A 57,671-nucleotide genomic window follows, 5' to 3' on the forward strand; every position below is an offset into this window, starting at 1 on the left:
CAGCGCCTTGATATGCGAGGGACCGATCGGGCGGATGCCGGCGGGGTTCAGCGCCTTGATCGAATAATATCCTGCGGTGATATGGTCCATGTTCACCGTTTCGGCGACGCCAGGCGTCAGATAGATCTTTTCCATATAGGCTGAAAGGCGCGGATAGTCAGCGATCCGCTTCCAGTTGGTCTTGAAGATGCCGTGATAGGCGGCATCGAAGCGGATCAGCGTGACGAAGAGGCGGATATCGGCCTCGGTCAGCCTGTCACCAAAGAGGAAGGGCCCCTCCAGCGTTTCTTCCAGCTCGTCCAGCATGGCGAAGACACCGGCAACGGCCTCGTCATAGGCCTGCTGGGTTGAGGCAAAGCCTGCCTTGTAGACGCCGTTATTGAGCTGGTTGTAGACGCGCGGGTTCAGCGTATCGATCTTTTCGGCGAGATCAGCCGGGTAGAGATCAATATCCGAGGGAACGAGTTTTTGAAACGCCGTGTTGAACATGCGCAGAATATCCGCGCTTTCATTGTTTACCATCACATTGCGCTTCATGTCCCACAGGACCGGAACCGTGGCGCGGCCGGTAATATGCGGATCGGCACGGGTGTAGAGCTGGTGAATGTGGTGAGAACCGAACAGCGGATCTTCATCCGCACCCGGATAGCCGCCAAAGGCCCAGCCTTCGTCCGTCATCACCGGATTGACCACCGTCACCGGGATCAGGTCCTTAAGGCCCTTCAGCGAGCGGCCGATCAGTGTGCGCGATGCCCAGGGGCAGATCAGCGCGACATAGAGGCGGTAGCGGCCGGCTTCGGCCTCAAAACCGCCCTCTCCCGTCGGGCCCGGCGCACCGTCGGGGGTAATCCAGTTGCGGAAGGAGGAGACCTGACGGACAAAGCGACCTTTTTCATCCTTCTTTTGCACGGGCTGCCAGTTGGCGCTCCATTTTCCATCAACAAGCATGGTCTTCTCCTTGGGAATTTCTTGTCGTTTGGCCGCCGCAATGTCGTTGCGGCGGCCGTGAAGGCAGTTTTACTTCAGGCGGCGCGACGGCAGCAGAGCGTGAACGCCATCACCGAGCAGGGCAAGCGCAAACTGAACGAATGCCCACATCACCGGATATTCCCAGCCGCCGCCATTCGGATTGGCAAAGCTGAAGCCGTTCTGGATATGACCGAACAGGGCAGCACCCAGAAGTTCAAGGCCGAGGATGAAGGAGAATTCGCGGGTTTTCACACCAAGGATCAGGGCGATACCACCGACGAGCTCGAGAATCATCACGATGATGCCGAAAAAGCCGGGCAGGCCGAGGGACGAGAAATAGCCCATCGTGCCGGCAGGCGTGAAGACAAAGAGCTTGGTCAGGCCGTGGGTGATGAACAAAAGGCCGGTGAGAACACGCAGAAGGAGCGCAGCATAGGGAGCGGTTTTGAGGTCGATCATGATCTTTTCCTGGAAGGGGCCGCCGCATGGAAGCGGCGGCAAATTAAAGGGTTTGGGAGGAGGGTGATTTTAGCGGGCGAGCCAGAGCGGGGCGATTTCCGTGCCCTGACCGAGCATGTAGCCGAACTGGATGTTCATGAAGCCAAGCGGCTCAAGATAGCGGGCGTTCTTCAGGCCACCGGCATTGCGGGCATCAAAGCCAGCATCCTTGGCAAGGGAGATGACCGCATCACGGGCCGCCTCGTCATCACTGGCAACAAATGTCTGCAGCGTGTGGCCGCCAAAGGTGAAGCTGCCGCCATAAAGACCGGCAAAGACGGTGTTGAAAGCCTTGACCACGCGGGCAGCCGGCAGAAGCTTTGCAATTTCTTCGGCAGCCGAACTTTCGCCTGAGACAGAAAGCGCCGAAAAGTCTTCGGTGATCGGGTTGGTCACGTCGATGACGATCTTGCCCTCGAAATCAGCCTCTGCTGCAATCGCCGCAACCGCGCCATAAGGCACAGCAAAGATGATGGCATCAGCCTGGGCAACAGCTTCGGCAATGGATGCGGCCTGAACCGTCAGGCCTTCGCCTTTCAGCGTATCAGCCAGCGCCTGACCGCCCTTGCGGTCGGCAACAACGACGCCGTGGCGCGTCTTGGCGAAAGTGCGGGCCAGGCCCGAGCCGATGTTACCGGTACCGATAATCGCGATGTTCATCGTTCTTCTCCTTGGGGGCGCTTGAGCGCCTGTCACTGGGCTTTCGGATCGTTCCGGCCCGTTGTTCGATGACCAGAAGATGCACCTTGCAGATATTCTTTAAAAGGGCGAATATATGGATTGATATTCGCCGATTTGTTCTGAAAGGAAAATCATGGACACGCTGGACGGGTTCCGCGTTTTTGTCGCCGCCGTTGAGACCGGCTCCTTTGCCGGTGCGGGTGAACGGCTGGGCATATCGGGCAAGCTTGCATCGAAATATCTGGCCGCGCTGGAGGACCGGTTCGGTGCCCGGCTTTTGCAGCGCACGACCCGGCGGCTCGGCATGACGGTTGCAGGCGAGCGGCTTTATCAGCGCCTGCCGGGATGGCTCGATACGCTGGAAGATATTCGCAATGACATCAAGAACGACGGGCGGGGGCTCTCAGGCACGCTACGCATCTCCGCCCCGGTGACATTCGGCGAAATGCATGTGCTGAACAGCCTTGCTGCCTTCCGCAGCCTTCACCCTGACCTGACCATCGATCTCAGGCTTTCCGACGCCTATGCCGATCTTGCCGCCGAAGGCGTCGATCTCGCCATCCGTATCGGCCAGTTGCAGAATTCAGCACTGATTGCCCGCAAAATCGGCCACACTGCCCTGGTTCTGGTGGCAGCCCCTGAATATCTGGAAAAACATGGTACGCCACTGCGGATCGAAGAACTGGCAGACCATAGCTGCATCCGTGACACCAATATGCGCACACCCGGCGGCACATGGCCGCTGATGAACAAGGGCGAAACCGTCAGGATCAGGGTTGGCGGGCATTTTCTGGTCAATTCGGCCCGTTCGGTGCGTGAATTGTGCCTGGCCGGAGAAGGGGTCGCCCTCGCGCCGGACTATGCCGTTTCACGTGCGATCGAAGATGGCCGTCTGATACGCATATTGCCAGACAGCGCCGGGCCGGGCCTTGATATCCACGCTGTCTACCTCGATGGCCGCCGCATGCCACGGCGCGTCCGCGCCTTCCTCGACCATCTGAAAGCCAAACCGCTGGTGTCCTGAATATCGCCTGGGCGCATCCGTTTGCAATGCAATGGGGCTCATGTTAGCCTTTATGGCAATAATGCGGCACAGCCGGTAATTCAAATTCACTCATCGGCGCGCCGAGACAACAGCGTCTTTGAAAAAGGAAGAATAACGGGACGGCAATCCCGAAAATATAAAGGAATAGCGGTGACGACATTTACCAGAATCATGGCACCGGTGGATCTGGCCCATCTGGACAGGCTCAAGCGCGCACTGGATATTGCTGCGGACCTTTCAGGTTTCTATGGAGCCCCCGTCACCTATGTCGGTATTTCCGCCGCAACGCCCGGCGCGCTTGGGCACAATCCGGCAGAATTTGCTGAAAAGCTGCGCCAGTTCGCAGATCTAGAGGGTAACCGCCGCGGCATTGCCACGGCCTCCCACCCCGTTATTACCCATGATCCCGCCCGCGATCTGAACCCGGCCCTTGCCAAGGCGGTCGAAACAATTGGCGCCGATCTGGTCGTCATGGCGACCCATATACCCAATATCGCCGACCATTTCTGGCCATCCCATGGCGGTGCACTATCTCAACATACAAAAGCCTCTGTTTTCTTGGTGAGACCTTAATCGGGAGCCGAATTATCGGCTAGGCCGCTGATCAATGCAGGATTGTATCCGCATTTGGACGACGACAGCTATCTGGCAGTGTCTTGAGGGAGGCGGCGGGAAAGCAAGGCGCAAATAAAAGAAGGAGAGACAATATGAGCGACACGGGCATTCCGGAACCGGAAGGCGAGACTGATCTGATCGAAACGGATTACGAAATCGGTCAGGACAATATCACCACGTCAATCGGTCCATTCGGCCTGGATGTCCACAATCCGGTTTTTGCGATTTCGGGACTGACCATTGTCGCCTTCGTGCTGGTGACCCTGGCCTTCCAGAGCGAGGCCGGATCATTGTTCAATGGCTTGCGCGACTGGCTGACCTCGACCTTCGACTGGTTCTTTCTGCTGGCTGCCAATGTCTTCGTCGTCCTATGTCTGTTCCTGATTGTATCGCCTTACGGAAAAATCCGACTGGGCGGGAGCGAGGCGACGCCCGATTATTCCTATTCCGGCTGGTTCGCCATGCTGTTTGCCGCCGGCATGGGTATCGGCCTGATGTTCTACGGCGTTTCCGAACCGATCTCGCACTACACGTCATCGGTCGCAGCCAATGCCGGAACACCGGAAAGCTGGGCTCCGCTTGGCGGCGCGCCCGGCAATGAGGAAGCGGCCCGCCAGCTTGCCATGGCCGCCACCATCTTCCACTGGAGCCTGCACCCCTGGGCAATCTATGCCATTGTCGCCCTGGCGCTGGCGCTCTTCTCCTACAATAAGGGCCTGCCGCTGACCATGCGCTCGGTCTTCTACCCGATCTTCGGCGAACGGGTCTGGGGCTGGACCGGCCATGTGATCGATATTCTGGCGGTTTTCGCCACGCTGTTCGGCCTTGCCACCTCACTCGGCTTCGGCGCCGAACAGGCCAATGCCGGCCTCAATCACCTGTTCGGCATTCCGATCAACAATGTCTCAAAGGTCGTCCTGATCGTCGTCATCACCGGCATTGCCCTGACGTCAGTGGTTGCAGGCCTTGATGCCGGCGTCAAACGCCTGTCCGAAATCAACATGTATCTTGCCGCCCTGCTGCTGCTTTTCGTCCTGATCGTCGGACCGACCTTGCTGATTCTGAGCGGATTTTTCAGCAATCTGGTTGAATATGCCCGCTACCTGCCGGCACTTTCGAACCCGTTCGGACGCACCGACGACAATTTCCGCGATGGCTGGACCGCATTTTACTGGGCCTGGTGGATTTCCTGGTCACCCTTTGTCGGCATGTTCATCGCCCGCGTCTCGCGCGGCCGCACGGTGCGCGAATTCCTCACCTGCGTGCTGATCATTCCGTCCATCGTTTCCGTCCTGTGGATGACGGTCTTTGGCGATACGGCCATCCATGAACTCATCGATCAGTCCTATGCAGCGCTTGCCGACGCACCACTGGCACTGAAGCTCTTTGTCATGCTGGAGAAACTGCCATTGCAGGCCATCACCTCCGTGATCGGCATCGTGCTGGTGATCGTCTTCTTCGTCACCTCGTCGGATTCCGGCTCCCTGGTCATCGATACCATCACCGCCGGAGGCAAGGTGGATGCGCCCACACCGCAACGGGTTTTCTGGGCATCCTTCGAGGGACTGGTTGCCATCGCCCTGCTGCTTGGCGGCGGCCTTGGGGCGCTGCAGGCAATGGCCGTCTCAACCGGCTTTCCCTTCACCATCGTGCTGCTGCTCGCCTGCTATGCGATCCTTAAAGGACTGCATTCCGAACCGAGATAACACGGCCGACGGGGAAACCAGCAAAAGGGGATGGCCGATGCCATCCCCTTTTCGTTTGAGCGAGCGCAAATCAAGACGGCAGCTTTGCACTTATAATGCAACGCATTCTGCAATGAGGGGGCATGAGGCGCGCGCGGTGCGAGGGGGTACCTCGCGCGCGCTTCTGCAAGCCAGCCGAATTACAAATAAATAACATTACTGAATAGCAGCGTTTTCGGACCTCCGAACCGTTTTTCAGAAAAATCGAATATTAATTCCGACCTGATCGTCGTTTGGTTTCGTGTGAAGAAATTCGCCTGCCAAAGCAATGACCTACGCCATCAGTTCCCAATGGCTCTGGCCGCGTTTTGACGACCCCATATTCAGGGAACGCCTGGCATCCGTGCCTGAGCGGGAAGCGTCCATATCTCTTCCCGCTGGCGTTTCATCGCCTGAAGAAGGACAGGACAATGCCCGGATCCCGGTTTGAAACCCGCATTCACATGCCACCCGACCTCAACGCGCTCGAACGAGGCGAACCGCTCCGCATTCCCCGTCCGAAACGACATCAGACAGCAAGGCAACGAAGCGCACCCTCCATTGAAGCAAACGCCAGTCACAACCGCCGCACCGCCAGTAGCAGCACCGTAACCGTCAGGCCGGAGCTCAATCATGTCATTCACGGCGAAAGCGCCGAGATGCCGGAACTGACGGCGCGCTATATCAAACGTTTTCTGACCTTCCACAATGCCCGGCATGAACTCTACGAAAAGGAGCTGCAGGCAACCAAGGAAACACTAAACGCCAGTGTGCAGGGCGCGCTTGCACAGCTGCGTGCAGCACTTCCGGCAGACCATCCTTCTATACAGCGACTGGAAAAGCATTTCGAAGCAATGAAAAAGGGGATCCTGAAGCATAACAAGATGCATCAGGAAACCGTTCGTTCACTCGCGCGCGCCGACGGCAGCTTTGCCAGGGACAAGCCGGGTTGCCAGGCACGAATGAAGGAGTTCCTGACCGATGTTTTCGGACCATTGGCCTGCAGTGGCGGGGCCTGGGCCACGATTGTCTGCGCCATTCTTGGCAATGCAGGGCTGGGCGCCGCCATTCAGGCCGCATATGCCGCCGCTGATCCTGCTGAATGCAACATGGCAAAACCGCCTTCCGCGCCAACGACACCAGCAAGTGTCCCGGACGAAACAAACTGTTCGACGGTAGGCAGTGAATTCCTGCTTGAGCCGACATCAAACAAGCAGGCCTATCTCGCCGATGCCTGCATTAACGGTTTTCATGGCTTCACCAGCTTTGTTACCGATGTTCCCCGCGAACGCAGACTTGAGCTGGAAAATATCAAGACAAAGGCCTTCGGCCCCGAAATGTCGAAAACCGAGCGCTTCATATCGACGAGCAAACAATCATTGCTCATCTACTATTTTCTGGCGATGGCCCAGTCCTTCATCGCCTTTTTCGCCGCCAAATCCATTGATCCCAAGGATAGTGACTCGCAGCATTTTTTCTCCAGTCTTGGTGTCGGTCTGGCAACCGGAACCCTAAATGCGGTGATAGATGGCGGTCGCGAAGCGGGTCTGGCCAATGGCTCCGAGGCAACACGCCAATGGGCACGTGCCGGTAGTCGTATTATCGCCAGCAAGACCATTCCCCAGGTTATCAAAGGCCTTGTCGCAGGCTCCAGCGCCGCCAATATCGCTCTTGACGTCGTCTTTCTGGGGATCGGCGGCTCTGTCCGGGAGGAATGCGTCAACATGCTCGTTGGCAAGCTTCAGGAACACCTGGCGCCTTCCTGGACGGGGGAGGCCCGGGCGCTGATAGAAGTTGTCGTGGCCCTTAAGGCGTTCCTTGCAGAAAGTGCCAGCGAAGATCTCGAGAACGGACTGGATCTGGGGCTTTCCGACGGGATTGCCCGCGATGAAGTCAGCCATGCAATCGCCAGACTGCAGACAGAACTCAAGGCCCATCTTAAGGAACTAACCCACATCTATAACCTTCACGATACGACTGAGGACGTCACCGAAGGCGCCCGGCAGCTCTCGGAAAAACGCGAATATCTGAAGGCGACACAACAGGATTCGGCCTCCCTGTCATCTCTATTGAGCTCCATTCCCGCGCATACTGGCGGCCTTTTTCCCTGGCTAACGGGGCATGGCGGGCGATCCATACATAGCGAGGATCTCGAAGACAGTATCGTCTGCCCGGGCGATATCGCGTTGGCGCCAGCCACTTCAGGGCTCCGCCGCCGCCGCACGCACCACCCCGTTTAGTACGCCATGCATCCATTCGGATGCATGGCGTACTAAACCATTGAATCTACGCATCGTGCTTTCAGTAGCCCCGGGCCCGTTCCCCTCCCCCCGGCAATGCGAAGCCGGCGCGACAGGCTTGACTTTAATTAGAAAATAAACTAATTATTTAATCATGGATAGGCTGGCAGCAGAGATTTCCGCACTCTCCAACGAGAAGCGGCTTTGGATCCTTCAATGGCTGAAAGATCCAAAAACCGGGTTCGACCGCGGCGAAGCCACGTCCCGGCAGGGCATTTGTGGCCAGTCTATCGCAGACAGGCTCGGGGTCACGCCGGCAACGGCGTCGGTCCATCTCAAGATCCTGACGCAGGCTGGACTGATCCGGGCCGTGAGGGTCGGCAAATTCACCTATTTCGAACGTGACGATGCAGCACTTGCCGCACTCGCGGAGAAAATCGCACAGCTTTGAATACACGGATGCGGCCGGTCGCGCTTCGACCCTGCAACCGACTTGGGGAGACATCGGATGCAAACAGATGCGCAGAGCCGCCAATCCGGCGGCAACCCGTGGATTGTCGTTATCCTTGGTTTTGCCACGCTTGCCTTTTCCTTTTCCGTGAGGGGGTCCCTCTCGCTTGCCATGCCGCTCTGGCAGGTGGATTTCGGCTGGTCACGCAGTACGATCTCGGCAATCGCCGCCATGGCGATGATTGTCATGGCCCTAGTCGCTCCCTTTGCCGGCGGTCTTGCCGACCGCTATGGCGCGCGGGGTCTGCTTGCCGCCGGGCTTGGCGCGATCGGCATCGGCATGGCGCTGGTGACCATGGCGGTTCCGGGTGTTTCCGCCTATCTTCTGCCAGTGGGGTTTGCCGGCATCGCCGCCATCGGCTTTGGCAGCATCGCCCAGCATGTCGTTTCGGCTGCGGTGGCGCAGCGTTTTGATGAGAATCGCGGCCTGGCAACGGGCATCGCAACATCCGGCTCCACGGCGGGACAACTTGCACTCATGCCGCTTCTCGCCGCCCTGATGGCAGGCGGAGACTGGCAACGCCCCTTCATGATGCTGGCCATCGGCTGCTTCATTCTTGTCCCCGTGACCCTGCTGCTGCTCAGGCGCCCGGCACGGCCTGCACCCGCGCGACGCAATGCTGTAGAAACGGCAACGGCGTCGCATTCTCTTGGGCGGCGGATCGCGAACCTGTTCCTCAATCCTGTCTTTCACGCCCTGCTCTGGAGCTTTGCCATTTGCGGCTTCACCTCGACCGGCGTGATCGAAACACATCTCATGCCCTACGCCTCGGCCTGCGGCTTCGGCCCCATTCCAAGCGCAACAGCCTATGGAATTCTTTCCGGCGTCAATCTTATTGGCATGATCACAGCGGGCTATCTCGCCGACCGCATGCATCGCCCGCTATTGCTCGCGATCATCTATCTCATGCGAGCGCTGAGCTTCGTGCTGTTGATCTATATCTCGGACAATTATGCCCTGCTGCTGATCTTTTCCGTGATGTTCGGCTTCTTCGATTATTCCACCGTGCCGGTTCTCGCCTCCTATGTCGCAAGCCGGCTTGGCGTCGGCATGCTGGGGCTGGTCATGGGGTTGCTGTCAGCCGGGCATGCCCTGGGTGCAGCGGCCGGAGCCTGGGCCGGCGGCCTGTTTTTCGACAGCTATGGCTCCTATACCGCCGTATGGCTGATGGCGCTTGCCTTTGCGCTCCTCGCCGCCGCCATGGTGGCCGGTCTGAAAGATCGCGACGAAGACGGATATTCGCAGTCTGACAGTGACGACCTCGTACCGGCGGCCGGCTGACAAAGCCGCCGCAGTGCAGCACCACTACGAAGAGAAAATGAAAGTCGCTGCCGCTGATCCAGCCGGCTGGCGATGGCATGATGTGCCGGCGGAGGCAGCCGGCCTGTCAAAACACATCGTCGCCTGTCACCGGACCAGCGGCGCCCGTCACCGTCCAGATGGAACCCCACCGGAGGAGACAACCGGCATTGGGATCTGTTCCGCGACAGTGGTCTCTTGGCGGGGAGCAGAGGGGGCTCCCGCCCTGTTCAATATCCCGTCTTCCTTCTGATCATCTGCCGCATGTTTGACAGCACCTTACCCACCGCACTGCGACCGGTCTCAGACACAGCGCTGCCGGTTTGTCCTGACAGCCCGGCCATATAGGCCGCGACGCTTTCATTCACTGCGGCATAACCAAGCATGTGCTCGGCATGTTCGGGCCTGACGGCGCGCAACTGTTCCATTTTTTCCTGCCACTGGCTTTGCGTCAGGCTGGAGAGCATCCGGCAAATATCGTCATTCTTCAGCAAGACACAGGCGAGCGCCGGACCGTTTCCGGTAAACTCCCGCAGCAGCCCGGCCACTGCAGCATTGCTTTTTGGCGAGCTTGCTTTTGATTTCATACCGGCCTTGTTGAAGTTGTGCTTATCGAGAAGGCAGGGCAAACCAAATTCGCGCTTCTGTTCAGCGGCCAGAGGCAGATAAGCCACCATCTGCTCGCTAGCCAGCTCCCGCACATCCTGCACAGGCTGCATATGCTGAGATGCGCAGTCCTTGATCTTGTCGAGACAGGCGACCGACAACACATGCGCGCAAAGCGCCCGGAATCCGTCAGCCGAAACGTTGCGCGCCAGCTGGAGGGTCTTCGCCTTGCACATGAGCGTGTCGATCAGTTCCAGATTTTCAAATCGCCTCCCATTGACGGGAGCAGCCGCCTGGCATTCATCCCTAACCAGCTTCGCCAGCTCGGGATCCGACGGGATTTTTTTAAAGAGCTGGATCAGTTGCGCTTTCTGGTCATTATTCAGACCTATCTCGCTACATAAGAAACACACGCCGATCAGCAGATTGCGAAGCGCTTCCTTGCCTTCACAGGCCTCCAATACCCGCGAAACATCGGCAAAAGAGGTCTTCATATCGTCCGGCGCCAGAGCATTGAGCAGGGATGAAAAGGGGATATGCTTGCCGGGATGCTTGCACGAGATCCGCCTGATATCATCAACGCCGAGCGGCACAACGCCCCTATCACGGGCCCTCTCCCGCCAAACAACCACATTGTCGGCCCCTTCACGAAATGAAAGACCTGCGCCGCTGCTTGCTGCTTCGGAGATCCGTGAACGCGCCGAAGTGGTGGAGGACCGCCACTGATCGCGACCAACCGGACTTTCTGGCGGGCTTTCTGGTCGGCTCGTTCCAGAAAACTGCGCCGAGATCGAATCATCGCTCTGTGCCGCCATAGAGTTATTTCGCGTGACCTGGGGCGTGACTTGGGCCGTAACCTGGGGCGGATCCTGAGAGGGAAGCTGGGGTGGGTCCTGAGGGGGCACCGAATCCCGTCGCAGAACAGGACGTCGCTGCCATGCTGACTGGGCGTTCTGATGGGCTTGTATTCGTGCATCTAGCGCGGCGACCCGCGCTCTCACGCTTGGCTCCGGGGCCGCTACGCTGTCTATCGAGCGCGCGCCTAAAGCTTCTCCGGAGCTTGCGGAACAGGTTGAATTCATCATGGCACCACCTTTCGACCGTAAACATGTCCGGCGAGATAAGGCGATCGCCGCGTAATAGAAAATTCAATTTCCTTGATAATTTTCATTGGCTTACCACTGTAAGTACAAACCAACCCTGTCGCAGCGAAGACCTTGGCCCGCACTCAGGTCAGCCGCACCTGAGCAGGCAATGCAGGGCAAGGTTCGTGCAGAAACAACGCTTTCGCGACAGCGCGTTCTGACCTCGCCAATAGGCAGCCATGGTAATTTCCAAAACACGCAGGAAACAAACACCGACTCTCGAAAATGATGCATTGCAAATTGCCGGTAAATTTGTCAGACATATGTCATTAGACATTTCTTTTCAAATGTCCGCCCGTGTCGGAGCACCTGCCGGAACATTCCATATGCCGACCTCGAAACAATAAGCGAGGCGGATCAAGAGCGGGCATCAGCCAGCCATGCGGCGACTGACAAGCCCATCGGGAACAGTGTTGTGTCAATCAGGAGAGAATAGCGATGAACTTTGTCGCAGAGGCCATAATGGCGGGATTCATGTCCCTGTCGATGGTGCTGCCGGCTGCCGCCGAAAGCCAGATGACCGCCCGCAGGGATTTAAAGACCAGCACCTATGCCGACTACATGAAAACTGTCTATGTACGCGCCGGTCAGCCGGAGCTGACACAGATACCGCTCACGACCTTCGACAAGGACTATACCTTGACGCCGATGGCGGCAGAGAGCTGGGAGGTCAGCGATGATGGCCTGACCTGGACCTTTCATCTACAACCGGACCTCATCTGGAGCAACGGCGCGCAACTGACAGCCGGAGATTGTATTTTCGCCCTCAAACGCGCAGCAACCCAAGGCTATGATTTCGCCCGGTACTGGGATTTTGCTGGCGGCATCGACAACTGGAGAGCGGTGAAAGCGGCTCCGGCAAAAGTACGATCGGCTTGATGGCCATGCGGCTGACCGAGATTACGGCAGGCCAGGCTCTCCTCAACGGTGAGGATGTCACCGGGCTCAGCCCCGTTGCCATGCGGCCCCATCGCCGCGCCATGCAGACCATCTTTCAGGACAGCTATTCGGCGCTCGACCTGATGATGACGCTGGCCGATATCATTGCCGAACCGCTGCGCATCCACAGGATCGGCACGCGCAGCACACAGCGCGAGGAAACACTTTCATGGTTCGAGTGCGTCGGCCTCACGCGTGACTACGCCAATCGCGATCCGCATGAACTGTCCGGCGACCAGCGCCAGCGCGTTGCCGTCGCCCGTGCGCTGATCCTGAAACCGAAAGTTCTCGTGGCCGACGAGCCGACCTCGGCGTTCGAGGTTTCGCTCAAGGCACAAATCGTCAATCTCCTGCAGGATCTGCAGGCTGAAATGGGACGTTCCATCGTTTTCATCAGTCATGATCTGAGTGTGGTGCGCGGGCGCACCGACTGGATCATCATGAACGTGATCGAACTGTTTTCGGTGGTTCCGCCCTTGCTGGCGGCACTTCTTCTCGGCACCATCACCCGTGGCGGCTTTACCACCATCGTCTTCATCGCAGCCCTGTTGGGCTGGGTTCAGGTCTGCCTGCTGGTCCGGACTCAGGTGAAAGCCTTGCGTGAGAAGGAGTTTGTGACGGCGGCGCACGCGCTTGGTGCCTCGTCGTGGTATATCCTCTGGCGTCATCTGATCCCCAATGCCATATCCTCGGTCATTGTCGGATTCGTGCTGGCGATCCTACTTGCCATGATGCTGGAGGCCAGCCTCAGCTTTCTCGGCATCGGCATTCCGCCGCCGGTTCCAAGCTGGGGGCAGATGATCAATGTCGGCATGGATTTCATGTTTTTCTACTGGTTCATGGCGGCTTTCCCCACCGCCACCCTCGCACTTGCCATTCTCGCGACCACCCTGTTCGGCGATGGCCTGCGCGATGCACTCGATCCCACTTTGAAAGGTCGCTAAGTTGTCCGAAAATCTCGCTCGTCAGTTTCTTCTCGATGAAACCGTCGTCTTCCTCAATCACGGCTCTTATGGCGCCTGCCCGCGCCCGGTCTTCGAGACCTGGCAGGGATGGCAGCGGCTGCTGGAAAGCCAGCCGGTCGCTTTTCTCGATCCCAAACGCGGCTATGTCGAGCGCATGCGCAATTCGCGCGAGGCGATGGCCACTGAACTCGGCACCTCAGCCGACAATGTCGTTGGCGTGGTCAATGCAACAGCGGGTCTCAACATCGTTGCCCAGTCGCTGAAGCTTGCGCCGGGTGACGAGATCCTGACGACAGATCATGAATATGCCGCACTTGAAAAGACCTGGGCCTATGTCTGCCGCCGCACGGGCGCGGTGGTGAAACCGGTCACGGTGCCATTGCCGCTTACCAGCGAAGCTGACTTCACCGCTGCGATTCTCGAAGGCATGAATGAACGAACCCGTGTGCTGTTCTTAAGCCATATCACCTCGCCAACGGCTCTGGTCTTCCCGATCGAAAACGTCGTCGCCGAGGCGAAGCGGCGCGGGATCTGGACCGTCATCGACGGGGCCCACACGCCGGGCCATATTCCGCTTGATCTTGAAGCACTCGACGTCGATTTCTACGCGGGCAACTGCCACAAATGGATGATGGCGCCAAAGGGCTCGGCCTTTCTCTATGTCCGCCCGGAATTGCAGACGATGATCGATCCGCTGGTGATCAGCCATGGCTGGACGGCTGACAACAAGGAGCCCGGCGCTGTCGGCCCGTTCGGCAACACGCCCTTCATCGACAGTATCGAGATGCAGGGTACGCGCGACCCCTCCGCCTGGATGACCGTTGTCGAGGCAATCCGCTTCCGCCAGGCCAATGACTGGAACGAGGTGGCCATCCGCTGCCGCGACCTGGCTCAGGCAACGGCTGCCGAGATGGCACGCATCACCGGCCTTCATCCCCTCAGCGCTCCGCAGTTCTGCGCACCGCAAATGGTGGCGATGCCGATCCCGCCCTGCGATCCGGAATGGGTGCATGACACGCTGATCCGCGACTACAATATCGAGATCCCGGTCTTCCGCTGGAAGGACCATCATATCGCCCGGCTTTCGGTTCAGGGCTACAATAATCACAAGCAGACGGAGGCGCTTGTCGATGCGCTCAAGGCCATCCTGCAGCTCTGAAACACAGCCTGAGGCACTTGTATGTTTGTCCGACAACTGACATATAGAGCGCCTGATTGACCGGAGCATTGGAAGGCCACGTAACGTGACCAGTGAGCAAAGCGCAGCGCGCTATATCGAACCTATCGGCAAGAAGACCCGCGGCGCGCAGGTGCTCGACGCGCTTGCCGATATGGTTGAAAAGGCAGGGCTGAAAGTGGGCGACCGGCTGCCGCCGGAAACCACGCTTGCAGAGCGCTGCGGCGTCGGCCGTTCCACCGTGCGTGAAGCGCTGAACCGCTGGGAGGGCCTCGGCATCATCCGCCGCAAGCAGGGGGATGGCACTTATCTGACGGCCAGCGTGCGCTCCTATCACGACTTCGTGCCCACCAGTGTCCGGCTGGAAGGCGAAGCATTGCTAAGGCTGATGCAGGTACGGCGTGCGCTTGAACAATCCGTTGTCCGGCTGGCTGCCGAAAACGCAACCCCGGAACAATGCAGGGACATTGCCCTGAAATGCGACGTCCTGCTGGATCTCGTCGCCTCCGGCCAGCCCTGGCACCAGGCCGATGCCGATTTCCACGCCGCTGTCTATGACGCCTCGGCCAATCCGATGTTCGGACGCATTCTTCAGCGCGTCGACGAGGTGCTGGAGCGCTCCAAGGAATCGCCCTTCGGCCAGAAGGAATTCGGCCTTGCCTCCTTCCCCATGCATCGCGACCTGTCAGACGCGATCGCCGCCCACCAACCGGATGCCGCCGTGCTGGCGATCGATCAGATCATCGACAGCGTCGAGGACGAGATCCGCCGCATGGCCGATCTCTGAGGCAGATTTCTTTATTCCTGTGTTCAAAAAAGGCGGGATCAGTCCCGCCCTTCTTCGACGGCGTGGCAAGCGACGCGGGTTTCGCCCGCCGCCATGATGGCCGGCGCTTCGTTCTGGCAGCGCTCATTGGCCAGCGGACAGCGCGGATGGAACGGACAGCCTGTCGGCGGGTTGAGCGGCGAAGGCAATTCACCGGAAAGCTTGATGCGTTCGCCGCGCCGATCAGGATCGGCAATCGGCGTCGCGGACAAAAGCGCCCGCGTATAGGGATGGCGCGGATTGGAAAACAGCGTCTCCGAGGGTGCCATTTCAACCGCACTGCCGAGATACATGACCAGAACATCATCGGCAATATATTGCACCACCGCGAGATTGTGGGAAATGAACATCAAGGTCAGATCAAGCTGGCTTTTCAGCCGTTTCAAAAGATTGAGGATCTGCGCCTGAACCGAGACATCAAGCGCCGAGGTCGGCTCGTCGCAAACGACGAATTCCGGCTCAAGGATCAGGGCGCGGGCGATCCCGATGCGCTGACGCTGACCGCCGGAGAATTCATGCGGATAGCGGTCCGCTGCCTGCGGCGGCAGGCCGACCAGCTGCAGGATATCAAGCACCGCCTTGCGACGGCTCTGCCGATCACCGATCCCGTGGATCACCAGACCTTCGGCAATGGAGTTGCCGATCGGCTGCCGCGGATCGAGCGATGAATAGGGATCCTGAAAGATGATCTGGATCCGCTTGCTGACATCGACATCGGACGGACCGCTGGCGCCCGCAATCTGGCGGCCATCAAAACGGATCTCGCCCTCACTCGGCGGAAACAGGCCGACGACGATGCGCGCCAGTGTCGACTTGCCGCAGCCGCTCTCGCCCACCACGCCGAGGGTGCGGCCTTTTTCAATCGAGAGGCTGACATTGTTGACCGCCTTCACCTCCCCCTTGACGCCCTGCAACAATCCGCCACGGACAACGAAATTCATCGTGACATTGTCAACTTCGAGCAATGTTGTCATGCCTGCTGCACCTCACTCCCGGTCATCTCTGTTTCGCCTTCCACCAGCCAGCAACGGCAGCGACGTCCGCCCCCGACCCTGACAATGGGCGGCCGCGCGGTCTCGCAGCGTGGCTCATTCGCCGCCTGTCTGGCCGCACAGCGCGGTGAGAACAGACAGCCCGGCGGCAATTGCGTCAGTTGCGGCACCCGCCCGGAGATCACTTCCAGTTCATCGGTTTCCTCGCCGATCACCGGAACGGAGCGCAAAAGCGCCTGGGTATAGGGGTGCTTCGGCGTCCTGAACAGGCTGCGGACATCGGCATATTCCACAACCTGGCCGGCATACATGACAGCAACATTGTCCGCCATTTCAGCCACAACGCCGAGATCATGGGTGATGAGGATGATCGCGGTTCCGAAATCGCGCTGCAGATCGCGCATCAGATCAAGGATCTGCGCCTGGATCGTCACGTCCAGCGCCGTCGTCGGCTCATCGGCGATCAGCACTTCCGGCCGGCAGGCAAGCGCCATGGCGATCATCACCCGCTGGGCCATGCCGCCGGACATTTCATGCGGATAGGCCTTCATCCGGCGCGCCGCATCGGGAATGCCGACATCGGCGAGCATCTTCTCGGCCGCCACCGCTGCTTCGCGCTTGCCCATATTCTGGTGCAGCATGAAGACCTCGGCAATCTGGGCACCAACGGTGTGCACCGGATTGAGCGAGGATGAAGGATCCTGAAAAATCATCGAAATCCGGTTGCCGCGTATCCGGCTCAGCTCATCCGGTGACTTCACCGTCAGATCATCGCCATCAAGCAGGATCTCGCCGCCGACCACTTTTCCGGGATAGGCGACGAGCCCCATGATGCTCATGGCCGTGACAGACTTGCCGCAGCCGCTTTCACCAACAACACACAGCGTCTCGCCAGCTTCAAGCCGGATGGAAACCTTGTCTACCGCCCTCGCCGTGCCGGCGCGGGTTTCGAAAACCGTGCTCAGATTGCGAATATCTAGGATAGGTCCTGTCATGTCCGCCTCACGTGTTCAGACGCGGGTCAAGCGCATCACGCAGACCATCGCCCAGTAGGTTGAAGCCCAGCACGGTGATCATGATCGCCAGCCCCGGGAAGAAGACCAGATGCGGTGCGGAGAAGATCTGGTTGCGCTCCGTTCCGAGCATGGTTCCCCATTCAGCCATGGGCGGCTGCGCGCCGAGGCCAAGGAAGGAAAGACCCGCAGCATCGAGAATGGCCGTTGCAATGCCGAGCGTTGCCAGAACCACAATCGGCGTCAGCGCATTGGGAAGGACACGGCGGAACAGGATCCGCCATTTGCTGCCGCCAAGCACACGGGTCGCAGCAACGAAATCGAGCGTCTTCACCGATAACACGCTCGCTCTTGTGACACGCGCATAGGCTGGCACCGAGACAATCGATATCGCAAGCAGCGCGTTGACGATCCCCGGCCCAAGCACCGCGACAATGGCGATGGCAAGCAGCAGCGATGGGAAGCCCAGGATCACATCCATGATCCGCATGACGATATTGTCGATCCAGCCACCGAAATAGCCGGATATGGCGCCGAGAAAGACGCCGACAATCAGCGCCGCACTCACCGTCGTAAGACCAATCATCAGGCTGATGCGTGAGCCATAGACGAGACGTGAGAAGTAATCGCGGGTATTGCCGTCAATCCCCATCAGATGCTGGGGATGTTCGGCGGGACAGCCGAGAAGATGGATGCAGGGCGGCTCACGGCGCTTGACCTTTTCAATACCGATCAGAACCTCGTTCGGATCATAGGGCGCGATCACCGGCGCGAAAATGGCGACCATCAGAAGAATGCCGATAATGGCGAGACCGATCTGGCCGGAGCGCTTGCGCAACAGCCGCAGCCAGGTCTGCTTCCACAGGGGAACCGGATCGCCGATCAGACCCTCTTCGCTGATATTGTCCGCCACGGCGGCGGAAACCTTGTTCAGACGTGTCATGACGGGTCCTATTGCGGCCTGAGGCGCGGATCGAGATATGAATAGGAGAGATCGACGATCAGGTTGATCACCACATAGGCAATCGCGATCAGCACGGTAAAGGCCTGGACCACCGGATAATCCCGCGCAAAAATGGCATCGACCAGCATGCGGCCGACCCCGGCCAGCCCGAACACGGTTTCGGTCAGAACCGCGCCGCCGAGCAGCGCACCCATCTGAAGTCCAAGAATGGTAACGACCGGAAGCAGCGCATTGCCAAGTGCGTGACGGCGGACCACCTTGCGCTCCAGCACGCCCTTGGCCCGGGCGGTGCGGATATAATCGCGGCCCAGCACATCAAGCAGTGAGGAACGGGTAATTCGGGCAATCACCGCCATGGGGATGGTCGAAAGCGCGATCACCGGCAGGATCATATGCCGGATCGCATCCCAGAAGACCGGCCAGTTGCCCGTGACCAGCGCATTGAGAATGTAGAGATTGGAGAGGAATTCGAGGAATTTTGCCCAGGTCGAGCCGGCAACGAGCTGCAGATGCCAGACCTCGTAGAAGGGCACGGAGCTCACTCCTGCCGATAGCCGGCCCGATGGCGGCAGCCAGAAGGGTGTGCCGCGCAGAAGCACGCCGAAAACATAGGCCAGCATCAGACCAAGCCAGAAAACCGGCATCGAGATGCCGACATTGGCAAGCATCATCGTGCCGACATCCGCTGCCGAATTATGACGCCTTGCGGCCAGAATGCCGAGCCCGATGCCGGCAATGGTGGCAACGAACAAGGCCATCAGCGACAGTTCGATCGTCATCGGCAGGCGCTCGATCATGATCTGGGTCACGGGACGGGAAAAGCGAATGGATTCGCCGAAATTGCCGTGGGCTATGTCGTTGACATAGACGAGAAACTGCGTGGTGATCGGCTTGTCCAGGCCATATTGCACGGTGAAAACGGCACAGGTCTCATCGGACACCTTGTCGCCGAGCATGGCGCGGCAGGGATCACCCGGAATAAGGCGGGCAAGCGCAAAGGTGACGATGAGAATACCGAAAATCACCGGGACAGAGACCAGCACGCGTTTGGCTGCATATCCAAGCATGGGAACTCTCAAATCTCAGGAAAAGAGGGGCGAACGCATCACGCGCCCGCCCGCAAGGTGATCCGCCTTACTTGGCGTTCATCAGGCTGCCCCAGAGATAGGTATAGTAGTCGAAGGCACCGGTATTGCCGACATGGGCGGGATTGGAGGCATCGATGCCGGCGGCCCAGGAGGCGACGACGTCATTGGCGTCGAAATCCGAACCATCCGTGAATTTCACGCCTTCGCGCAGATGGCAGGTGTAAACCGTCGAGTCGTCATTGGCGTCGCAGGCGGTTGCCAGAGCCGGAACGATCTCGCCGCTGTCCTTGGCGTAATCGAACAGGGCTTCGGTGATCGGCGTGCAGGCGGAAAGCGATTCACCATCGGTTTCGTCACCGCAGTAAAGGCTGATCGGCTCGGCATTCTGCATGAAGACCAGCGTATCCTTGCCCGGATCCTCATCCTGAAGGCGCGGAGCGCCAAACGGGCGGACGATGGCATTCTTGACATTGGCGCGGGCAGCATAGGCCGAGGCACCATGAACGATCGGCACCATCGGAACGAATTCCTTCAGCGCATTGTTAGCTTCAGCATAGAGCGGCTCGGCCTTGGCAACATCGGCGATGGTCGAAGCCTTGATCAGCGGCTCATAGACTTCAGGGATGGCATTGCCGAAGGACTTGGTGCCCTTGGTGAAGTGATAATCGAGGAAGTTGGTGACATGCGGATAGTCCGCACCCCAGCCCAGCAGGAAGAAGCCGTCGAGCGCGCCGGCGCTGGCCTGGCTGATGAACTCGCCCGATTCCATCGGCACGACTTCGGCATCAATGCCGAGATTCTGCTTCAGCTGAGTCTGGAATTCAACCGCAATCACGCTCGGCTCCGGCAGATAGGAGCGGAATACGTCACGATAATAGATTTTGGTCTTGAAGCCATCCGGATAACCGGCCTCTGCCAGAAGCTTCTTGGCAGCATCGGGATCGAAAGAATACCAGTCATCGCCGGCGCAGCCATTCGGCAGCGAGCAGGGCGTGAAGTGCGATGCGACCTCCGATCCGGCGGGGTAGAAATTATCGACGATACGCTGACGGTCAATGCCCATGGCAACGGCCTGACGCACCTTGACATTGTCGAACGGCTTGAAGGTGTTGACCATGCCGAGATAGAGCACGTTCGGGGCGGGTTGCGGCAGGAACTGCAGATCAGGATCGGCCTTGACGCCATCGAAATCGTCGGGGCTGATATTGGTGATCTCGTCAACCGTGCCGGCCCGCAGCTCGTTCAGACGGCCAGCGCCTGAATCGTTCCAGCGCATCACCAGCGTCTTGTAGGCAGGCTCGTCGCCCCAGTAATTGTCGTTACGGGTCATGACGATGGAATCGCCGCGGTTCCAGCTTTCCAGCTTGAACGGACCGGTACCGATCGGATCGTCCAGCAATGCGCCTTTCGGGCCAGCCTCGGCAATATGCTCAGACGGCTGGATGCCAAAGACCACGAAAGCAGCCTTGGCCTCAAAGGCCGGATCAGGAGAGCACATGGTGAAGGTCACGGTATGCTCATCCGTTGCAACGATCGACTTGATTTTCCCACCATAGTCGCAATTGGGCGCCTCAACGCTCATACCGTCGAAACTATAGGCGGATCCGGCGGCAAGGCACAGCATCGCAGCGCCAGCCAGACCGAAAAGGTAGCGGTTTTTCATCGGAAGACTCCAGTTTATTTTTCGTGACGTTGACGCCACGTTGTTATTCCCCTGTGGAACGGCATTTATCGCCATGTTTTTGCATTCTGGAAAACAGAACATCCACTTCTGAACTGCATTACGTGTTTGATACTTTGTGACTTTTCAGGAAAAATTCTGGCCTTACTCCTCGCAGCCGCGTGAAGGCTTGACATTGGCGATAGCGAGAATAATGGTAGGATGTCAGACAAATTGTCAAGGCTGGATTTGGGATTACCTGTCGCCGATTTTGCCAGCGACGAACCGGCCACATCCTGACGGCCAGACGCCCGACCAGCCCCCTTTCCCGTAAAGGATATCCATGCCTGTGAATGACCTTGAAACCGTGCTGGCCCGCGTTGATGACAATCTTCCGACCAGCCTGGACACGCTCTTTGATCTCCTGCGGATCAAATCCATTTCCACCGACCCCGATTTTGCCGGCGACTGCCGCAAGGCGGCCGACTTTCTCGCAGCCTATCTTGAAACGCTGGGTTTTTCCGCCAGCGTGCGCAACACCGAGGGGCATCCTGTGGTCCTCGCCCATCACGCCGCCGACCACCCCGGCCGTCCGCATGTGCTGTTTTACGGGCACTATGACGTCCAGCCCGTTGACCCCTTGAACCTGTGGGACACAGATCCTTTCGAACCCCAATTGCGACAAAGCCCCAAAGGCGACAAGGTGATTGCCGCGCGCGGTGCCAATGACGACAAGGGGCAGTTGATGACCTTTGTTGAGGCCATTCGCGCCTACAAGGATATCAGAGGCACGATCCCACTCAACCTCACCATCCTGTTTGAAGGCGAGGAAGAGGCTGGCTCCAAATCCCTGCCGGCTTTCCTGAGAGACAATGTCGAAGCGCTGAAAGGCGATTTCGCCATGGTTTGCGATACCGGCATGTGGGACCGCGATACCCCCTCCATCTGCGCCGGACTGCGCGGCATGGTCAGTGAGGAAATCATTGTCCATGCAGCAAACCGGGACCTGCATTCCGGCGGCTTTGGCGGACTGGCCGCCAACCCGATCCATATCGTCTCGACAATTGTTGCCGGCCTGCATGATGCGACCGGCGCCATAACGCTTGATGGCTTTTATGACGGCGTTGCTGAGACACCGCCAGAGCTTAAGGCGAAATGGGCAAGTCTGGAAGGCACGCAGGAAGACATGATGCGTGAGGTGGGGCTTTCCATTCCGGTCGGAGAAAAGGGCCGCTCGATGCTGGAACTGAACTGGGCACGGCCGACAGCCGAAGTCAACGGCATTACCGGAGGCTATCAGGGGCAAGGTTTCAAGACGGTGATTGCCGCCCAAGCGTCGGCCAAGATTTCCTTTCGCCTGGTCGGAAAACAGAACCCGGCAAAGATCCGCGACAGCTTCCGGGCCTATGTCGAGAAATGTATTCCGGACGATTGCAGTGTTGAATTCATAGCCCATGGCAGTGCGGCGGCCGTTCAGCTGCCCTATGAATCGCCGCTCCTGAGCGCCGCAAAAACCGCGCTTTCCGATGAATGGCAAAAGCCGGCCATTGTCACCGGCGGTGGCGGATCAATCCCCATTGTCGGCGACTTCCAGTCGACACTCGGCATGGATTCTCTGCTTGTCGGTTTCGGCCTTTCCGATGACAATGGCCACTCCCCCAACGAGAAATACAATCTGACGTCTTTCCACAAGGGCATCCGTTCATGGATCCGCATCATTGATGCCGTTTCCGGCATCAAGGGCGACGTCGCTTTCTGAAGCCATTCCCCGAACCGGCGCGACCGTGAGGCCGCGCCGGAAACCCATCCACGGCCCGGACCAATGACGCTGCCCGGCGCCCCGCCTTCCCGATATGATACGCTTTCACCACTCCCGGTTCGCTGGCTTCCCCTGCGGCCGTTCGGCGGATCGGGACCTGATCCCTTCAGACATCGCGACACAAATATATTTCCCAAATACGCATCGAAATATTAAGTATAAATTTAATATTATCAGCGTATAAATCCTTGTAATATTATTTATAAAAACTATTGTACTATTTTACGCGCAATAAATAATTATTCACGTCAAGGAGGCAAACCTTTTACCTAAATATACATGAATGAATACCGCGTTTTTCGCCGGTATAATTCAGATTTCACTAGAAATGGCGGCAGTCTCTCGGCTTTCGCGCTTCCCAAGGGAAGCCGTTATTCAGAACCGATAGATAATCGTCGCTTAGCTTTGCTGAACGCATCGCGTCAGCACCCCGGCCTTGACGCAAGGCCATCCTTGAAAGCCGCCAAAGCCATACCGGCGCGGCGAGACAGATAGACAGAAAGGACAGTATCATGCTTGGTTTTGGATTAGGAATGGGCTTGGGCCACGCCTTCACGAAGCGGCACAGCTCGCAAGTGGTCAACAACAACTACTATATCGGCGGACAGGGCGGCGGTCACTGCATGTCGATGAACCCTTTCTCAGGGTTCGGCGGATATGGCAATAATGGCTATAATGGCTACAACAGCGGCAATTCCCTGTTCGGCTCCGTCAGCAACATCATCGGCCAGTTCATGGGCGGCATCTTCGGCGGCATGTTCCAAAACCCGATGATGAGCATGATGGGCGGCCTGCGCTTCTAGTTCCGACCATGGCCATCTGCCCGCCTATGGCAGATGGCCGACAAGCACGCTGATAAAAGTCCGCAAGACCTCTCCCGCAAGGCGAGACAGTTCGGACCCATCCCGCAGCATGGCGGACCCCATGCGATCAATCAATTTTCAGGAGACACAACATGCAATTGGCAACCATCGCCAACGATATGGCGACCAGGGCTCAGGATGCTCAAAAGGCCAGCGAAACACTTGAAATTGCAAGGCAGCAGAGCCAGAACTCCGCAGAGACGCATAAGCAGACCCTGCGAAACAATGATCATGAGTTCAATCGCTCATCAATGAAAATACTCCAGAAAACCCTACTAGAAATGCCCGCTGATGCCATGGAATTCGGTAAGGAAGCGCAGCAGAAACTTGGCCAGGCCTCCTGACACAAGACTTCATCTCAAAATTTAAACGCCGGGCGTATTTCGTCCGGCGTTTTTTTTGTTTTGTGTATTACATTACAAATACACGATACGGAATATTTTAAAAACTTAATGTAATAATAATTTTTATCTATTAAGGTATATATCCAAACATTTACGCAAATTACCAATTTTTAATTGGATTTTCTAAGCCGGAAATATTAGTTCTATATTCGTCGATACAGAAAACAGAAAATACAAATAAACATATAGGCGTTTCATAAGTTAGTGAATCCAACCTTTGATACGCTAGAATGCCCCAAAGCAGCAACTCTGCGCAAAAAAAAGGAAGAAAAACATGTCGAACGCACACTCTGTTACCTGGAATGGAAAGCACAACCACCGCAAGACAAATGGGACCCTCGAAATCGACGGCCCGTTTCGTGATCGCACGGTGAACATCAACAGCAAGCATGGTCTGTTCGGAAGACGCCGCAAGGGCAGCGTAACGACGAGCAGCCAGCTGACCCCGGCAGGCCAGGATCTCAAGAACAGCGCTCAGCAGGTTCAGCAGGGCAGGCAGGGCATAAAGCACGCCCTCGGCGAAGGCCTGAAATTCTCCTAATACCTTGAAAAACCGTAATTAACATTGCTCGAAACCGGGCATAACCCTAGTAACTTGAAAGGATATCGATATGGGTGGAATTGGAACCGTCATCGCTACAACGATGCTGCAGAATGCACAGGCCAAAAAGCAGGAATGGTCAAGCTGCATGATGGATATGCAGCAGTCCAAGCGCTCCTTCCAGCAGAGCATGATCAACAAATCGAGTGAAGGCCGTCGTAGCCGTCGCAACATTAACATCACGAAGAACGAAGAAGTCTTCAAGGACTCCATGGACCAGACCAAGAAGTCACAGCAGAACATCGGCAGCAGTGCCGGCGCGTAATCCGCTTCTGGTCACGCTTCTGCGCGTCGGAACCTTCAGGTTCCGACGCGTCTTTTTTGGTTTCTGCTACAGCATCGGCCCAAAAAGTGCACGCATGCCTCAGGAGCGATAGGGCGGGCCAGCGGCAACCATATCCTGCTGATATTGCTTGAGGATCTCGATCACCTTGGCATTGCGGTCGCTTTGGGTTGCAATCTCGTCCCAGAATGCACCTGCCGCATCCTCGACCGTTTTCCATTCATCAGCCGGGATTGTTGTCAGCTTCATCTTGTCGCCATGGGCGCGCAGCTTCGCCTCACCGCCCCAGTACCAGTGCAGGCGATGCAGGTGGGATGAATCCGTGCACATACGGAACAGCACTTTCAGATAATCCGGCACTTCCGCCCAGCGCTCCGAATTGACGAAGAAGGAGCCGCACCAGCCGCCGGAGATGTTGTTGGTCAGGAAGTAATCGGTCACGTCGGCCCAGCCAACCGTATAGTCCTCGGTAATGCCGGACCAGGCGAGACCATCCAGTTCACCGGTCTGCATGGCGACCTGCACGTCTTCCCAGGGCAGCGTCACCGGCACGACACCGAACTGCGACAGGAACTTGCCCGCCGTCGGGAAGGTGAAGACTTTCAGACCCTTCAGATCAGCCAGGCTGGTGATCGGCTTCACCGTGGCGAAGTTGCACGGATCCCAGGCACCGGCCGAAATCCACTGAACGCCAACCTCTGCATAGGCCTTGTCCCAGATATCCGCGAGGCCATATTCGTAAAACAGCGTCGGCACATCCATGTTGTAGCGCGAGGCGAAGGGGAAGTAGCCACCGAAGACCTTGATGTCGAGCGGTGAATTCATCGAATCATCATCCGACTGAACGGCATCGATCGTGCCATTCTGCATGGCGCGGAACAGTTCACCCGTCGGCACCAGCTGATCGGAGGTGTAAAGCTCGATCTCCATGGCGCCATTGGCGGCCTTGTTGAAGGCTTCGATGCTGGGCTTGATCACGAATTCGGCCAGCGCCGGACCTGCATAGGTCTGAAGACGCCAGGTGATCTTCTTGTCCTGGGCACGCACCGCCGGTGCGGCAAGCGCGGTTGCGCCTGCGGCCGTCGCCAGCCCTGCCGATTTGAGAAAAGAACGTCTGCTGTTCATTGCTGTTTCCCTCTTTTTTTTTGCGTTTCGGCCGGACGGTCCCCCGCCCCAGGCCGGCAGAAACGGGGCAGCAATGCCACCCCGCCTTACCCGCGCCGTCCTCAGCGCGCGTAAACCATATTCGGCAGCCAGAGCGCGATCTCCGGAAATGCCGTGACGATGCCAAGCCCGATCAGCATGATGATGACGAAGGGCCAGACCGATCGATAAATGTCAGTGAGCGAAATTTCCCGCGGCGCCATGGCCCGCATCAAAAACAGATTATAGCCGAAGGGCGGTGTCATATAGGCAATCTGACAGGTGATGGTGTAGAGCACGCCATACCAGACCAGATCGAAGCCCATATGACCGACCAGCGGTACATAAAGCGGTGCGACGATGACCAGCATTGCCGTGTCATCCAGGAAAGTGCCCATCACCAGATAGGAAATCTGCATCAGGATCAGGATCTGCCAGGGGCTCAATTCCCAGCGTTCCAGCAACAGGTGCTCCAGCGCCTTGACGGCGCCGAGGCCATCAAACACCGCGCCGAAGCACAGCGCTGCCAGAATGATCCACATGAACATGCAGGAAATGCCAAGCGTCTGCTCGACCGTGCGTTCCAGCAGTTTCCAGGTCAGGCGTTTTTTGATCAGCGCCGCCACCATGGCCGACAAAGCACCAATCGCCGAACTTTCGGTCAATGAGGTAATGCCCATCATGAACAGCCCCATCATCAGAAAGAAGATGGCAAAGGGGATAATGCCGGCGCGCAACAGTTTCAGCTTCTCAGCCATCGGCATGTCCCGTTCTTCTTTCGAGAGCGACGGTCCGAGGCGCGGATTAATGCGGCAGCGAATAATAATGTAGATGACGAAGAGTGCAGCCAGCAACAGGCCCGGCAGGACACCGGCAATCCACAGCTTGCCGACCGGCTGGCGGGCAATCATGCCGTAAAGCACCAGCACCACGCTTGGCGGCACCAGAATGCCGAGCGAGGACCCGGCCTGGATGACGCCCGACACCATGATCTTGTCATAGCCGCGGCGCAGAAGTTCCGGCAGCGCGATGGTGGCGCCGATCGCCATGCCCGCGACCGAGAGCCCGTTCATGGCAGAAATCACCACCATCAGTCCGATCGTACCGACGGCAAGCCCCCCTGGCAGCCCGCCCATCCAGACATGAAAGGCCTTGTAGAGATCCTCGGCGATGCCGGATTCCGACAGCATGTAGCCCATGAAGATGAACATGGGCAGCGTCAGCATCGGGTACCATTTCATCAGCTTCATGCCAGCCGAAAAGCCAAGCTCCGAGCCCCCTGTCCCCCACAGGAAGGCCGCGGCAACAACGCCGACAACGCCAATCGCGGCGAAGACGCGCTGACCGGTCAGCATGGTCAGCATCATCGATGCGAACATCAAAAGCGCGATCATCTGATAGCTCATTGGATCGGCCTCCCGATGGCGGTCGCCAGATCCTTGAAGAAGATCGACGTTGTCTGCAGAAAGGTGAGGAAAATGCCGATAACCATGATGATCTTCACCGGCGCCATATAGGGCGCCCAGCTGGAATAGCTGGTTTCACCATATTTAAGCGCATAGCTGGTGGACGATACGCCGCCGATCATCAGGAAAATCAGATAGGTAAAAAGCATGAAGACGGTGACCGCATCAACAATGGCGCGCGTGCGCGGTGTCCAGCGGCCGTAAAGCAGATCCATGCGCACATGACTGTCGAGCTGCAGCGCATAAGCCCCACCAAGCAGGAAATAGCCGGTCATCATGAACTGCGCCGTCTCCAGCGTCCATTGCGATGGCAGGAAGAACGTTTTGGAGATCGACGACCACAACAGCACCGCCATCATGGCGAAAATGCCCCACATGACGATGCGGCCGATCACCCGGTTGAAACGGTCGACAAGCCGGACATAAGTCTTGATAGCCTCAGGCATTGCAGGCTCCCGGCACGCATTTCATGCTGCTTTGCAGGGTCGCAAAGAATTGCCTGATCGCTTGCGTAAAACGTCTCAGAATAAAAATCGGCTGCAAGCGCGAAATGCACGGCCCGTTCTGCCGACTGTTCAGTCGAAACAGCAAAACGGCCGGACGGCAGCCGCTTCCGGGCCGCTGTACGGTATAAAATTGCATTAGATTGTCGTTCCCCGTCTTATTTATAGACAAAATCATCAATCACAGAACGACGCTTGTCAATCATCGCATAGCGCTTTGTATTCGCGTTGCAGCATTGGATCTGTCATTCGTCAGCTTAAACGGTGATAATTGTATAACTGTCCGCATATCACCCGGCAGAACCACTTTGTCCCGCCTGCCTATCCGTTTCATTCCGGGCAAACGAAAACCGCCGGCCTGGCGGCCAGCGGTCAGATTATTGACAGAACCTGAACACCCGCGACGGGGAATGCTCACGCCACGCCCAACGCCTCGGCCGTGACGAAGAAGACGGCATCCTGCGAGGCTTCGGTTTCGAGCCAGAGAAATTCGATATCGGGAAATTCTTCCTCAAGGATTTCGCGACCCGCGCCGATCTCGCAGATAAGTCCGCCACCGGGATTGAGAAAAGCCGGCGCAGCGACGAGGATACGGCGAACGAGATCAAGGCCATCCTCGCCTCCATCATGGGCAAGCGCTGGCTCAGCCTGATACTCGGCCGGATAGGCTTCAACCGCGTCATGTTCGACATAGGGCGGATTGGTGATGATCAGATCATAGGTCCGGCCTTCGAGAGGCGCGAAGAGATCACCCTCAAACAGGCTCACCTGATCTGCAACATCATGTTCGGCGACATTCAGTTTCGCGACTTCGAGTGCATCCCCGGAAAGGTCGACGGCATCGACTTCGGCATTGGCGAAGAACTTCGCCGCCAGAACCGCGAGACAGCCCGAACCGGTGCAGATATCAACCGCTGTTTCCACGCTCATCGGATCCGGCAGGAAGGAAGACCCGCCAAGTTCGATATATTCGTGAAACAGGATCTCGCCGATATGCGAACGCGGCACGATCACCCGTTCATCGACCAGAAAGCGGACACCCTGAATATAGGCATGGCCTGTAATGTAGGAAGATGGCTTGCGGGTTGAAACGCGCGTCTCAATTCGCTCGGCCAGAAGCCGCCGCTCGGACGCGAGAAGCCTTGCATCCAGAAATGGATCGAGCGCATCAATCGGCAGATCGAGACTGTCAAGCAGCAGGAAAGCCGCGTCGTCCGATGCATTCGATGAGCCGTGGCCGTAACTCAGTTCGGCAGCGCTGAAGCGCGATATCGCATAGCGCCAGAAATCGCGCAATGTTACGAGTTCGCCGATAATATCGTCTTTGGTCGTCATGATCCCGTCCCGAATCTGGTTTGACTGCCGGTCGCTGATGATCCAGTTGTTTACAATCGGCCTTCCGTCCGGTCAAAGGCTGAAACGGAGTGGTTCACTATCTGATGGTCGCCCCGATGAAAGACAGACGCAAACGCCTCTCCCCCGGCCGCGCGCCGGCGCAAAAGCCGGCACCCCGCCCGCCCGCCAGTGGCAAGCGGGCAACGCTGGCGCGGGCGCTTTCCAAGCGCGGTTTCTGTTCGCGAAGCCAGGCCGAACGGCTGGTTGCCGATGGCCGCGTCAGCCTCGACGGACGGGTCATCACCAGTCCGGAGACCTGGGTGGATATCGAAACGGCCCGGATCAGCGTGGACGGGACCCCGGTCCATGCGGAAAAGCCGGTCTATCTGATGCTGAACAAGCCGCGTGGCCTCGTCACCACGCGACATGATCCCGAAGGCCGGGAGACGGTTTATGCCTGCCTGACAGACTATGCCGGCACGCATATTTCCCCGGTTGGCCGGCTCGACAAGGCCAGTGAGGGCCTGCTTCTCTTTACCAATGACACGGTGCTGGCCCAGGCGCTTCTGGACCCCGAAACCCATGTCGCCAAGATCTATCATGTGCAGGTTGACTGTGTCGCTGATGACGCCCTTGTTGAAAAGCTGGTCGCAGGCATCACCCATGACGGTGAATTTCTGACGGCAGCAGCGGTCAGGATTCTGCGCGGGGGCGAAAAAAACAGCTGGCTTTCAATCACACTTGAAGAAGGGCGCAACCGCCAGATCCGCCGCATGCTTGAAGCGCTTGGCATTGCCTGCCTTCGCCTCCTGCGTGTGGCGATCGGCGATATTACGCTTGGTGACCTCGAAAAAGGCGCCGTCCGGCCGCTCAGTGAGGCAGAAATCGCCACTTTGCGGCAGGGGACGGGCCTCTCCAAGCAGTAAGGCTCAGGTCAGCGGCAGATAGCCAACCTCCCCCGCATCAGCTGCCGCAACCGCCTCATCATAACCGGCGTCGGCATAACGGATGATGCCGAGTGACGTGTCATTGGTGAGCGCCGTGGAAAGCCGCTCGGCAGCAGCAGCCGTACCATCAGCGACAATTGTTACGCCAGCGCTGGTCATATAGCCGGCATAACCGCCGCCGCCGGAGTGAACAACAACCAGATCGGCCATCGAAGAGCACAGCGTCATCGCATCCAGCAAAGGCCAGTCGGCAATGGCGTCCGATCCATCCTTCATATTTTCCGTCATGATATTGGGATGCGCCATGCCGCCGGCATCGAGATGATCGCGGGAAAATGCGACCGGCCCCTGAAGCGCGCCCTTTGCCACCAGATCATTGACCGCGAGCGCCAGGGCCGTCCGTTCGCCATGCCCCAGCCAGGCGATGCGGGCGGGCAGGCCTTCGAAGGGCACATTCTCGCGTGCCAGCCGGATCCAGTTGGTGACAATGGCATTGTCAGGGAACATGGCAAGCACGAGGTCATCGATTGCGGCAATGTCGCTTTCGTCCCCCGACAGTGCCATCCAGCGAAACGGCCCGATCGCTCGGCAGAAAAGCGGCCGCAGATAGGCTTCGGTAAAGATCGGGATGTTAAAGGCATCGGCAACACCGGCCTCGCGCGCCTGAGTGCGGATCAGATTACCATTGTCGAAAACCTCCGCACCTTTCTTCTGAAAGGCGAGCATGGCGCGGACATGATCGGCAATCGAAGCCCGACTTGCCGCCATCAGCTGGGCAGGGCCGTCTTTACGCAGACGACGCACCTCGTCCAGCGACATGCCTTTCGGCACATAGCCATAGACAAGGTCATGGGCCGAGGTCTGGTCGGTGACAATATCCGGCACGATGCCGCGCTTTTCGATCGCCGGAAAGATCTCCGCCGCATTGCCGACGAGGCCGACGGAAACCGCGCGTTTTTCCGCAACTGCCTTGTCGATTGCGGCAAGCGCCGTATCGAGATCGGGCGCTACCGCGTCGAGATAGCCGATTTCCCGGCGCTTTTCCGCCCGCTCCGCGTCAACGTCGACGGCGAGAATGGCAGCGCCGGCCATGCGGCCGGCAAGCGGCTGCGAACCGCCCATGCCGCCAAGGCCTGCCGTCAAGATGAAACGCCCGGCCAGCGAACCGGCGAAACGTTTCTCGGCGATGCGCATGAAGATTTCATAGGTCCCCTGAATGACACCCTGCGAACCGATATATTGCCAGGCACCCGCCGTCAGTCCGCCCCAGCAGATCAGTCCCTTTTCCTGCAGGTCGTAGAAGATCTCGGCCTTGGCCCATTGGCCGACAATATTGCAATTGGCCATGATGACGAGCGGCGCCTGTGCGTGGGTCTTCAACAGGCCGACCGGCTTGCCGGACTGGATCACCAGTGTCTGAGCCTCATCCATCGTGATCAGCGTTTTGACGATGCGGGCATGGGAGGGCCAGTTGCGCGCTGCCTTGCCGAGTGCGGCATAGATCACCAGATTGTCTGGATCCTCGCCGACCGAGAGCACGTTTTCCAACAGGCGCAGCAGTGCTTCCTGGCGCCAGCCCTTTGCACGCAGTTCCGGCCCGGAGGGGATCGGGAAGTTCGGATGGCGCGGATTTTCCTTCGGCATTTTATCCTCCCACTCAATCCAGTGCGTAATCGGCGATGGCAATGCCAAGCGCCTTTTCGACCGGCGGATAGACCGAACGGTCCCTGACGCTGGACGAAAGCGGGATCACCGTCTTCGGCACATGCAGCACGAAGATGGTCATGCCCTCATGCAGCTGTCCGACGCTCAAGGGTTCGCCTTCGGGCGACAGCGTCGTGATAACATCCGGGAAGGTGGCAAGCCGCCTGCCTCCGGCATCGTCAACTGCCATATATTCATTCATCACATGAAGGGTGATGGCCCGCTCGCCCGCACCGACCGTAACCGTGCCGACATCAAAGGCCTCATTGGTATAGACAACGTCTTTCGCCGTGATTTTGCCCTCGACAAGGATCGCGCCATTGGTGGTTCGGGCAATCGCATCAATCACCGCCGCCCCGCCCTTCGGCTCCGCCGCGATGATGGCCTCCCCCAATGTCAACGCCATGGAAATGCCGCCAAGGGCAGCATTGTCGCGCACATAGGATGCGCGCAGCGGATTGCGGCAGGAGGCGATGAAGCCGCCCGACTGATCGGCCGCCGTGCGCAGAACCGGCGAGACCTTGGCCGTCGCGCCACGCACGACAAGCTCGATATAGCGGTTTTCCGCGCGATTGCCGCCGACAGCGGTCTGGATCATCACGTCGGGCGATCCGGCCATGCCGATCGAGCCCATGTCACCTGTCGGATGTGCTCGGATATCCCCGACGGCATCGACGACCTTGGTTCCGAGGATGGCCGAGGGCAGCCAGCCGTTCAGCGTCGAGGACTTGCCATTTTGCCCGATGATCAGGCCGGCAAGCTTTTCGCCGAGCGCCTCCTGAAGCAGCTGCGCCGCTTTCACATAATCAACGCCCTGCATCTCCCACGGCGTGGTTGAGGCCGGTGCACCGATGGCGGCTGCCGTTGCCACCCAGGCATCATCATCAAGCTCATCGATGGAAACGAGTTCCGGCTTGCCGATCGACACGGCCGCATAGCCCAGCATGCGACCATGATCGGCCCAGCCGCCACCGCCGGCGGCATAGACGGATCCGCCCTTTACCGCTGCCTCGACATCCCGTTCGGTCAATATCCGGCCCATCATGCAACTCCTTTTCAATGCTGGCGCGGGATTTCGTTCAACCGCGCCTGATAGATTTTCCGACTACGCGGTCACCGCAATCCGGCCCGTCCGCCGCGCCAGTGCCCGCTCGATCATGACTAAACCATCATGGATCAGCAGTGCCAGCACCCCGACCACCAGCCCGCCCTGCAACACGAAGGCCGTGTTGGACGATAAGAGCCCGGCAATAATCACCTCGCCCAGCGTCTTGGCCGCCACCGTCGAACCGATCGTTGCGGTTGCCAGCGAAATGACGACCGAAAGCCTTACGCCTGCAAGGATCACCGGCAGCGCCAGCGGAAACTCGACCTGCACCAGACGCTGGAAATCGGTCATTCCGACACCGCGCGCGGCCTCGGACACATCTCCTGGAAGATTGGTGAGGCCGGTCAGTGCATTTTCGAAGATCGGCAGCAATCCGTAGAGAAACAGCGCGATCAGTGTCGGCACGGGACCGAAGCCGAAAACCGGAACGGCAAGGGCCAGCACGGCGACGGGTGGAAAGGTCTGACCGATATTCGCGATTGATCGCGACAACGGCAGAAACTCCACCCCGAAGGGCCGTGTGACAATGATGGCAAGCCCGACGGCAAAGATGGTCGCCGCAATGGTTGCCACCGCAACAATGGCGAGATGCGACAGCGTCAGCGATAGAAGACTGGTCTGGGTATAGATTGCCGGAGCGCCGTTTTTGGTCAGTGGCTGAAACAGCGGTGCGAAGCTTTCCGGTGTCACGATGAAGACGACCAGAAGCACCGCGAGCCCGATGCGGATGATATTTCCGGTCTTCATTGCGGCCCCGCTGCATTCGCGATCACGGCCGCACGGCTGACCCGGCCGATCAGAGCCCCGTCACGGCGCACCGGCAGGGCATCACGCCCGGACCAGAGCATTTCGGCCAGCGCATCCTTGAGCGAGGTTGACACATCGACGGCGTTCCCGGCGGCCTCTCCCTGTTCCACGAAAGGACCAATTGTCTCAAGCGACATCAGCCGGAAAGCACGCTCACCGCTGCCGAGCAATTCACCGACGAAATCGGTCGCAGGACGGGCAATGATCTCGGCGGGGCGTGCATATTGCAATAGCCGGCCCTCACTCATCACCGCGATCTTCGAACCAAGCAGGATCGCCTCGTCCATATCATGCGTCACCAGCACCACCGTGGTGGAGAGATCCCGCTGGATCGCCAGCAGATCCTCCTGCGCCGATCGTCGGATGATCGGATCGAGAGCGCCGAAAGGCTCATCCATCAAAAGGACGCTCGGCCCTGCCGCCAAAGCGCGGGCAACGCCGATGCGCTGCTGCTGGCCACCGGAAAGCTCATGCGGCATGCGATGGCGATATTGACCGGGTTCGAGATGAAACAGCGCCAGCAATTCATCGACGCGCATGTCGATGCGCTTCCTGTCCCAGCCGAGCAGCTTTGGCACGGTGGCAATATTCTCGGCGACGGTTCGATGCGGAAAAAGGCCATGACCCTGGATGGCATAGCCGATGCCGCGCCTGAGTTCATAGGCTGGCAAGTCGCGATTGTCGCGGCCGTCAATACGGATCGTGCCGGACGTCGGCTCGACAAGCCGGTTGATCATCCGCATCAGCGTTGTCTTGCCGGAACCGGATGTGCCGACAATCGCCGTGATTTCGCCGGTCTCGACCGTCAGCGACACATCATCAACGGCGGCGGCGCCATTATAGATCTTGGTGATGGCGTCGATCTCGATCATGCCGGCCTCCCCTCTTCTGACATTGTCCTGCCCCGGCTCTGGCTCAGCTCGACGGCGGCATCAAGCAGGATCGCGGCGGCAAAGGCCATGCCGACCACCGGCATGGCACCGAGCAACACCAGATCGGTCGCCGTCTGACTGATGCCCTGAAACACGAATGTGCCGTAGCCGCCGCCGCCGATCAGACCGGCAATGACGGCCAGGCCGATATTCTGCACCAGCACGATGCGGATGCCGGTCAGGATCACCGGAAAGGCCAGCGGCAATTCGATGGAAAATAGCAACTGGTGCGCGGTCATGCCCATGCCACGGGCTGCATCGCGCGCCGCACCCGGAACACCGTCAAGACCGGCCACCGTATTGGAGACAACTGGCAGAAGCGAATAGGCAAACAACGCCACAAAGGCCGGCGCAAAGCCGATACCGGCAATACCAAGCGCAGCTGCCCCGGGCACGTGAGTGCCAACCCAGGCGAGCGGTGCAATCAACAGGCCAAACAGCGCCATGGAGGGAATGGTTTGCAGGACATTGAGCGCATTGAGGATGGCTGCACGGATACGCGACACGCGGAAGCAGACAATACCAAGCGGAATGCCAACAATGCTTGCCGCCACCAGCGAGCCGAAAGCAAGCTCTATATGTGTGCGTCCCTCGCTCCAGAAGGCGCTGGCGCGATTATGATATTCCTTCAGCAGCGACAGATCATTCCAGGCACCGGAGACAAGCAGAAGCGCTATCGCCGCCATGGCAAGGCACAGAAACCCGATCCGTTTCAGCGGTGAAAGCTTCAGCCTGACCGTGGCATCGGCAAGCGCTATCGAAAAGGCAAACAGCATCAGATAGAAACTGCCGCCCGGTGAGACCCGGGCATAATTATTGTCAGCCGGGGTGAGATAGACGCCCGCGCGGCCGACGGCAACCGCAAGAAGCGCGATCACAGTAATGCTGACGGCCAGTCGCAGACGAACGGACGTCCGCAGAAAAAGCAGGAGTGACACCAGCAGCACTGCCGCGATCACGGCCATGGCCTGAGCCGGCGGCAGCGCCGACCAGATCATCTCGCCATTGGCCGGCACGATCCTGTTCGCACGAAGCAGCGCGAAAGGTTGCAGGCTGAGTGAAAACACCACAATTGCCGCGATAATGACCCCGAGCTTGTCCGGCCAGATCCGGCTTTTTGTTGCAAGCGCAGACGCGCCATGTGCGGGCATTGCGGCCCCCTTCCCGACATGTCTCAGACTGTTTCAGTGGTGTCGGGCCAGCGATCCGCCGGCCCGGAATGAAGCGCGATCGTTTATTTCACGAAACCCTTGGACGACAGGAAGTCGGAAGCCACGGCATCGGCCGGTTCGCCACCGACCTGAACACGGCCGTTCAGATCCTGAAGCGTTTCAAGATCGAGCGCCTCGAAGATCGGCTTCAAGATATCGGCGATGGCCGGATATTCGTTCAGGACCGCTTCGCGGATGATCGGGGTCGGCAGATAGACCGGCTGCACACCCTTGTCATCCGTCATCACCTTCAGACCGGACGGCGCGATGCCACCGTCGGTACCGTAGACCATTGCCGCATTGGCACCGGAAGTCTGGTTGGCAGCAGCGGCAATGGTCGCCGCCGTATCGCCACCGGAAAGCGTGATCAGCTGGCTTGAATCGAGGTGGAAGTCATAGGCCTTCTCGAATGCCGGAAGCGCCGAGGCCGAGGTAACGAATTCGGACGAGGCTGCCAGCTTGATCTTGCCGCCGCCAGAGACGTACTGGCCGAGCTCGGTCAGATCGGTGAGATTGTTTTCCTCGGCAATGTCCTTGCGGAGGGCGATCGCCCAGGTATTGTTGGCGTTGGCCGGTGTCAGCCAGACGATCTTGTTGGCGTCGTAGTCGAGCTTCTTGGCTTCCTCATAGCCCTGCTGGGCATTGTTCCAGACAGGAAGGTCAGTCTTGTTGAAGAAGAAGGCGGCATTGCCGGTATATTCGGGATAGATGTCAATCTGCCCCTGAATAATCGCCTGGCGAACAATCGGTGTCCCGCCGAGCTGGATCTTGTTGGTCACGGCAATGTCATTGGCCTTCAGAGCCTGAAGGATGATGTTGCCGAGCACGCCACCCTCGGTGTCGATCTTCGAGGACACCACGACCGGATCAGCAGCAGCGGCGGAGAAGGCGGTGAAAGCGGCAAGAGCGAGCATGCCGGAAAATTGCAAAAGACGTTTCATTTTCGTTTCCCTCTTGGTGCGGTTCAGGTCCGACGTCAGGTCATCATGCGGATGCCGTTGACAACGGCGCAAGAGCAAAAAAACAATCGAGAATGGAAAGCGGCGCCTGGCCTATCAATGCCGCCATGGTCGCGTCCGATCCGAGCTCCTCCTCGATCTGTTCGACCTCGGCCGATATCGGCCGGTCCTTGCGGTAAAATGCGGAATGTTTCCGGACGATCTCGTAGATATAGGCCGCGATTCCGCTCGGACAATCACCTGTCAAATCAATCGCCTGCGCTGCCAGCAGCGCCTCCAGGCCTGCCATGCGTCGCAACGCGCGGACCTGTCGCTCGAAGCGCTCCACCACCAGCGGCAGGAAGGCGGCTTCGTCTTCAATCCCCCCCGCGACCACAAGGGCCTGGGGCGAGATCGGTGCGGTCAGCGACAATGTTCGCACGAACATGTCACCCGCAAGTTTCAGCAGCGGGCCAAACCCCGTTGCAACGGTCCCCGGCGGCACCAGATTGACCGGCAGATCACGGCGGCCGCCATTGGCAAGGATCACGCTGCGATTGTAGATGTTGCGCGCCACATGGGCAATCGAGATCTGGGCTGCCTGAAGGTAGATCGTGACATCAAGCGGAAGCGAACCGCCGGAAGTGAGCACCTCGTTGCCGATCACCACCGGGTTGTCATCCGTGCGGCCCGTCGCCTCAAGCAGCGTTTTCCCGGCAATCGCAAGGCTTTCAATCGCCGTCCCGAAGACCTGCGGCATCATTCTGAGGCTGAGTGGATCCTGAATATGGGTTGCTTCAGCCCAGGGCCATGCCTCGGCGGACCGCATGAGCCAGCTGCCGATCTCCGCATGCGCGACCGTGCCAACCTCCACCACCGAGCGCCAGGGCGCACGCGAGGCGCCGAGCGAACCGGCTACGGCAAGTCCCGTCGCCAGCAGTACGCGCACGGCCAGAGCCGCCTTGTGCAGGGCGGAAGCCGAAGAGGCATAGCCAACCGCATTCAGCGAGAAAGAGGCAAGTGAATCACGCGGCTCCATCGACAGCGGTTTCAGCCCGGCTTTTTCAAACGCTTCCGTGACCGGCATGCGCTCCCCACGGTAGAAGGCTTCGCCAACGCCGGTCAGAGCGGCCCCCACCTGCCCCATCAAACCGATATCGGCACAGCCGATCGAGCCGGTGCGGCGCACGACCGGAATGCAATCGGTCCGCAACAAATCGCTGAACGCCTCGACCAGATCCAGCGAGCAGCCAACACGCCCGGTGAGTGCCGTATTGATGCGGATGGCAATCGCATTGCGCACCACATCAACCGGAAAGGCCTCACCCGTTCCGAAATGATGCGCGCGCACCAGACCGAGATTGAAATCCTGAAGCATTTCCGGCGTCCACTCGACATCCTTCATCGCACCGACGCCGGTATTGGCACCGTAAATGCTGGCACCATGGGCAAGCTGGTCTTCAACCACGCCACGCGCCCGGTTGATCCGCTCAATGCCAGCCTGGGTCATGACCGGAAGGGCACGCCCGGCGCCGATCTTCGCCAAGGACGCAAAGCTCAGCGGCTTGCCAGTCAGCATGATCGTTTCGAGCGGCGGATGCATGATTTCATCTCCTGGGCATGGCACTTTGGCAGACCTTAGGGCAGATCAGGCCGTGGAAAAACAGGGATCGATCTTCCCAATATGCTCCATCCTTACCCGTTTCAGCACCGTTCGGCCTGCGTTGAAAAAAGCCTATTGGATAAGTGACCAAAAGAGCATATCCCAGATCCTGAACGGGTGATGCATCATTTTTACGCATCGTCGGTTCTGCTCAAAATGGAGGCATGATGGATAGCTGGTCCTTCATCGCGGTTGAACGGGTTTTTCGCGCCGGCGGCATTCGTGCCGCTGCCCGCGCTCTGGGCCGCCCGGCCGCCAATGTCGCCGCTGCCGTTGAGCGCGTCGAAAGCGCTCTTGCACAAAATCTGTTTCGAGCGGCAGGCCAGCGCCTTGTCGCAACCCTTGAGGGACGCAGGCTGATGCCGGACATTGCCCGCTGTGCCGATGCAGCCCGCGATCTGGCAGCGCTCTCCCGTCAGGATCCGACACGGTTTTCCGTGTCACTTCCCGCATTGTTCCGCTTTTGCGAAGTGGCACGCAGCGGCAGCATCCGAAAGGCAGCCATGACGATCCGCATCGGCCAGCCGCAATTATCGCGCCAGATGTCGAGCCTTGAAAAGGCCTTCGGGCGCCCCTTGCTGGCGCGCGCGCCGGACGGGATCACCCTGCTGCCCGATGGCACGGACGTCCTTGCCCATGCCGAAGTCATGGAAGCGATATGGCGACGTCTGACCCGCACGGCCGGTCACCAGTTTCGTCGCGCCGAGGCAACGGGCCGGCTTGGCTCCATCATTCCGCTTGGCCCGGAAAGCAGCATCGCCAAAAGTCTTGCCGCGCTCGCGGCGCGCTGGATGAGCGAACGCCCTGCTCATCCGCTTTTCATCTCCTCCACCACGGCCGAGGATCTCCTCAACGGGCTTCAGCGCGGCATCTATGATCTCGCATTGCTGGATGTCGACCATGTCAGCGAACCGCTTGAGCGCCGCGTCATTGCCCGGACGGGTCTGGCGCTTGTCGGACATGAAGCGCTTTTTTCCGGTCCCTCGGGAAAGCTGGAAACCATCCTGAAGGAGCAGCCGATCGTCGTTCCAAGCCTGAGAAGCGGGTTGCGACAGAAGGCAACGACCCTGATTGCCGCCCATCTGAGCGACAGTGAACGGGACGCGATGCATCTGCTTGAAGTGGACTCCCTGCCCGTGATCGTCAATCTCCTTTTGGAGCATGGCTTCGTCGCGGTTCTGCCGCGCTCCGCCTTCATGACCATGAAGGCCCCGCTTGGCGCGATTGCACTTGGCCCGGCCTATGACCTGACCCTGTCGCTCGCCTGGCTGCCGCGCCCGGCATCACGTCGCCTTGCCGAGCGCGTCCTGGCGATGCTGGCCCTGTAAGATCTTATTCGTCCAGCGGATCGACCGGAATGTCGGCCTCGACCGGCACTGTCTCGTTCTGCAAAAGCCCGGCATCATTGAGCGCTTCTATATCCGGCAGTTCGCGCAGGCTCTCCATGCCGAACGCTGAAAGGAACTGCATCGTTGTCACATAGGTATAGGGCGCGCCCGGCGTCGGACTGCGCGGCCCCGATGTGATCATACCGGCGCCGCGCAGGGAACCGATCGTATCGCGGCTGACTTCGCGGCCGAAAATCGCCGATAGCTGGCTGCGCGTGATTGGCTGAAGATAGCCGATCGCTGCCAGCACCGTTGTCTCATATTCAGACAGCGCCGCCGTGGCCGAGCGCGTTGGCACCGTTGCTGCACGGATCGCATCGGCGAAGCGCGGACGCGTACGATGTTGCCAGCCGCCAGCCACGAAAACCAGTTCATAGGGCCGGTCGGCAAGCTCGGTATTGAGATCATCAATCAGCAGATCGATGCTGCATGCCGTGCCGACAAGCGGTGACAGGACATCACGCGGAACAGGCTCCGAGGCTGCAAAGATCACCGCCTCGACCCGTTGCATCCACTCACGCCACCTGAGCGCCTGCGGCAAATGCTGAAGCTCGCGATCGAAAAGCCTCTCCTGCCGATCGGTCCGGCTGCGCCGCCGCGCTGGTCTTGCTGATCCCGTATTCGCCATGATCAAATCCCGTAGATGCGAAAAGAGGAACGGCCCGACAATTCACGCACGGCACCAAGTGCCTCCAGTCGCTGAAACATCCGCATCGACGCCCAGCGTGACAGACCCGAGGCCGGCACGGTGGCCGGCACGGCATCCTGTCCAAGAAGCATCGCATAGATCCGATCGGCACCCTTGGTGCGGACCTGACGTCGTGCGGCAAGCAGGCGATCCGCCCCCCTTGCAACAGTTGATGCAAGTCTGAGTGCCATGTCGGCGCTTTCCACAACCGCCATCGCAACGGCAGCCGCAAAACCTGTATCACCCGGCATGATACGCCCCCTGCCCTGCCCGGAGCGAAAGGCGGCTCCATAGCGCGCCGTCATCATAAGTGGCACAGGATGTGTCCAGTTCAGCCGATTGGCAATCACGAGATCGGCCAGCCCAAAGGCCAACGCTTCTGCTTCAGGATGGTTCTCGTAGCAACGCCGGACAAGCTCGGCTGCGGCAATGGGCGGAGCACTTGCCGACTGGAGCGCATCGTCAAGAAGGTCGATTGCTGCATCGATCAGCTGCGGCGAGGGCAAGCCGAGAGCGACAGCAAGATTGCGAACCCGCGCAGCGCCGATGCCGCTGTCACGCGCTGATAGCCCGGCAAAGCCTGAAACCATGGCACCGGCTGGTCCCGGATCGCCATCTGGTGGCGTCAGCAAAACCGCATCCCGCAGCATCGCCTCATCTTCACGCCGGCCGGCAAGGCGCACCGCCGCTGCCGCGCAACGAAGCGCCTGTCTATTGCGCCAGCACCCCGCCCAGACTGGCGCACGCACGCTCAGATCATCAAGGCATTTCAGCGCCGCTCCCGCAGCAAAGGCCGCATCGGCAAGGCTCTCGCGATTTCGTCGCGATATCGCCCAGCCCGGTATTTGTGGAACAGGCAAATCTGAGGTCTCTGTGCCCTGCTTGGCAGGCCCCGGCATGGTACGTCCTTTGATTCGAGCGCTTTGTAGCGGATATCTATCTATAACCGCACATCCTGTCGGGATCAACGATACCGCTGATTTGCCTGCGAATCTGACACACTGGCCAGCGTAACACGAAACATCGCGCTGTGCCCCTGATAAAGCAGTGCCCATTATAATGCGACTATAGATGTTTAATATTTCCTTTCATCTACTATTGATTGCATTTATGGCGGCACAAAACCACACGGTGATTTTGACCAGAAGATCTTTCAGCAGCCTGTCCGGTCCGAGGAAACAGGCTGCCTGCCTCAGCCGGATCGTCATCTGAAAAACGGCAACAGCGTCAGCCATTGACGCGATGAAGACGCATTGGTCCGGCGATCATCGCCACTCGGTGGCCGTTTGGACGCCATACAGAATGACGCCAGAAAAGACGAAGACATGCCCAAGAACAGCAGCCGCTACAGCATAGACGATCAGGCCACCGCCACGAGGGCGCCGGTCTATGCCGGATTGGCGGGTTGCGCTGACCTTGCCAATCATCCTGACGACAGGCTGGAGATTGCCGCCTCAGCCGCCACCCTGCTCTTCCCTCGCCTCGTTCTCGCGCATTTCAAGGCAAGGATCGCAATGCTGCGCGGCTCCCGTCTGGGCCGTCGCGTCATCGAGCGATGCGCGGCCAGGCTTTCCCTGGCACCCGCCACAGCGCCCGATGACATCACCGGGCTAGTCGAAATCTTTCGCGGGTTCAGACCGCATCCGATCGACCGCTATGACAGCCTGGCAACGACGCTGGCTCTGCTTTATTTCCTCTCGGGCGAAGGCTGTGATGCGGCGGTCGAATTTCAGACCGACGACAGCGGCCGCGCAACGGGAGCGCGGTTGATCCTGAACACGGGTCGGGAACCAGCCGAAATCATGACGCCGCACAGATGATCAATCGTCAGAAAGCCACACGACCAGCGCCGCGACAGTGAAATCGCAATTGACATTATTGACGGCGACTTTGGCACGGTCCGAGGAAAGATCTGTTTTCCCCTAGCATTGACAGGGTAAGATATCGGCTTCACTTCCACCCTTTGCCTCGGTAAAATCTGGACTCCTGAGTCCTTTGACAAAGCGATTGCCATGCCCTCCACAAATGCCCTTCCCTTTCCCGACTATTCAGACGTCGTTGCTGCTGCGAGCAGGATCAAAGGAGCGGCGCATGAAACGCCGGTTCTGACATCCACAACGGCTGATGCCCTCACGGGTGCCAAGCTGTATTTCAAAGCAGAGAACTTTCAGCGGATCGGCGCTTTCAAGTTTCGCGGCGCCTATAATGCCATTGCCGCACTGACACCGGAGGAACGCGCGCGAGGCGTGGTCACCTATTCCTCAGGCAATCATGCGCAGGCCGTCGCCTTGGCTTCCCGCCTGCTTGGCTGCGCTGCGACCATTATCATGCCGGCCGACGCCCCTGCGGTGAAAATGGCAGCGACCAAGGGCTATGGCGGCACCATCCACACCTATGACCGCTACACAGAGAACCGCGAAACCATCGGTGCGGCCTTGGCCGAAGAGAAGGGATTGACGCTGATCCCACCCTATGATCATCCGCATGTCATCGCCGGGCAGGGCACGGCCGCCAAGGAACTTCTTGAGGCTGCTGGAACGCTTGATGTGCTCCTCGCCCCGCTTGGCGGCGGCGGCCTGCTTGCCGGAACGGCGCTTGCGGCCAAAGCGATCAATCCGTCCATCAAGGTTATCGGAGTAGAACCCGAGGCGGGCAATGACGGGCAGCAATCGTTCCGCAGCGGCAAGATTGTCGAGATCGCCGTTCCCAAGACGCTGGCCGATGGCGCCATGACCACACATCTCGGCCATTACAATTTCCCGATCATCACCGAATATGTCGATGACATCGTCACGGTCAGCGACAGCGATCTGGTCAAGGCCATGGCCTTTTTCCTTGAACGGATGAAAATCACTGTTGAGCCGACAGGCTGCCTGGCCGCCGCCGCCGCCCTTTTCAACATCGTGCCAGTCACAGGCAAGCGGGTTGGAATCATCATATCCGGCGGCAATATCGATATTACAAGGATCGGAACACTTCTCGCGTCTCAAAGCTGACAAATCGGCGGAAAAGTTTTCAATTGAAAACTAGACACGCCAAGCCCGATCTCGTAGCACCTAGATTTTTAACTGGTTCAACGCAAATCATGTTGAGCCTGTTTTCAATTGAAAACAGATGATCGATACAGGTGCCTATAATAATAAAGCCGCAAACCCGATCTTCCTAAAAAAGAACCATCCGGACAGAACCGCGAATAGGGGGCTGAAACCCTTTGGCTGCAAGCAATTCCGTCGCAAGACTGCCAAGCAGTCGCGCTATACTCACCAAGGTAGCCATTAACCTTCTGTTAAATAAAAATATCTTGCAGAATCGCAGGCGATCATGCAGCCTTAGCGTAAATTTTGCCATTTCGGGATGAAAACCGTCAAATGAACGACAAGCTCGCAGAAAACATCGAAACCAACACGGCCGCGAAGATTGAGGACTATACCCTCCGCCTGTCGAATGAGCTTCAGGATATGCGTCATCGCATGTATCCGCCAGAGGCCGAAAAAGCTTTCACCAGAACGTTTTCGACCTCCGATCTCGTGCGCCTTCTCGATATCCCGGAAAGCACGTTGCGGGCGCTGACCATTGACGGGAAGGGACCGCAACCGCATCGCGCCGACAACAATCGCCGCATCTACACAATTGATCAGATGCTGGAACTCCGTCACTTCCTGGCCGAACGCCGGCCTGACGATGCGTTGAGGCTCTGGCCACGGCGCCGGGAAGGCGAGAAACTGCAGATCATTGCCGTGGCCAATTTCAAGGGCGGCAGTTCCAAAACCACCACATCCTCGCATCTGTCGCATTATCTGGCGCTTCAGGGCTATCGTGTCCTGTGCCTCGATCTCGACCCCCAGGCCTCACTGACGTCGATCTTCGGCCTGCAACCCGAATTCGATGTCGCCGAGAATGAGACCGTTTATGCCGCGTTGCGCTATGACAGCGAAAGGCGTCCGCTCGCGGACGTCATTCGTCAGACCTATTTCCCCGGTGTCGATCTTGTCCCGGGCAATCTCGAATTGATGGATTTCGAATTCGATACGCCTGCCTATCTCGCCTCGCGCGACCGCGACATTCTCGGTCTTTTCTTCGAGCGTCTGAACAATGCCATCGCTTCGGTTGAAGACAGCTACGACTTCGTCATCATCGATACACCGCCATCGCTTGGCTATGCGACACTTGCGGCACTTTATGCCGCGACCGGGCTGATCGTCACCGTTCACCCGGCCATGCTCGATGTGGCCTCATGCAACCAGTTCCTGATCATGATCTCTGACCTGTCGGAAACGCTGGAGCAGTTCGGCGCCCAGTTCAATCATGACTTCCTCCGTTTTCTGCTTACCCGGGTCAATCCGAATGACGGGCCGCAAAAATATATGTCGAGCGTCATGCGCCGGCTGTTCGGTGAGGATGTTCTGGTCGCCGATGCTGTGGAATCAACCGCGATTGCCGGCGCCGGGGTCGCAAAGAAGTCGCTTTATGAACTTGAAAGCGGCGAAGTGGGGCGGGAGACCTACAAACGCGCGCTCGAAAGCGCGGATGCCGTCAATTGTGAAATACTCGAACTCCTGAAAAGTGTCTGGGGCAGGCCGGTATGAAGAAAAGCATCCTCAAAATGATGTCCGAAGGGGCGGTCAATCCCCCGGCGGAAGGCGAGGCGCCAAGGCCGCAAGGCCTCGGCCATCGCGCCCGGCGGAGTTCGCCCGTGATCGCCAATGTCGGCAAGGCACTCTCCGGCCTGTCGGAAGACAGTATTGTCAGCCTCGATCCCACAGCTATCGATAGCTCCCCCTTTCAGGACCGTTTTGAAAACGATCCCGAAGTCGAGACGGAAATCGAAGAGCTGGCTGCTTCCATTGCTGCCGAAGGACAGAAAATCCCAATCCTTGTTCGCCCGCATCCCGATGGAGGCGAACGTTATCAGCTTGCCTATGGCCACCGGCGGCTGGCCGCGATCAAGTCTCTGATTACCCAAAGCGATAAACCCGACACTATTCGCGTCAAAGCCTATGTCCGCACGCTCAGCGACAATGATCTCCTGATCGAGCAGAGCCTCGAAAACGGCGTTCGTGAGAACCTGACGTGGATAGAGCAGGCAGTTTGGGCTGCCAAGCTACGCGATGCGGGCTTTTCCGGCGGTGCCATCGGGCGCACGCTCAGCCTGTCGAAAACACCGGTCTCGCTGATGCTGAAAGTTTCGTCCAGCCTGCCGCTCGATATCGTGCTTGGTATCGGCCGGGCGAAAAATGTCGGCCGGCCGAAATGGCTCGCCTTTGCCGAACTGCTTGAACAGGGTGGAACAGAAGCCGCTGATCGTGTGCGAGCCCTGTTTGCTGATGCTGACTTCCAGGCCGCCGATGGCATTCGCCGCATGGCACTTGCCACCAAGGCGGCAAAGGGCAGGGCAGGGGGGACGGCAGTGCCACCTGAAAGCCGCGAAGTCACGGCTGACGGTCGTATCTTTGGCCGGCTCAAGTCGACCCCTTCCGGCACAACGCTGGTTATTCCCAAGGCAGAAGCGGATTTTGCCGAATGGATCAGCACACGCATGGAGGGGCTGGTCAACGAATACCTGGCAGAAGGTGCCAGCAAAACCAAAGGAGACATGCCATAAGTCAACGAAAACCGCCTCACAGTGAGGCCGCTGAAAACCAACAATCATCATTTGAAAGAGGACATGCAGAACCGCAAAAGAAAGGCCCCCGAATGTGAAATCCGGAAGCCTCTCGAAGTACTAAGCACCCTTTGAGTCGCATTTCCTGAAAACACAGTCAATAGCCTGAAACGAAATTTCTCGTTTTGGGGGTGGATTTCTTTTGCCTGTCGAAAGGTAGAAGACATGCATAGCGAAATCTTGTCGACGTCCTTCGGGCGGCGAGCGCTTTCACATGCGCAAATTTCAACACAACAAGCTGTACGAAGGCTGAATAGCGAGGTCAGCGAAGACAAATGGCTGGCGTTCCGCAAGCTGCGGGCAGCGGCACCCGCCCTCGGCCTTACCGACCGCTCACTCACCATCGTCAATGCACTCTTGTCCTTCTACCCGGACAGAACGCTGCGCAGCGGACCGGCTCTGGTGGTCTTTCCGAGCAACACAACGCTTGCCGACCGGGCCAATGGCATCTCACCAGCCACGCTTCGGCGGCATCTGGCGCTTCTGGTCGAGGCTGGCATCATCATCCGCCGCGACAGCCCAAATGGAAAGCGCTATGCCCGCCGGTCTGCCGGGGGAAAGCTCGACTACGCCTATGGCTTCGACCTCTCCCCGCTGATTGCCCGGCAGGCGGAGTTTCACGCGCTTGCTGAAAAGGCGAAAGCAGAACGCGAAACCAAGCGTCGGCTCCGCGAGCAGATCACCACGACGCGTCGTGGCCTCGCCAAGGGGATCGTTTTTCTCAGCGCTTGCGAAAGACACGACGCCGCAGCCCGGTTTCAAGACGCCTATGCCGACCTGAGTGGAAAGCTGTCTCCACGCCTTGGCATCGATGATGCACGCGCCATCCTGCACGCCTTCTCGGCGCTCTTGAGCGATCTCGACAAGCTATTGGAAAAGCTCACAAATGTTGAAATTCTGAGCGCCAGTGAACCGCAAAATGAGCGCCACATAGAAGACCAAACACCAGAATATAAAACCAAAACGGATCTTCAAATTGATCGCAGGCCGCATCGACTGGCAGACAGTCTGAAAAATCTACCGAACTTCAGCAAGGATATCCTGTCCGGTCTCAGACCTGCTCCCGACAGTCTTGTCAGAGCATCCGATATCGCCGCCCGGCTATTAGCCATCCCCACCGCAACACTCAACGCCTCCCGGATAAAACTCGGCAGTCGCAATACCGCTCTCGCCATCGCCGTGCTCTACGAAATGGGAGAGAATATCACCAATCCATCAGCATATCTTACTCTAATTACTAAGAAAATTGAAAATGGTCAGACGACGATCGATGATTTTCTTGTTTCAAGCCACTTTCGTCGGACCTATCTCTCGGAGGCGGAGAAATTAGCTGAAAACACCTCACCCGTGCTCAAAATCAGCACGCAGCTTAGCCAATCTCTATCTGCCGGGCGATCGCGTTTCCTCCGCAACAGGGCTTGAACCTCTAGTTACTAGAGGGCTTAAGACCGAAAGAAGCGCAACCAAACCATGCGGAGAGCAGGATGGCTAAGGCTGAAAATCGGATGGAATGGCAGGTGAAAGGCATGGACTGTGCTTCATGTGTCGCCAAGGTCCGTCATGCCGTAGAACGGATTCCCGGCGTCTCGAATGTCGACATTGCCTTGATGAGCGAGCGATTGAAACTCGATCTTGACCCTGACAACGGCAACCGACAGGCCGTTGAAAAGGCCGTTCGTGCGCTTGGTTACGGCATTACCGCCAGCCAAGCAGCGTCCGATAATACGCAGACACACCAACACGCATCTGATCACGACTGCGGCCAAGATCACCACCACCATCACGCCCATGCACAATCCGAAACCCATAGTCATGGGCACGAAGAAGCAGAACCCGATCAAAGCTGGTATCAGACATCGAAAGGACGTTTGGTCCTACTTTCTGGCGCCTTGCTGGTTCTGGCTTGGATCGCCGAGATCGCCTTGCCCGCGCTTGGCCTCTGGCCTTTCGTCATCGCTTCGCTTGTCGGTCTTGCACCGGTGGCAAGACGTGCCTTTTTGCTGCTGCAAACCGGGCAGCCCTTTACCATTGAAAGCCTGATGACCGTTGCAGCCCTCGGCGCGCTGTTTATCGGTGCTGCGGAAGAGGCCGCTCTTGTCGTCTTCCTCTTTGCCGTGGGGGAAGTTCTCGAAGGTGTTGCTGCCAATCGTGCGCGCGCCGGTATTCGCGCGCTGGCCAATCTGGTGCCGAAGACGGCATTGCTCGAGATTGACGGCACAACGCAGGAGGTTCCAGCTTCCAGCCTCAAGATCGGTCAGACCGTGCTGGTGCGCCCTGGCGAGCGCGTGCCGGCCGATGGCGATATCATTGAAGGCATTTCAGGCGTCGATGAAAGCCCGGTGACCGGCGAAAGCGTACCGGTGACCAAACGGCCAGGCAGTCCGGTTTATGCCGGGTCGATCAATACCGAGGCAGCCCTTCGGATAGCGGTCAACACGAAGCCGCAAGACAATACGATTGCCCGGATCATCCGCCTTGTCGAAGAGGCGGAGAGTGCGCGTGCGCCGACGGAACGCTTTATCGACCGCTTCAGCCGTTATTACATGCCCGCGATTGTTGGCCTTGCGCTTCTGACCATTCTTCTGCCGCCACTGCTTGCGGGCCAGCCCTGGGATGACTGGATCTATCGCGGGCTGGCGCTGCTTCTGATCGGCTGCCCCTGTGCCCTGGTGATTTCTGTTCCTGCATCAATTGCCTCGGCGCTATCGTCTGGTGCCCGCCATGGTTTGCTGGTCAAAGGGGGGGCGGCGATTGAGGCGACGGCGAAAATCCGCCATGTCGCTTTTGACAAGACCGGGACACTGACACACGGCAAACCGCAGGTTACCGATATTGTCGCCGTAACCCGGGACGAAACTGCATTGTTACGGCTCGCAGCAGCGGTCGAGGCCGGATCGAACCATCCGCTGGCGCTTGCCATTCTTTCCTGCGCGGAAGAAAAAAATGTCGCTGTTCCTGCGACAAGCGAAGCAAAGGTTTTGCCGGGGGAGGGGGCTGAGGCGCGGCTTGACGGGGTTTTGCTGCGTGTCGTCAAACCTGATTTTGCCAGGCGGACCGGGCTGGTCACATCGAAGGTCGATCAACGGATCGGTGCGCTTGAAGCTGCTGGCAAGACCACGGTCGTCGTTCTCGCCGAGGATCGGCTGGAAGGTCTGATCGCGCTTCGCGATGATCCGCGGCCTGATGCAAGCGCGGCGATTGCAGCGCTGAAGACCATGGGCATTTCTTCAGTCATGCTGACTGGTGATAATGAGCGCACCGCCAAGGCGATTGCCGGCGAGCTTGGTATTGCCGTCAGGGCCGGGATGATGCCCGATGACAAACTTGGCGCTATTCGCGCGATGACAGGCGAGGGCGTCATCATGGTTGGTGATGGCATCAATGATGCACCGGCGCTGAAACAGGCCAATGTTGGCGTCGCCATGGGATCGGGAACCGATGTCGCCATGGAAACGGCGGATGCCGCCATCCTGCGTAACCGCGTCTCCGATATCCCGGCGCTGATCCGTCTGTCGCGGGCAGCTATGGGCAATATTCACCAGAATATCGGTTTTGCACTGGGTTTGAAGGCGATTTTTCTCGTAACCTCCATCCTCGGTATCACCGGATTGTGGATTGCGATCATGGCTGATACGGGCGCCACGGTTCTGGTGACGCTGAATGCGCTCAGACTTCTCGGCTACAAGCCATCGGATGAAGACGAGGCCTGATTTGGCATGGTCTTCGTGCGGGTTGCCTTGATGGTTTGCCGAGCCTTGCGAAAAATGCATGGCCGCTTTGAACGAAACCGGCTGCCTGAAACGATACAGTGCGCCTATATCAAGCCCATCGAAGTTGATGAGCCCGGTTAAGAACGGGCTTGGAAAGGTCCCGAAAGGGGATAAGACAATGGGTATGGCACGTTCTTTCACCAGCTGGATCAAATATCGCAAGACCGTCGGCGAGCTGGGCCGCATGAGCGAGCGCGAACTGGCCGATCTGGGCATTGCCCGGCAGGATATTCATCGCGTCGCCCGCAAGGCATCCTTCTAGGAATTTCTGCCGGTCATGTTCGACCGGTCAATGGTTTCGAAACCGCGCATTCCTCCTCCCAGTGTGGTTTCGATAGGGCTGATGACCCTCCTCCTCCCAATCGTCAGTCTGTTACAATGACGCTCGCCGGATCCTCCTCCCCCGGTGGGCGTTTTTGTTGTCAGCCACGTCATCCTTGTGCGAGGCGGCGGGCTGTATCTCCTGGTTCTGCGGTTTTGGATCGGGAAGCAGAGGCGATTTCCGGCGCATGATGGGCGCGGACGGATGCCGTTGCTGCCAAACGCCTCGCTCTTTCAGCCGCATATTGGCAAGACGATCTATCGTATCGGCAAGTGTGAGCGTCCGGATCGTGGCAATTTCGGCAAGATTGGCCGAAAGCGCCTTTTGCCTTTGCTGTTTCTCTTCCTCTTCACGGATTTGGCAGAGGCGCTGGAAGTTCAGCTTCAAATTTACGTTTGCGCATTGTTTTTTCTTGATGATCCGTCGCGGGCATTCTTCGTCAGGCTTGGCTCCGACCGCGGGTTGCGCATCGAATGCAATGTGTTTCAGCCCCATGGTTCTCTCTCTGCCAGCTTGTGAAAGCACGAGTTTAAGAACTTTCTGGCTTAGGTAAAATTCACTTTCTCCGATTAACTTGTGATTGTGCCGATTGCCTCTGTCACAGCCGGAAGGCGGAGACGGCGGCCCGCAATGCACCAATGAGCGCGATGAAGAACAGGCCATAGCGGGTGAAGAAGCGCCAGTGCTCGCTGGTCATGCGCCTGACGGCAAAAAGGCCGATCAGATATCCGGCGAGTGTTACCGGCAGGAACAGGACGAGTTGACCAGCAAAGCCATCCGGAACGGTGCCATAGGCAAAACGCATGATCAGCGTCATCAAGTCGATCAGGCCGAAGAACAGCGCGAGTGTGCCGCGAAAGCGATCCGGCGCGAGCCTTTTTGCCAGAAGCCAGGCGACAACGATCGGCCCGCCGGCAGCAAAAGCTGACAGCAGGAAGCCGACGATGAGCGAGGCGACCATTCCGGCAGCCGGTGTTGCCAGAAGGGCAGGGGGCTTCTTCACCATTGACACAAGGGCTGCTGCCAGAACGGCAAGCCCGATGCAGAATTTGGCGGTGTCGTCATCGATGGCATGGGCGAAAAGCGGGCCGAAGGCGGCGCCGATGATGCCGAAGACAAACATCAGCGTGAAGCTTGGCCAGTCAACGGGGGCGCCCTTGCGCTCAGCGAGGATAAGCCCGGTGACCATTAGGTCCGAGGCGATGACGAGCGGTGCCAGAAGACTGGCACTGAAAAAGGGGCTGAGCCCGATCATGGCGATCAGGGCGAAGCCGAAGCCGGTGACACCGCGAAAGGCGGCTGCCAGCAGGATGACGGCGACGGAAACAAGAATGCTCACGATTGCAGGCCTTTCCGGGCCCATGTCCGGCGAAGGATATGAAGCATGCCCGCCCCGGCAGATGACTGACGGCGCGGGCCGGCGGATCAGATGGCTGACAGGACCGACTTCAGCGTGTCGAACAACTGGTCATAGTCGTTATCGGTCATGATGAAGGAGGGGGCCAGAATGATCGTGTCATTGGTGACGCGAAGAACCGCGCCGGCGGCATAAAGGGCCTTCAGTGTGGCAAAGCCGCGGCTTCCGGGCTTTTCCCCCTGCGCAAGGTCGATACCAGCGAGAAGGCCATAGCCGCGCACGCCTGTAACGACCGGCATGGTCGCGGCGAGATCCTCGACACGGGCCAGGAAGCCGGGACTTGCGGCTTCAGCACGGGAAAACAGCTCCTCGTCATGATAGATCTTCAGCGTTGCTAGGGACGCCGCACAGGCAATCGGACTTGCCGACCAGGTATAGCCATGCAGGAACTCAATGGCATCCGGCGAATTGTCAACGATTGCGTGATAGACATCATCCTGCACCGCAACCGCCGCCATCGGGATATTGCCGTTGGTAATCGCCTTGGCCATGGTCATCAAATCCGGCGTCACGCCGAAGCTTTGGGCGGCAAAGGCCTTGCCGGTGCGCCCGAAACCGGTGATGACTTCGTCAAAGATCAGCAGAATACCATTGTCAGAGCAGATCTTGCGGAGCCGCTCGAGATAGCCCTTCGGCGGCACGAGAATGCCGACAGAGCCGGAGATCGGTTCGACGATACAAGCGGCGATCGTATCGGCGCCATAGAGGTCGATCTGGCGCTGAAGGTCGTCGGCAAGATCGGCGCCGGTTTCCGCCTGGCCCGTGGTCTTGAGGGAAAAATCCTGCTGGGTATGTCGGATATGCGAAACACCGGGCATTCCAAGGCCGAACTGCTCGCGGTTCTTGACCATGCCGCCGACCGACCAGCCTGCGAAGTTGACGCCGTGATAGGCCTTTTCACGGCCGACAATGCGCTGGCGCTGGGCTTCGCCCCGGCGGCGATGATACTGAATGGCGATCTTGATGGCAGATTCAACGGCTTCCGAGCCGGAATTGCCGAAGAAGATCTTGTTCATGCCCTCCGGCGTCAGTTTGGCGATCTCGGTGGCAAGCCTGAAGGCACCGGGCGTGCCGAACTGAAACGGCGGCGCGAAATCGAGCGCGGTGACCTGGGCTGCGACGGCTTCTGCAATTTCGCGCCTGCCATGGCCGCAAGGTGTGGTGAAGAGGCCTGAAACACCATCGATCAGCTTTTCGCCACGGTCATTCCAGTAGTGAACGCCCTCAGCGCGCGCCAGAATGCGCGGATCGGCCTTGAAGGCCCGGTTGGCCGTAAAAGGCATCCAGTAGTCGTCGAGGGTCTGGTTCACGGTGGCATCCATCGTCATGCGTCCTTGGAAGATCATTGCTTTGACGGTACCAAATCATGCCTGCTTCAGGACAGGGAGAGCCAGACCGGGCTCATTCACTGGGCCAGGGACAGCAAACGTCAGCGCGTCGGCATCGGCGCCCAGGCGCTGTCGGGTTCTGCCGTTTCGCAGAAACGTTCTGCCGAGCGGCGTGCTTCCTCTGCAACGAGGCGCAGCACGTTCTGGCCGACAGTGGTCTGATAGGTGGCGACGATCGGCATCGGCGGAAAGGGTTTCGTCACATTCATCCGCTCCAGAAGGCCGTCACGCAGTTCACGCGTAATGGCAACGGTCGGCAGGGCTGCAGCACCGAAGCCGCCGATCACGAGATTGATCATGGCGAAGAGTGAATTCGAGCTCGTCAGTTTCGATGCCAGCACGCGTTCGTCCTGAAAATAGGGTGCAACATAGGTATAGGGTGGCGTGCCTTTTGGGAAGGTCACCAGCGGCATTTGCGATAATTCATCAACGCCATAGACCAGGTCGCGCTCGATCGTGGCCGGGGCTGCCGCCCAGACCATCTCGAAATAGCACAGGATAAAGGAGCGGAAAGCATCTCCGATTGCCGGTTCGATGCCGAAGATCAGATCAAGCTCGCCGCGTTGAATACCGGCGACCAGATCCCGGGTTCCTTCAATCGTCACCTCGACGCGCAGTTTCGGCATGGACTGGCGAAGTGCTTCGATGAAATCCGGCAGCCATGTGCCGACGACGCTGTCGATAGCGCCAATGCGGATAATATGAGAGGCCCCTTCTCCGCCGTTCTTCAGCTCGGAGCGAAGGTCGGTCAACTGGTCAAGGACGTCCTGAAAGGTCGAAAGGGCGCGTTCCCCTTCGGCTGTCAGCCGGAATTCACGGTCGCCGCGCTCGATCAGCCGGCAGCCATATTCACGCTCCAGAATGGCCAGCCGGGAGGAAATCGCCGGCTGGGTGGTGTTGAGCTCCTGTGCCGTCCGGCCGAAATGGCGGTTGCGGGCCAGAGAGACAAAGGTGGCCATGTCGATGATGCGCATGGGCATGGTCTAGCAGGCCTCCGGGGCGTTGCCAATCAGGGCGCGAGAGGCCGTTTACAGACCTGCTGTCATGATGTGGCGGACTTGCGTGTAATCGAGCAGCGACTGCATGGAGAGATCCGAACCATAGCCGGAGTTCTTCATGCCGCCATGGGGCATTTCGGTGGCGAAAACACCATGGGTATTGATCCAGGTGACACCATATTCGAGCCGGGCCGCAAGAGACGCAGCACGGGCGGCATCGCGCGACCAGATTGATGAAGCAAGGCCATATTCCGACTGATTGGCAAAGCTGAGTGCGTCTTCGGCGCTGTCGAAGGGCGTAATGGTGATCACCGGTCCGAAGACTTCCTTGTTGACGATTTCGGCATCGGCATTGGCGCGCAAAAGGGTCGGCTCGAAGAAGAAACCATCGAGATCCGGCGCCTTGCCACCAATGACGAGATCGGCGCCGTCAGCCCTGGCGCGATCGACAAAGCCTGCGATCCTGTCGCGATGGGCGGCTGTGATGACGGGCCCGAATTCGGCATCATCGCGCTCCGGCGCGCCATAGACCAGCGTTGCGATCATGGCTTCCAGCCGTGCCGTCAATTCGCTCTCCAGACGGCGGTCAACGAGAATGCGGCAGGCGGCGGTGCAGTCCTGCCCGGCATTGTAGAAGCTTGCCTCGCGCAGTGTTTCGACCAGCACGTCGAGATCGGCATCATCGGCGACGATGACCGGTGCCTTGCCGCCGAGTTCCAGATGGGTGCGCTTGATCATCGGACCGGCCGCCGCCGCCAGAACGGCACGGCCGGTGCGCACATCACCGGTGAGCGAGATCATCCGCACCAGATTATGCGAGATCAGCGCCTGGCCGACATCGGGGCCATTGCCCGCAATCACGTTGACGACGCCCTCAGGCAAGTGACGGGCGAAAATCTCGCAAAGCTTCAGCAGGCTCAGCGGTGTGTGCTCCGAGGGTTTGATGACGATGGTATTGCCTGCGGCCAGCGCCGGGGCCACCTTCCAGGCGGCCATCAGCAGAGGATAGTTCCACGGGGCGATCTGGGCGATCACGCCGATCGGATCGCGCCGCATTGCGCTCGTCATCTTTGCTGAGCGGTAGTTTCCGGCAGCTGATGCCGGCATGGTACGGGCGGCGGCGGCAAAAAAGCGGAACACATCGGCGACATTGGCCAGTTCACCGGCTTTGACATAACGCAGCGGCTTGCCGGCATTGATGGATTCGATTGCGGCCAGCTCGTCATTGCCCTCGATCTCCGCAGCGATGGCGAGAAGTGCCAGCGAACGCTCCTTCGGTGTCGTCAGGCGGAAGGACTGAAAGGCGCGGTGGGCGGCCTGAACCGCCTGATCGACCTGCGTGGGCGAGGCGGAGGCCACCCAGGTCAGCGCCCGGCCGGTCGCCGGTTCATAGGCGGTATCGCTGACACCTTCGCCCTGAATGAAGCGGCCATTGATGAAAAGGCGGGTCTCGAAATTCGTCATGCAACACCCTGGTGCAGGAGAAAACTGGAAAAAGGGGAGGGGATCAGCGATCAAGGACGCGGATACGGTCTGCGTCGATCTGCAGTGTCACGCTGGCCCCTGGTTCAAGAATGATCTCATTGCCGGTCAGAAGTCTGATGGTTTTACCAGCGAGCTCCAGAACGTAACGGTTTCGGGCACCGAGGAAGACGCGGGTTCTGACGGTAGCGGCAAGCCCGTTGCCCTTTGTTGCAAGCGACAGGTCTTCCTGCCGCAGCACCAGCTGCACATCACCTGTCAGCGATGTCGGCGGGATGGCGACGATCTGGCCGTCTGTCAGTTTTGCCGTGCCGTCGGCGCCAAGCCGGGCGGGCAGAATATTGGCGGAGCCGAGAAAGCCTGAGACAAAAGCGGTTGCGGGCTCCGCATAGATTTCGGCGGGCGCGCCCTCCTGCTCCACTGTTCCCGCATTCAACAGCACAACACGGTCGGAAAGGCTCAAGGCCTCTTCCTGGTCATGGGTGACGAAGAGTGTGGTAAGCCCGAGCCGGCGGTGGATTTCGATCAGTTCCACCTGCATGTCCTCGCGCAGCCTGGCATCAAGGTTCGACAGCGGTTCGTCAAGCAGCAGCACTTTCGGATTGGAAACGATGGCGCGGGCGAGCGCGACGCGCTGCTGCTGCCCACCGGAAAGCTGGCGCGGCAAGCGCTCGGAAAGATGGGAAAGCTGCACGGTCTCCAGTGCTGCCTTTACCCTTTCGGCCTGTTCCTCGCGATTGCCGATCCGGCGCATACGTAAGGGGAAACGGACATTTTCGCTGACGGAAAGATGCGGCAGCAGCGCATAGGACTGGAACATCATGGCGATGTCGCGCCTTTCCGGCGGCAGTTGCGTCACATCCTGCCCATCAATGACGATACGCCCGGCGGTGACGCTTTCAAGCCCTGCAACTGAGCGCAGTAGCGTCGTCTTGCCACAGCCGGATGCCCCGAGAAGGCTGACGAATTCACCGGAGGCGAGTTCAAGGGAAATGCCGTGCAGCACTTCGGTCCGGCCATAGGATTTGCGGATATTGTCGAGATGTATATCGGACATTTCAGCTACTCGCGAATTTCTTGATGCCGAGGACGCGGTCAATCACCAGAATCAGCACGACGGTCAGCCCGATCATGATGGTTGATACGGCGGCAACGGAGGGGTCCGGCGAAAACTCGAGCTGGCCGTAGATCTGCACGGGAAGCGTGGTGAGATCCGGCGTGCGCAGGAAGAGCGACAGAACCGCCTCGTCAAAGGAGATGTTGAAGGCGAAGAAGGCGCCGGCGGCAAGCCCTGGCCCGCATTGCGGCAGGACAACGAAGATCAATCGCTGAATACGCCCGGCCCCCATGGTGCGGGCGGCTTCCTCAACGAAGGGATCGGCTTCCGAGAGCACGGCGAGCGTGGTGCGCACCACGTAAGGCAGCGTGATCACCGTGTGGCCGATCCATAGCGTTACAAAGGAGACCGGTCCGAAAGCGGAACTCCAGAACATCAAAAGCCCGATGGCATAGATGATGGTCGGCAGGATCAGCGGCGAGAGAAAGGCGGCGCCGATCAGATCCGATTTCGGCAGCTGACGGCGATGGACGGCAATGGCTGCCGCCCCGCCGATCGTGACGGAGGAGAGCGTGACCATCAGCGCCAGCGCCAGGCTCAAACCGCCTGCGGCAAGATAGGCGCTGGACGACAGGACCTTGTGATACCATTCAAGCGAGAAGCCCTTGGGCGGGAAGGCAATGAACTGGTTCGCCGAAAAGGATGTGCCGATCACCACGACAAGCGGGCCGAGCATGACGAGGACGACAAGGGCGATGAAGATGACAGTGACGATCTTCAGCCAGAGCGGAACGGCCTTAACCATGACGGCCTCC

At 58.7% G+C, this 57,671-nt stretch carries 54 protein-coding genes (2 of these 54 cut by a window edge); 24 read left to right on the forward strand and 30 right to left on the reverse strand.

The window, feature by feature from the left end; all coding sequences use genetic code 11:
• From FJU08_RS15180 to FJU08_RS15190, 3 genes are all read right to left on the reverse strand, one after another.
• Positions 1-948, reverse strand: the 5' portion of a protein-coding gene (locus FJU08_RS15180) for a glutathione S-transferase family protein (RefSeq protein ID WP_141149864.1). 18 nt of this gene lie to the left of the window's left edge; 948 of the gene's 966 nt are visible here — the first part of the coding sequence; it begins with the start codon at positions 946-948; the stop codon falls past the left edge of the window.
• A 69-nt stretch (positions 949-1,017) separates the two neighbouring features.
• Positions 1,018-1,428, reverse strand: a complete 411-nt coding sequence (locus FJU08_RS15185) for a DoxX family protein (protein ID WP_141149865.1) — start codon at positions 1,426-1,428, stop codon at positions 1,018-1,020.
• 69 nt (positions 1,429-1,497) lie between these two features.
• Positions 1,498-2,127 carry an NADPH-dependent F420 reductase gene (locus FJU08_RS15190; protein ID WP_141149866.1) on the reverse strand — a complete coding sequence of 210 codons (630 nt, stop codon included), beginning with the start codon at positions 2,125-2,127 and terminating at the stop codon, positions 1,498-1,500.
• Positions 2,128-2,281: 154 nt separating this feature from the next.
• Between FJU08_RS15190 and FJU08_RS15195 the strand changes: the two genes are divergently transcribed.
• The 6 genes from FJU08_RS15195 (at position 2,282) to FJU08_RS15220 (ending at position 9,564) form a co-directional block, all read left to right on the forward strand.
• The gene (locus tag FJU08_RS15195) at positions 2,282-3,172 is read left to right on the forward strand and encodes a LysR family transcriptional regulator (RefSeq protein WP_141149867.1); all 891 of its coding nucleotides are present in this window, start codon (positions 2,282-2,284) and stop codon (positions 3,170-3,172) included.
• A 171-nt stretch (positions 3,173-3,343) separates the two neighbouring features.
• Complete coding sequence (locus FJU08_RS15200) at positions 3,344-3,766, forward strand: universal stress protein (RefSeq protein ID WP_235890741.1); 423 nt, start codon at positions 3,344-3,346, stop codon at positions 3,764-3,766.
• Positions 3,767-3,900: 134 nt separating this feature from the next.
• Positions 3,901-5,514 (forward strand): BCCT family transporter, encoded by a 1,614-nt coding sequence (locus FJU08_RS15205; RefSeq protein ID WP_141149868.1) that lies wholly within the window; start codon positions 3,901-3,903, stop codon positions 5,512-5,514.
• Positions 5,515-5,963: 449 nt separating this feature from the next.
• On the forward strand, positions 5,964-7,772 hold the full coding sequence (locus FJU08_RS15210; RefSeq protein ID WP_141149869.1) for a hypothetical protein: 1,809 nt from the start codon (positions 5,964-5,966) through the stop codon (positions 7,770-7,772).
• Positions 7,773-7,926: 154 nt separating this feature from the next.
• Positions 7,927-8,223, forward strand: coding sequence for an ArsR/SmtB family transcription factor (locus FJU08_RS15215; RefSeq protein WP_141149870.1), 297 nt, complete (start codon positions 7,927-7,929; stop codon positions 8,221-8,223).
• 57 nt (positions 8,224-8,280) lie between these two features.
• The gene (locus FJU08_RS15220) at positions 8,281-9,564 is read left to right on the forward strand and encodes an MFS transporter (RefSeq protein WP_141149871.1); all 1,284 of its coding nucleotides are present in this window, start codon (positions 8,281-8,283) and stop codon (positions 9,562-9,564) included.
• A 248-nt stretch (positions 9,565-9,812) separates the two neighbouring features.
• Here the strand turns inward: FJU08_RS15220 and FJU08_RS15225 are convergent, their stop codons facing one another.
• Complete coding sequence (locus tag FJU08_RS15225; RefSeq protein WP_141149872.1) at positions 9,813-11,003, reverse strand: hypothetical protein; 1,191 nt, start codon at positions 11,001-11,003, stop codon at positions 9,813-9,815.
• Positions 11,004-11,771: 768 nt separating this feature from the next.
• On the opposite strand from FJU08_RS15225, the gene FJU08_RS15230 reads away from it, so the two are divergent.
• The 4 genes from FJU08_RS15230 (at position 11,772) to FJU08_RS15245 (ending at position 15,201) form a co-directional block, all read left to right on the forward strand.
• Complete coding sequence (locus FJU08_RS15230; RefSeq protein WP_141149873.1) at positions 11,772-12,212, forward strand: ABC transporter substrate-binding protein; 441 nt, start codon at positions 11,772-11,774, stop codon at positions 12,210-12,212.
• Positions 12,212-13,216, forward strand: a complete 1,005-nt coding sequence (locus tag FJU08_RS15235; protein ID WP_141149874.1) for an ABC transporter permease subunit — start codon at positions 12,212-12,214, stop codon at positions 13,214-13,216. Before FJU08_RS15230 ends, FJU08_RS15235 begins: the two co-directional genes overlap by 1 nt.
• Position 13,217: 1 nt before the next feature.
• Entirely contained in the window at positions 13,218-14,396 is a 1,179-nt protein-coding gene (locus tag FJU08_RS15240; protein WP_141149875.1) for an aminotransferase class V-fold PLP-dependent enzyme, read from the forward strand.
• A gap of 85 nt (positions 14,397-14,481) precedes the next feature.
• Positions 14,482-15,201 (forward strand): FadR/GntR family transcriptional regulator, encoded by a 720-nt coding sequence (locus FJU08_RS15245; RefSeq protein ID WP_141149876.1) that lies wholly within the window; start codon positions 14,482-14,484, stop codon positions 15,199-15,201.
• Positions 15,202-15,239: 38 nt separating this feature from the next.
• Here the strand turns inward: FJU08_RS15245 and FJU08_RS15250 are convergent, their stop codons facing one another.
• The 5 genes from FJU08_RS15250 to FJU08_RS15270 form a co-directional block, all read right to left on the reverse strand.
• Positions 15,240-16,214 (reverse strand): ABC transporter ATP-binding protein, encoded by a 975-nt coding sequence (locus FJU08_RS15250; protein ID WP_141149877.1) that lies wholly within the window; start codon positions 16,212-16,214, stop codon positions 15,240-15,242.
• A complete protein-coding gene (locus FJU08_RS15255) occupies positions 16,211-17,227 on the reverse strand; it encodes an ABC transporter ATP-binding protein (RefSeq protein WP_141149878.1) in 1,017 nt (338 codons plus the stop codon). The genes FJU08_RS15250 and FJU08_RS15255 overlap by 4 nt, the downstream gene beginning before the upstream one ends.
• 7 nt (positions 17,228-17,234) lie before the next feature.
• Positions 17,235-18,188: an ABC transporter permease gene (locus tag FJU08_RS15260; protein WP_141149879.1), complete on the reverse strand. Its 954-nt coding sequence runs from the start codon at positions 18,186-18,188 to the stop codon at positions 17,235-17,237.
• 8 nt (positions 18,189-18,196) lie between these two features.
• On the reverse strand, positions 18,197-19,276 hold the full coding sequence (locus FJU08_RS15265) for an ABC transporter permease (RefSeq protein ID WP_141149880.1): 1,080 nt from the start codon (positions 19,274-19,276) through the stop codon (positions 18,197-18,199).
• A 67-nt stretch (positions 19,277-19,343) separates the two neighbouring features.
• On the reverse strand, positions 19,344-20,960 hold the full coding sequence (locus FJU08_RS15270; protein ID WP_141149881.1) for an ABC transporter substrate-binding protein: 1,617 nt from the start codon (positions 20,958-20,960) through the stop codon (positions 19,344-19,346).
• A gap of 340 nt (positions 20,961-21,300) precedes the next feature.
• On the opposite strand from FJU08_RS15270, the gene FJU08_RS15275 reads away from it, so the two are divergent.
• The 5 genes from FJU08_RS15275 to FJU08_RS15295 all read left to right on the forward strand — a co-directional run bounded on the left by FJU08_RS15275 (position 21,301) and on the right by FJU08_RS15295 (position 24,909).
• Positions 21,301-22,716, forward strand: coding sequence for a dipeptidase (locus tag FJU08_RS15275; protein WP_141149882.1), 1,416 nt, complete (start codon positions 21,301-21,303; stop codon positions 22,714-22,716).
• A 572-nt stretch (positions 22,717-23,288) separates the two neighbouring features.
• Positions 23,289-23,579 (forward strand): hypothetical protein, encoded by a 291-nt coding sequence (locus FJU08_RS15280; protein WP_141149883.1) that lies wholly within the window; start codon positions 23,289-23,291, stop codon positions 23,577-23,579.
• A 152-nt stretch (positions 23,580-23,731) separates the two neighbouring features.
• Positions 23,732-23,983: a hypothetical protein gene (locus FJU08_RS15285; protein ID WP_141149884.1), complete on the forward strand. Its 252-nt coding sequence runs from the start codon at positions 23,732-23,734 to the stop codon at positions 23,981-23,983.
• A 334-nt stretch (positions 23,984-24,317) separates the two neighbouring features.
• On the forward strand, positions 24,318-24,584 hold the full coding sequence (locus FJU08_RS15290; protein ID WP_141149885.1) for a hypothetical protein: 267 nt from the start codon (positions 24,318-24,320) through the stop codon (positions 24,582-24,584).
• A 70-nt stretch (positions 24,585-24,654) separates the two neighbouring features.
• Entirely contained in the window at positions 24,655-24,909 is a 255-nt protein-coding gene (locus tag FJU08_RS15295; RefSeq protein ID WP_141149886.1) for a hypothetical protein, read from the forward strand.
• Positions 24,910-25,008: 99 nt separating this feature from the next.
• Here the strand turns inward: FJU08_RS15295 and FJU08_RS15300 are convergent, their stop codons facing one another.
• The 4 genes from FJU08_RS15300 to prmB all read right to left on the reverse strand — a co-directional run bounded on the left by FJU08_RS15300 (position 25,009) and on the right by prmB (position 29,374).
• Positions 25,009-26,052 (reverse strand): TRAP transporter substrate-binding protein, encoded by a 1,044-nt coding sequence (locus FJU08_RS15300; protein WP_141149887.1) that lies wholly within the window; start codon positions 26,050-26,052, stop codon positions 25,009-25,011.
• A 101-nt stretch (positions 26,053-26,153) separates the two neighbouring features.
• Positions 26,154-27,476, reverse strand: a complete 1,323-nt coding sequence (locus FJU08_RS15305) for a TRAP transporter large permease (protein ID WP_141149888.1) — start codon at positions 27,474-27,476, stop codon at positions 26,154-26,156.
• Positions 27,473-27,982 (reverse strand): TRAP transporter small permease subunit, encoded by a 510-nt coding sequence (locus tag FJU08_RS15310; RefSeq protein WP_141149889.1) that lies wholly within the window; start codon positions 27,980-27,982, stop codon positions 27,473-27,475. The genes FJU08_RS15305 and FJU08_RS15310 overlap by 4 nt, the downstream gene beginning before the upstream one ends.
• Before the next feature lie 471 nt (positions 27,983-28,453).
• Complete coding sequence (gene prmB / locus FJU08_RS15315) at positions 28,454-29,374, reverse strand: 50S ribosomal protein L3 N(5)-glutamine methyltransferase (protein ID WP_141149890.1); 921 nt, start codon at positions 29,372-29,374, stop codon at positions 28,454-28,456.
• Positions 29,375-29,490: 116 nt separating this feature from the next.
• Between prmB and FJU08_RS15320 the strand changes: the two genes are divergently transcribed.
• Positions 29,491-30,300, forward strand: coding sequence for a pseudouridine synthase (locus FJU08_RS15320; RefSeq protein WP_141149891.1), 810 nt, complete (start codon positions 29,491-29,493; stop codon positions 30,298-30,300).
• Between the two features lie 3 nt (positions 30,301-30,303).
• Here the strand turns inward: FJU08_RS15320 and FJU08_RS15325 are convergent, their stop codons facing one another.
• The 7 genes from FJU08_RS15325 to FJU08_RS15355 form a co-directional block, all read right to left on the reverse strand.
• Positions 30,304-31,965 carry a urocanate hydratase gene (locus FJU08_RS15325; protein WP_141149892.1) on the reverse strand — a complete coding sequence of 554 codons (1,662 nt, stop codon included), beginning with the start codon at positions 31,963-31,965 and terminating at the stop codon, positions 30,304-30,306.
• A 13-nt stretch (positions 31,966-31,978) separates the two neighbouring features.
• Positions 31,979-33,067, reverse strand: coding sequence for a DUF917 domain-containing protein (locus FJU08_RS15330; RefSeq protein ID WP_141149893.1), 1,089 nt, complete (start codon positions 33,065-33,067; stop codon positions 31,979-31,981).
• A gap of 63 nt (positions 33,068-33,130) precedes the next feature.
• Positions 33,131-33,880 carry an ABC transporter permease gene (locus FJU08_RS15335; RefSeq protein WP_141149894.1) on the reverse strand — a complete coding sequence of 250 codons (750 nt, stop codon included), beginning with the start codon at positions 33,878-33,880 and terminating at the stop codon, positions 33,131-33,133.
• Positions 33,877-34,812, reverse strand: coding sequence for an ABC transporter ATP-binding protein (locus FJU08_RS15340; protein WP_141149895.1), 936 nt, complete (start codon positions 34,810-34,812; stop codon positions 33,877-33,879). The genes FJU08_RS15335 and FJU08_RS15340 overlap by 4 nt, the downstream gene beginning before the upstream one ends.
• The gene (locus FJU08_RS15345) at positions 34,809-36,023 is read right to left on the reverse strand and encodes an ABC transporter permease (protein WP_141149896.1); all 1,215 of its coding nucleotides are present in this window, start codon (positions 36,021-36,023) and stop codon (positions 34,809-34,811) included. Before FJU08_RS15345 ends, FJU08_RS15340 begins: the two co-directional genes overlap by 4 nt.
• 83 nt (positions 36,024-36,106) lie before the next feature.
• Positions 36,107-36,997: a glycine betaine ABC transporter substrate-binding protein OsmF gene (gene osmF / locus FJU08_RS15350; protein WP_407943716.1), complete on the reverse strand. Its 891-nt coding sequence runs from the start codon at positions 36,995-36,997 to the stop codon at positions 36,107-36,109.
• A gap of 70 nt (positions 36,998-37,067) precedes the next feature.
• Complete coding sequence (locus FJU08_RS15355) at positions 37,068-38,624, reverse strand: aromatic amino acid ammonia-lyase (protein ID WP_141149898.1); 1,557 nt, start codon at positions 38,622-38,624, stop codon at positions 37,068-37,070.
• Between the two features lie 227 nt (positions 38,625-38,851).
• On the opposite strand from FJU08_RS15355, the gene FJU08_RS15360 reads away from it, so the two are divergent.
• The gene (locus FJU08_RS15360) at positions 38,852-40,012 is read left to right on the forward strand and encodes a LysR family transcriptional regulator (RefSeq protein WP_181409865.1); all 1,161 of its coding nucleotides are present in this window, start codon (positions 38,852-38,854) and stop codon (positions 40,010-40,012) included.
• Between the two features lie 4 nt (positions 40,013-40,016).
• On the opposite strand, the gene scpB is transcribed toward FJU08_RS15360, so the two are convergent.
• Together scpB and FJU08_RS15370 are read right to left on the reverse strand one after the other, a co-directional pair.
• Positions 40,017-40,700 (reverse strand): SMC-Scp complex subunit ScpB, encoded by a 684-nt coding sequence (gene scpB / locus FJU08_RS15365; RefSeq protein WP_141149900.1) that lies wholly within the window; start codon positions 40,698-40,700, stop codon positions 40,017-40,019.
• A 2-nt stretch (positions 40,701-40,702) separates the two neighbouring features.
• Positions 40,703-41,620, reverse strand: coding sequence for a DUF1403 family protein (locus FJU08_RS15370; protein WP_235890744.1), 918 nt, complete (start codon positions 41,618-41,620; stop codon positions 40,703-40,705).
• Between the two features lie 465 nt (positions 41,621-42,085).
• On the opposite strand from FJU08_RS15370, the gene FJU08_RS15375 reads away from it, so the two are divergent.
• The 7 genes from FJU08_RS15375 (at position 42,086) to FJU08_RS15405 (ending at position 50,454) form a co-directional block, all read left to right on the forward strand.
• On the forward strand, positions 42,086-42,580 hold the full coding sequence (locus FJU08_RS15375) for a hypothetical protein (protein WP_141149902.1): 495 nt from the start codon (positions 42,086-42,088) through the stop codon (positions 42,578-42,580).
• Between the two features lie 192 nt (positions 42,581-42,772).
• Positions 42,773-43,756, forward strand: coding sequence for a threo-3-hydroxy-L-aspartate ammonia-lyase (locus FJU08_RS15380; RefSeq protein ID WP_141149903.1), 984 nt, complete (start codon positions 42,773-42,775; stop codon positions 43,754-43,756).
• 372 nt (positions 43,757-44,128) lie between these two features.
• The gene (repA, locus tag FJU08_RS15385) at positions 44,129-45,346 is read left to right on the forward strand and encodes a plasmid partitioning protein RepA (protein WP_141149904.1); all 1,218 of its coding nucleotides are present in this window, start codon (positions 44,129-44,131) and stop codon (positions 45,344-45,346) included.
• Positions 45,343-46,362 (forward strand): plasmid partitioning protein RepB, encoded by a 1,020-nt coding sequence (repB, locus tag FJU08_RS15390; protein ID WP_141149905.1) that lies wholly within the window; start codon positions 45,343-45,345, stop codon positions 46,360-46,362. Before repA ends, repB begins: the two co-directional genes overlap by 4 nt.
• Before the next feature lie 225 nt (positions 46,363-46,587).
• Entirely contained in the window at positions 46,588-47,844 is a 1,257-nt protein-coding gene (gene repC, locus FJU08_RS15395; RefSeq protein ID WP_141149906.1) for a plasmid replication protein RepC, read from the forward strand.
• A 62-nt stretch (positions 47,845-47,906) separates the two neighbouring features.
• Positions 47,907-50,132 (forward strand): heavy metal translocating P-type ATPase, encoded by a 2,226-nt coding sequence (locus FJU08_RS15400; protein ID WP_141149907.1) that lies wholly within the window; start codon positions 47,907-47,909, stop codon positions 50,130-50,132.
• Positions 50,133-50,310: 178 nt separating this feature from the next.
• Positions 50,311-50,454, forward strand: a complete 144-nt coding sequence (locus tag FJU08_RS15405) for a DUF1127 domain-containing protein (RefSeq protein ID WP_141149908.1) — start codon at positions 50,311-50,313, stop codon at positions 50,452-50,454.
• Between the two features lie 111 nt (positions 50,455-50,565).
• Here FJU08_RS15405 and FJU08_RS15410 read toward each other — a convergent pair whose 3' ends face one another.
• The 8 genes from FJU08_RS15410 to FJU08_RS15445 form a co-directional block, all read right to left on the reverse strand.
• Complete coding sequence (locus FJU08_RS15410) at positions 50,566-51,009, reverse strand: hypothetical protein (RefSeq protein ID WP_141149909.1); 444 nt, start codon at positions 51,007-51,009, stop codon at positions 50,566-50,568.
• Between the two features lie 103 nt (positions 51,010-51,112).
• The gene (locus FJU08_RS15415) at positions 51,113-51,853 is read right to left on the reverse strand and encodes a sulfite exporter TauE/SafE family protein (protein WP_181409866.1); all 741 of its coding nucleotides are present in this window, start codon (positions 51,851-51,853) and stop codon (positions 51,113-51,115) included.
• Between the two features lie 86 nt (positions 51,854-51,939).
• Positions 51,940-53,253, reverse strand: coding sequence for an omega-aminotransferase AptA (aptA, locus tag FJU08_RS15420; RefSeq protein ID WP_210245245.1), 1,314 nt, complete (start codon positions 53,251-53,253; stop codon positions 51,940-51,942).
• Between the two features lie 107 nt (positions 53,254-53,360).
• Positions 53,361-54,299 (reverse strand): LysR family transcriptional regulator, encoded by a 939-nt coding sequence (locus FJU08_RS15425; RefSeq protein ID WP_141149912.1) that lies wholly within the window; start codon positions 54,297-54,299, stop codon positions 53,361-53,363.
• 48 nt (positions 54,300-54,347) lie between these two features.
• On the reverse strand, positions 54,348-55,781 hold the full coding sequence (locus tag FJU08_RS15430; RefSeq protein WP_141149913.1) for an aminobutyraldehyde dehydrogenase: 1,434 nt from the start codon (positions 55,779-55,781) through the stop codon (positions 54,348-54,350).
• 43 nt (positions 55,782-55,824) lie between these two features.
• A complete protein-coding gene (locus tag FJU08_RS15435; RefSeq protein WP_141149914.1) occupies positions 55,825-56,856 on the reverse strand; it encodes an ABC transporter ATP-binding protein in 1,032 nt (343 codons plus the stop codon).
• 1 nt (position 56,857) lies between these two features.
• Positions 56,858-57,661 carry an ABC transporter permease gene (locus FJU08_RS15440; protein WP_141149915.1) on the reverse strand — a complete coding sequence of 268 codons (804 nt, stop codon included), beginning with the start codon at positions 57,659-57,661 and terminating at the stop codon, positions 56,858-56,860.
• Positions 57,654-57,671: the end of an ABC transporter permease gene (locus FJU08_RS15445; protein WP_141149916.1), read on the reverse strand. The gene runs 807 nt beyond the window's last position; the window shows 18 of its 825 coding nt (coding positions 808-825); the start codon falls outside the window, past its right edge; its stop codon occupies positions 57,654-57,656. The genes FJU08_RS15440 and FJU08_RS15445 overlap by 8 nt, the downstream gene beginning before the upstream one ends.

Origin of the sequence: Martelella alba, assembly GCF_006516955.1 — a bacterium.
GTDB lineage: Bacteria > Pseudomonadota > Alphaproteobacteria > Rhizobiales > Rhizobiaceae > Martelella > Martelella alba.

Bases quoted from the DNA above. Each gene is read 5' to 3' on its own strand.
- FJU08_RS15435 (WP_141149914.1), bottom strand. From the start codon at position 56,856: ATGTCCGATATACATCTCGACAATATCCGCAAATCCTATGGCCGGACC.
- FJU08_RS15190 (WP_141149866.1), bottom strand. From the start codon at position 2,127: ATGAACATCGCGATTATCGGTACCGGTAACATCGGCTCGGGCCTGGCC.
- FJU08_RS15210 (WP_141149869.1), top strand. From the start codon at position 5,964: ATGCCCGGATCCCGGTTTGAAACCCGCATTCACATGCCACCCGACCTC.
- FJU08_RS15375 (WP_141149902.1), top strand. From the start codon at position 42,086: ATGCCCAAGAACAGCAGCCGCTACAGCATAGACGATCAGGCCACCGCC.
- repB (WP_141149905.1), top strand. From the start codon at position 45,343: ATGAAGAAAAGCATCCTCAAAATGATGTCCGAAGGGGCGGTCAATCCC.
- FJU08_RS15305 (WP_141149888.1), bottom strand. From the start codon at position 27,476: ATGAGCTATCAGATGATCGCGCTTTTGATGTTCGCATCGATGATGCTG.
- FJU08_RS15335 (WP_141149894.1), bottom strand. From the start codon at position 33,880: ATGAAGACCGGAAATATCATCCGCATCGGGCTCGCGGTGCTTCTGGTC.
- FJU08_RS15400 (WP_141149907.1), top strand. From the start codon at position 47,907: ATGGCTAAGGCTGAAAATCGGATGGAATGGCAGGTGAAAGGCATGGAC.
- repC (WP_141149906.1), top strand. From the start codon at position 46,588: ATGCATAGCGAAATCTTGTCGACGTCCTTCGGGCGGCGAGCGCTTTCA.
- FJU08_RS15260 (WP_141149879.1), bottom strand. From the start codon at position 18,188: ATGACACGTCTGAACAAGGTTTCCGCCGCCGTGGCGGACAATATCAGC.
- osmF (WP_407943716.1), bottom strand. From the start codon at position 36,997: ATGCTCGCTCTTGCCGCTTTCACCGCCTTCTCCGCCGCTGCTGCTGAT.
- prmB (WP_141149890.1), bottom strand. From the start codon at position 29,374: ATGACGACCAAAGACGATATTATCGGCGAACTCGTAACATTGCGCGAT.
- FJU08_RS15405 (WP_141149908.1), top strand. From the start codon at position 50,311: ATGGGTATGGCACGTTCTTTCACCAGCTGGATCAAATATCGCAAGACC.
- scpB (WP_141149900.1), bottom strand. From the start codon at position 40,700: ATGGCGAATACGGGATCAGCAAGACCAGCGCGGCGGCGCAGCCGGACC.
- FJU08_RS15195 (WP_141149867.1), top strand. From the start codon at position 2,282: ATGGACACGCTGGACGGGTTCCGCGTTTTTGTCGCCGCCGTTGAGACC.
- FJU08_RS15225 (WP_141149872.1), bottom strand. From the start codon at position 11,003: ATGGCGGCACAGAGCGATGATTCGATCTCGGCGCAGTTTTCTGGAACG.
- FJU08_RS15345 (WP_141149896.1), bottom strand. From the start codon at position 36,023: ATGCCCGCACATGGCGCGTCTGCGCTTGCAACAAAAAGCCGGATCTGG.
- FJU08_RS15295 (WP_141149886.1), top strand. From the start codon at position 24,655: ATGGGTGGAATTGGAACCGTCATCGCTACAACGATGCTGCAGAATGCA.
- FJU08_RS15355 (WP_141149898.1), bottom strand. From the start codon at position 38,624: ATGCATCCGCCGCTCGAAACGATCATGCTGACTGGCAAGCCGCTGAGC.
- FJU08_RS15310 (WP_141149889.1), bottom strand. From the start codon at position 27,982: ATGCCTGAGGCTATCAAGACTTATGTCCGGCTTGTCGACCGTTTCAAC.
- aptA (WP_210245245.1), bottom strand. From the start codon at position 53,253: ATGGATGCCACCGTGAACCAGACCCTCGACGACTACTGGATGCCTTTT.
- FJU08_RS15185 (WP_141149865.1), bottom strand. From the start codon at position 1,428: ATGATCGACCTCAAAACCGCTCCCTATGCTGCGCTCCTTCTGCGTGTT.
- FJU08_RS15380 (WP_141149903.1), top strand. From the start codon at position 42,773: ATGCCCTCCACAAATGCCCTTCCCTTTCCCGACTATTCAGACGTCGTT.
- FJU08_RS15430 (WP_141149913.1), bottom strand. From the start codon at position 55,781: ATGACGAATTTCGAGACCCGCCTTTTCATCAATGGCCGCTTCATTCAG.
- FJU08_RS15275 (WP_141149882.1), top strand. From the start codon at position 21,301: ATGCCTGTGAATGACCTTGAAACCGTGCTGGCCCGCGTTGATGACAAT.
- FJU08_RS15440 (WP_141149915.1), bottom strand. From the start codon at position 57,661: ATGGTTAAGGCCGTTCCGCTCTGGCTGAAGATCGTCACTGTCATCTTC.
- FJU08_RS15285 (WP_141149884.1), top strand. From the start codon at position 23,732: ATGCAATTGGCAACCATCGCCAACGATATGGCGACCAGGGCTCAGGAT.
- FJU08_RS15330 (WP_141149893.1), bottom strand. From the start codon at position 33,067: ATGGGCCGGATATTGACCGAACGGGATGTCGAGGCAGCGGTAAAGGGC.
- FJU08_RS15340 (WP_141149895.1), bottom strand. From the start codon at position 34,812: ATGATCGAGATCGACGCCATCACCAAGATCTATAATGGCGCCGCCGCC.
- FJU08_RS15205 (WP_141149868.1), top strand. From the start codon at position 3,901: ATGAGCGACACGGGCATTCCGGAACCGGAAGGCGAGACTGATCTGATC.
- FJU08_RS15320 (WP_141149891.1), top strand. From the start codon at position 29,491: ATGAAAGACAGACGCAAACGCCTCTCCCCCGGCCGCGCGCCGGCGCAA.
- FJU08_RS15220 (WP_141149871.1), top strand. From the start codon at position 8,281: ATGCAAACAGATGCGCAGAGCCGCCAATCCGGCGGCAACCCGTGGATT.
- FJU08_RS15230 (WP_141149873.1), top strand. From the start codon at position 11,772: ATGAACTTTGTCGCAGAGGCCATAATGGCGGGATTCATGTCCCTGTCG.
- FJU08_RS15360 (WP_181409865.1), top strand. From the start codon at position 38,852: ATGGATAGCTGGTCCTTCATCGCGGTTGAACGGGTTTTTCGCGCCGGC.
- FJU08_RS15290 (WP_141149885.1), top strand. From the start codon at position 24,318: ATGTCGAACGCACACTCTGTTACCTGGAATGGAAAGCACAACCACCGC.
- FJU08_RS15270 (WP_141149881.1), bottom strand. From the start codon at position 20,960: ATGAAAAACCGCTACCTTTTCGGTCTGGCTGGCGCTGCGATGCTGTGC.
- FJU08_RS15325 (WP_141149892.1), bottom strand. From the start codon at position 31,965: ATGCCGAAGGAAAATCCGCGCCATCCGAACTTCCCGATCCCCTCCGGG.
- FJU08_RS15250 (WP_141149877.1), bottom strand. From the start codon at position 16,214: ATGACAACATTGCTCGAAGTTGACAATGTCACGATGAATTTCGTTGTC.
- FJU08_RS15235 (WP_141149874.1), top strand. From the start codon at position 12,212: ATGGCCATGCGGCTGACCGAGATTACGGCAGGCCAGGCTCTCCTCAAC.
- FJU08_RS15300 (WP_141149887.1), bottom strand. From the start codon at position 26,052: ATGAACAGCAGACGTTCTTTTCTCAAATCGGCAGGGCTGGCGACGGCC.
- FJU08_RS15425 (WP_141149912.1), bottom strand. From the start codon at position 54,299: ATGCCCATGCGCATCATCGACATGGCCACCTTTGTCTCTCTGGCCCGC.
- repA (WP_141149904.1), top strand. From the start codon at position 44,129: ATGAACGACAAGCTCGCAGAAAACATCGAAACCAACACGGCCGCGAAG.
- FJU08_RS15255 (WP_141149878.1), bottom strand. From the start codon at position 17,227: ATGACAGGACCTATCCTAGATATTCGCAATCTGAGCACGGTTTTCGAA.
- FJU08_RS15265 (WP_141149880.1), bottom strand. From the start codon at position 19,276: ATGCTTGGATATGCAGCCAAACGCGTGCTGGTCTCTGTCCCGGTGATT.
- FJU08_RS15215 (WP_141149870.1), top strand. From the start codon at position 7,927: ATGGATAGGCTGGCAGCAGAGATTTCCGCACTCTCCAACGAGAAGCGG.
- FJU08_RS15410 (WP_141149909.1), bottom strand. From the start codon at position 51,009: ATGGGGCTGAAACACATTGCATTCGATGCGCAACCCGCGGTCGGAGCC.
- FJU08_RS15280 (WP_141149883.1), top strand. From the start codon at position 23,289: ATGCTTGGTTTTGGATTAGGAATGGGCTTGGGCCACGCCTTCACGAAG.